44 protein-coding genes and 1 other RNA gene (2 of these 45 only partly in view) are annotated in these 57,671 nt (G+C 71.6%); 17 read left to right on the forward strand and 28 right to left on the reverse strand.

What is annotated here, in order from left to right:
- The 7 genes from ABZ842_RS10510 to ABZ842_RS10540 form a co-directional block, all read right to left on the reverse strand.
- Positions 1-246 carry the 5' end (the start) of an NAD-dependent malic enzyme gene (locus ABZ842_RS10510; RefSeq protein ID WP_361534949.1) on the reverse strand. The gene continues 1,188 nt to the left of window position 1, outside the view, so the window shows 246 of its 1,434 coding nt (coding positions 1-246); the start codon lies at positions 244-246; the stop codon falls past the left edge of the window.
- A gap of 526 nt (positions 247-772) precedes the next feature.
- Positions 773-3,229, reverse strand: coding sequence for a UvrD-helicase domain-containing protein (locus tag ABZ842_RS10515; protein ID WP_361535179.1), 2,457 nt, complete (start codon positions 3,227-3,229; stop codon positions 773-775).
- Between the two features lie 104 nt (positions 3,230-3,333).
- A complete protein-coding gene (locus tag ABZ842_RS10520) occupies positions 3,334-4,191 on the reverse strand; it encodes a zf-HC2 domain-containing protein (RefSeq protein WP_361534952.1) in 858 nt (285 codons plus the stop codon).
- The gene (locus ABZ842_RS10525) at positions 4,188-4,775 is read right to left on the reverse strand and encodes a sigma-70 family RNA polymerase sigma factor (protein WP_361534955.1); all 588 of its coding nucleotides are present in this window, start codon (positions 4,773-4,775) and stop codon (positions 4,188-4,190) included. The genes ABZ842_RS10520 and ABZ842_RS10525 overlap by 4 nt, the downstream gene beginning before the upstream one ends.
- Before the next feature lie 177 nt (positions 4,776-4,952).
- A complete protein-coding gene (locus ABZ842_RS10530) occupies positions 4,953-5,570 on the reverse strand; it encodes a CGNR zinc finger domain-containing protein (RefSeq protein WP_361534958.1) in 618 nt (205 codons plus the stop codon).
- Between the two features lie 310 nt (positions 5,571-5,880).
- A complete protein-coding gene (locus tag ABZ842_RS10535) occupies positions 5,881-7,131 on the reverse strand; it encodes a serine hydrolase domain-containing protein (protein ID WP_361534961.1) in 1,251 nt (416 codons plus the stop codon).
- Positions 7,132-7,243: 112 nt separating this feature from the next.
- Positions 7,244-8,245, reverse strand: a complete 1,002-nt coding sequence (locus tag ABZ842_RS10540) for a LysR family transcriptional regulator (protein ID WP_361534964.1) — start codon at positions 8,243-8,245, stop codon at positions 7,244-7,246.
- A gap of 90 nt (positions 8,246-8,335) precedes the next feature.
- Here ABZ842_RS10540 and ABZ842_RS10545 point away from each other — a divergent pair, with 90 nt between their 5' ends.
- The gene (locus ABZ842_RS10545) at positions 8,336-9,544 is read left to right on the forward strand and encodes an MFS transporter (protein WP_361534967.1); all 1,209 of its coding nucleotides are present in this window, start codon (positions 8,336-8,338) and stop codon (positions 9,542-9,544) included.
- A gap of 62 nt (positions 9,545-9,606) precedes the next feature.
- On the opposite strand, the gene ssrA is transcribed toward ABZ842_RS10545, so the two are convergent.
- The 5 genes from ssrA to ftsE all read right to left on the reverse strand — a co-directional run bounded on the left by ssrA (position 9,607) and on the right by ftsE (position 13,516).
- Positions 9,607-10,002: a transfer-messenger RNA gene (gene ssrA / locus ABZ842_RS10550) on the reverse strand.
- 141 nt (positions 10,003-10,143) lie between these two features.
- Positions 10,144-10,629, reverse strand: coding sequence for an SsrA-binding protein SmpB (gene smpB / locus ABZ842_RS10555; protein WP_361534970.1), 486 nt, complete (start codon positions 10,627-10,629; stop codon positions 10,144-10,146).
- An 18-nt stretch (positions 10,630-10,647) separates the two neighbouring features.
- Positions 10,648-11,811, reverse strand: a complete 1,164-nt coding sequence (locus ABZ842_RS10560) for a S41 family peptidase (RefSeq protein WP_361534973.1) — start codon at positions 11,809-11,811, stop codon at positions 10,648-10,650.
- A 68-nt stretch (positions 11,812-11,879) separates the two neighbouring features.
- A complete protein-coding gene (gene ftsX / locus ABZ842_RS10565; RefSeq protein ID WP_361534976.1) occupies positions 11,880-12,797 on the reverse strand; it encodes a permease-like cell division protein FtsX in 918 nt (305 codons plus the stop codon).
- A gap of 29 nt (positions 12,798-12,826) precedes the next feature.
- On the reverse strand, positions 12,827-13,516 hold the full coding sequence (gene ftsE / locus ABZ842_RS10570) for a cell division ATP-binding protein FtsE (protein ID WP_361534979.1): 690 nt from the start codon (positions 13,514-13,516) through the stop codon (positions 12,827-12,829).
- Between the two features lie 280 nt (positions 13,517-13,796).
- Here ftsE and ABZ842_RS10575 point away from each other — a divergent pair, with 280 nt between their 5' ends.
- A complete protein-coding gene (locus tag ABZ842_RS10575; RefSeq protein ID WP_361534982.1) occupies positions 13,797-13,988 on the forward strand; it encodes a hypothetical protein in 192 nt (63 codons plus the stop codon).
- 198 nt (positions 13,989-14,186) lie between these two features.
- On the opposite strand, the gene ABZ842_RS10580 is transcribed toward ABZ842_RS10575, so the two are convergent.
- From ABZ842_RS10580 to ABZ842_RS10595, 4 genes are all read right to left on the reverse strand, one after another.
- A complete protein-coding gene (locus tag ABZ842_RS10580; protein WP_361534985.1) occupies positions 14,187-14,846 on the reverse strand; it encodes a hypothetical protein in 660 nt (219 codons plus the stop codon).
- A 359-nt stretch (positions 14,847-15,205) separates the two neighbouring features.
- The gene (gene prfB, locus ABZ842_RS10585; protein ID WP_361534988.1) at positions 15,206-16,318 is read right to left on the reverse strand and encodes a peptide chain release factor 2; all 1,113 of its coding nucleotides are present in this window, start codon (positions 16,316-16,318) and stop codon (positions 15,206-15,208) included.
- A gap of 268 nt (positions 16,319-16,586) precedes the next feature.
- Positions 16,587-17,819, reverse strand: coding sequence for a serine/threonine-protein kinase (locus ABZ842_RS10590; protein WP_361534991.1), 1,233 nt, complete (start codon positions 17,817-17,819; stop codon positions 16,587-16,589).
- A 168-nt stretch (positions 17,820-17,987) separates the two neighbouring features.
- Positions 17,988-19,778 (reverse strand): protein kinase, encoded by a 1,791-nt coding sequence (locus ABZ842_RS10595; RefSeq protein ID WP_361534994.1) that lies wholly within the window; start codon positions 19,776-19,778, stop codon positions 17,988-17,990.
- A 545-nt stretch (positions 19,779-20,323) separates the two neighbouring features.
- Here ABZ842_RS10595 and ABZ842_RS10600 point away from each other — a divergent pair.
- The 4 genes from ABZ842_RS10600 to ABZ842_RS10615 all read left to right on the forward strand — a co-directional run bounded on the left by ABZ842_RS10600 (position 20,324) and on the right by ABZ842_RS10615 (position 27,527).
- Complete coding sequence (locus tag ABZ842_RS10600) at positions 20,324-23,632, forward strand: FHA domain-containing protein (protein ID WP_361534997.1); 3,309 nt, start codon at positions 20,324-20,326, stop codon at positions 23,630-23,632.
- A gap of 235 nt (positions 23,633-23,867) precedes the next feature.
- Positions 23,868-25,226, forward strand: a complete 1,359-nt coding sequence (locus ABZ842_RS10605; protein WP_361535000.1) for an ABC transporter substrate-binding protein — start codon at positions 23,868-23,870, stop codon at positions 25,224-25,226.
- A gap of 73 nt (positions 25,227-25,299) precedes the next feature.
- Positions 25,300-26,589 carry a sugar ABC transporter permease gene (locus ABZ842_RS10610; protein ID WP_361535003.1) on the forward strand — a complete coding sequence of 430 codons (1,290 nt, stop codon included), beginning with the start codon at positions 25,300-25,302 and terminating at the stop codon, positions 26,587-26,589.
- Complete coding sequence (locus ABZ842_RS10615; protein WP_361535006.1) at positions 26,586-27,527, forward strand: carbohydrate ABC transporter permease; 942 nt, start codon at positions 26,586-26,588, stop codon at positions 27,525-27,527. The genes ABZ842_RS10610 and ABZ842_RS10615 overlap by 4 nt, the downstream gene beginning before the upstream one ends.
- A 98-nt stretch (positions 27,528-27,625) precedes the next feature.
- Here ABZ842_RS10615 and ABZ842_RS10620 read toward each other — a convergent pair whose 3' ends face one another.
- A complete protein-coding gene (locus ABZ842_RS10620) occupies positions 27,626-28,246 on the reverse strand; it encodes a TetR/AcrR family transcriptional regulator (protein WP_361535009.1) in 621 nt (206 codons plus the stop codon).
- 214 nt (positions 28,247-28,460) lie between these two features.
- Between ABZ842_RS10620 and ABZ842_RS10625 the strand changes: the two genes are divergently transcribed.
- The 3 genes from ABZ842_RS10625 to ABZ842_RS10635 all read left to right on the forward strand — a co-directional run bounded on the left by ABZ842_RS10625 (position 28,461) and on the right by ABZ842_RS10635 (position 31,638).
- Positions 28,461-29,360: an ABC transporter permease gene (locus ABZ842_RS10625; RefSeq protein WP_361535182.1), complete on the forward strand. Its 900-nt coding sequence runs from the start codon at positions 28,461-28,463 to the stop codon at positions 29,358-29,360.
- Between the two features lie 7 nt (positions 29,361-29,367).
- Positions 29,368-30,216 carry an ABC transporter ATP-binding protein gene (locus ABZ842_RS10630; protein WP_361535185.1) on the forward strand — a complete coding sequence of 283 codons (849 nt, stop codon included), beginning with the start codon at positions 29,368-29,370 and terminating at the stop codon, positions 30,214-30,216.
- Positions 30,217-30,345: 129 nt separating this feature from the next.
- On the forward strand, positions 30,346-31,638 hold the full coding sequence (locus tag ABZ842_RS10635; RefSeq protein WP_361535012.1) for a glycosyltransferase family 87 protein: 1,293 nt from the start codon (positions 30,346-30,348) through the stop codon (positions 31,636-31,638).
- Positions 31,639-31,717: 79 nt separating this feature from the next.
- On the opposite strand, the gene ABZ842_RS10640 is transcribed toward ABZ842_RS10635, so the two are convergent.
- Positions 31,718-36,721 carry an NAD-glutamate dehydrogenase gene (locus ABZ842_RS10640; RefSeq protein WP_361535015.1) on the reverse strand — a complete coding sequence of 1,668 codons (5,004 nt, stop codon included), beginning with the start codon at positions 36,719-36,721 and terminating at the stop codon, positions 31,718-31,720.
- Positions 36,722-37,291: 570 nt separating this feature from the next.
- On the opposite strand from ABZ842_RS10640, the gene ABZ842_RS10645 reads away from it, so the two are divergent.
- The gene (locus ABZ842_RS10645; protein ID WP_361535018.1) at positions 37,292-37,849 is read left to right on the forward strand and encodes a DJ-1/PfpI family protein; all 558 of its coding nucleotides are present in this window, start codon (positions 37,292-37,294) and stop codon (positions 37,847-37,849) included.
- Positions 37,850-37,924: 75 nt separating this feature from the next.
- On the opposite strand, the gene ABZ842_RS10650 is transcribed toward ABZ842_RS10645, so the two are convergent.
- Entirely contained in the window at positions 37,925-38,593 is a 669-nt protein-coding gene (locus ABZ842_RS10650) for an HAD hydrolase-like protein (protein ID WP_361535021.1), read from the reverse strand.
- Between the two features lie 40 nt (positions 38,594-38,633).
- Positions 38,634-39,140 (reverse strand): hypothetical protein, encoded by a 507-nt coding sequence (locus ABZ842_RS10655; protein ID WP_361535024.1) that lies wholly within the window; start codon positions 39,138-39,140, stop codon positions 38,634-38,636.
- A gap of 357 nt (positions 39,141-39,497) precedes the next feature.
- Here ABZ842_RS10655 and ABZ842_RS10660 point away from each other — a divergent pair, with 357 nt between their 5' ends.
- Entirely contained in the window at positions 39,498-40,037 is a 540-nt protein-coding gene (locus ABZ842_RS10660; protein ID WP_361535027.1) for an Rv3235 family protein, read from the forward strand.
- A gap of 92 nt (positions 40,038-40,129) precedes the next feature.
- Here the strand turns inward: ABZ842_RS10660 and secA are convergent, their stop codons facing one another.
- A complete protein-coding gene (gene secA / locus ABZ842_RS10665; RefSeq protein WP_361535030.1) occupies positions 40,130-42,949 on the reverse strand; it encodes a preprotein translocase subunit SecA in 2,820 nt (939 codons plus the stop codon).
- Positions 42,950-43,185: 236 nt separating this feature from the next.
- Here secA and ABZ842_RS10670 point away from each other — a divergent pair, with 236 nt between their 5' ends.
- Together ABZ842_RS10670 and ABZ842_RS10675 are read left to right on the forward strand one after the other, a co-directional pair.
- A complete protein-coding gene (locus ABZ842_RS10670; protein ID WP_361535033.1) occupies positions 43,186-43,770 on the forward strand; it encodes a GNAT family N-acetyltransferase in 585 nt (194 codons plus the stop codon).
- 56 nt (positions 43,771-43,826) lie between these two features.
- A complete protein-coding gene (locus ABZ842_RS10675) occupies positions 43,827-44,990 on the forward strand; it encodes a crosslink repair DNA glycosylase YcaQ family protein (protein WP_361535036.1) in 1,164 nt (387 codons plus the stop codon).
- Positions 44,991-45,062: 72 nt separating this feature from the next.
- On the opposite strand, the gene ABZ842_RS10680 is transcribed toward ABZ842_RS10675, so the two are convergent.
- From ABZ842_RS10680 to ABZ842_RS10710, 7 genes are all read right to left on the reverse strand, one after another.
- Complete coding sequence (locus ABZ842_RS10680; protein WP_361535039.1) at positions 45,063-45,809, reverse strand: response regulator transcription factor; 747 nt, start codon at positions 45,807-45,809, stop codon at positions 45,063-45,065.
- A 204-nt stretch (positions 45,810-46,013) separates the two neighbouring features.
- Entirely contained in the window at positions 46,014-46,700 is a 687-nt protein-coding gene (gene raiA / locus ABZ842_RS10685; protein ID WP_361535042.1) for a ribosome-associated translation inhibitor RaiA, read from the reverse strand.
- A gap of 400 nt (positions 46,701-47,100) precedes the next feature.
- Entirely contained in the window at positions 47,101-47,928 is an 828-nt protein-coding gene (locus tag ABZ842_RS10690) for a ComF family protein (protein ID WP_361535045.1), read from the reverse strand.
- Positions 47,929-48,075: 147 nt separating this feature from the next.
- On the reverse strand, positions 48,076-49,833 hold the full coding sequence (locus ABZ842_RS10695) for an LpqB family beta-propeller domain-containing protein (RefSeq protein ID WP_361535188.1): 1,758 nt from the start codon (positions 49,831-49,833) through the stop codon (positions 48,076-48,078).
- Between the two features lie 82 nt (positions 49,834-49,915).
- A complete protein-coding gene (gene mtrB, locus ABZ842_RS10700) occupies positions 49,916-52,105 on the reverse strand; it encodes an MtrAB system histidine kinase MtrB (RefSeq protein WP_361535048.1) in 2,190 nt (729 codons plus the stop codon).
- Position 52,106: 1 nt separating this feature from the next.
- Positions 52,107-52,796 (reverse strand): two-component system response regulator MtrA, encoded by a 690-nt coding sequence (gene mtrA, locus ABZ842_RS10705; RefSeq protein WP_361535051.1) that lies wholly within the window; start codon positions 52,794-52,796, stop codon positions 52,107-52,109.
- 1,016 nt (positions 52,797-53,812) lie between these two features.
- Positions 53,813-54,550, reverse strand: a complete 738-nt coding sequence (locus ABZ842_RS10710) for a GntR family transcriptional regulator (RefSeq protein ID WP_361535054.1) — start codon at positions 54,548-54,550, stop codon at positions 53,813-53,815.
- Positions 54,551-54,776: 226 nt separating this feature from the next.
- Here ABZ842_RS10710 and ABZ842_RS10715 point away from each other — a divergent pair, with 226 nt between their 5' ends.
- The 4 genes from ABZ842_RS10715 to ABZ842_RS10730 form a co-directional block, all read left to right on the forward strand.
- The gene (locus ABZ842_RS10715; protein ID WP_361535057.1) at positions 54,777-55,106 is read left to right on the forward strand and encodes a hypothetical protein; all 330 of its coding nucleotides are present in this window, start codon (positions 54,777-54,779) and stop codon (positions 55,104-55,106) included.
- 4 nt (positions 55,107-55,110) lie between these two features.
- The gene (locus tag ABZ842_RS10720) at positions 55,111-56,451 is read left to right on the forward strand and encodes an FtsK/SpoIIIE domain-containing protein (protein WP_361535060.1); all 1,341 of its coding nucleotides are present in this window, start codon (positions 55,111-55,113) and stop codon (positions 56,449-56,451) included.
- Between the two features lie 260 nt (positions 56,452-56,711).
- Positions 56,712-57,518: a hypothetical protein gene (locus ABZ842_RS10725; RefSeq protein ID WP_361535063.1), complete on the forward strand. Its 807-nt coding sequence runs from the start codon at positions 56,712-56,714 to the stop codon at positions 57,516-57,518.
- Positions 57,519-57,533: 15 nt separating this feature from the next.
- Positions 57,534-57,671, forward strand: partial view of a DUF2637 domain-containing protein gene (locus ABZ842_RS10730; RefSeq protein WP_361535066.1) — the start only. It continues 552 nt past the right edge of the window; only the first 138 of its 690 coding nucleotides appear in the window; it begins with the start codon at positions 57,534-57,536; its stop codon lies beyond the right edge, outside the window.

Below are 57,671 nucleotides of genomic sequence, written 5' to 3' on the forward strand. Positions count from 1 at the left end.
CTTCCCGAGGACGACGCCCTCGATGGAGCGCAGCCCTTCGACGATCTCCTCCGCGTGGGCGGTGGAGGAGGCGGCGATGGTGACGTCGATCCGCAGCTTCTCGTGACCGGACGCGGTCACGTCGAGGCCGGTCACGGACCCGCCGGAGGATTCCACGGCCGTGGTGAGCTGGGAGACCGCGGTTCCGCTCGCGGGCACCTCCAGCCGGACCGTCATCGAGTACGAGACGCTTGGCGCCGTTGCCATGGCCGGATTCCTCAACTTTCCTAGCTTTTTCCTGAGACCGCACCACCGCCGCGGCCCTCTTGCGCGAAGGCCCCGGCAGCGCTATCCGATGGTCGCACCTACCAGCCAGTAGCTGGTAATAGTGGTCGTTTTGTTTTCGGAAGCCAACTTTCACCATACGAGATGGAAGCCGTCCGTTGGAAGCGCGGTCATCGGACGACCCTGAAAACGCCGCCAGGTCCGCGCCCATTCCTGGGGCGCGGACCTGGCGATACGTGAGGAAGGTGGCACCGACCCGCCATGCTCGCCTCGCGGCAAGTGGTCGCTCGAAGCGACGAAGGTTGGGCCCGGGGGCTTGGATCGAGCCGGTGCCACACCCAGGCTAACAAACCACCCCGGTAAGTGATTCCCCCCTCACAGGTTGACACCCCATCAGCCCAGCCCGTGTTGCGCGGGCCCCTGAGAAAGCGCTCTCAGGAGCGTGCCGACCAGGGGTACGAGCCGGGCATACGGGACGGGCGTACGAGCCGGGCATACGGGGCGGGCCTCACGGCCGCAGCAGCTCCGGCACCCCGGCGCCGTCCGCCCCGTCCCGGTGCCCCGACACCACCGTCAGCTCCTGCGTCGCCCGGGTCAGCGCCACGTACAGCACCCGCAGGCCGACCGCCGTCCCGTCGGCGATCTCCGCGGGGGCCACCACGATCGTCGCGTCGTACTCCAGGCCCTTCGCCTCCAGGGAGCCCAGCGGCACCACGCGGTCCCCCAGCCCGTCGAGCCAGCGGGCCGCCTCCTTGCGCCGGTGCATGGCCACGACCACGCCCACCGTGCCGTCCACCCGCGCCAGCAGCCGCTCGGCCTCCGCCCGTACGAGCGCACCCAGCGCACCGTCGCCGCCACCCCGGCCCGCGCCCTCGCCCTCGCCGGGCACGGCGACGAAGCGCGGCACGACGCCCGTGGACCGCACGGCCGACGGCGCCTGCGCCCCCGGCATCGCCCGCGCCAGCACCCGCGCGGCCAGGTCGGCGATCTCCGCCGGGTTGCGGTAGTTCACCGTCAGCTCGAAGCGCCGCCGCGGCCGGGTGCCGAGAGCTTCGTCCCGCGCCTGCGCCGCGTCCTGCGGCTCCGGCCACGAGGACTGCGCCGGGTCCCCGACCACCGTCCAGGTGGCGTGCCGCCCCCGCCGGCCGACCATGCGCCACTGCATGGGCGTCAGGTCCTGCGCCTCGTCGACGATGACGTGCGCGTACTCCGTGCGCTCCGCCGCCAGCCGCTCGGCGCGCTCCCGCTGCGTCTCCTCGCGCTGGGGCATCAGCTCCTCCAGGCCGCTGAGCTGGTCCAGCGGGTCGTACTCCCGCTTCTTCTTCGGCCGGGCCGGGGTGCCGAGCAGGGTGTTCAACTCGTCGAGCAGGGCCACGTCGTGCACCGACAGCGGCCCGGTGCCGTCCGCGCCGGCCCGCTTCAGCGAGCGCGCCAGCCGGCGGACCTCGCCCGGGGTCAGCACCCGGCGCGCCCAGCGGCCGAGCCGGCGCTCGTCGGCCATCGCGGCGAGCACCCGGCGCGGCGTCAGCTCCGGCCACCAGGCGTCCAGGAACGCGGTGAAGGAGTCCTCGCCGGTGACGTCCTCGTCGAAGGAGGACCTCAGCTCCGCGGCGAGCTCCGGGTCCGCGTGCCGGCCCACCGCGCCGGACTGCGCGTACAGCGCGTCCAGCAGCAGTCGACGGGCCCGGGGCCGCAGCAGGTTCACCGGCGCGGTGCCGCTCAACACGGTCTGACGGATCCGCTTCAGCTCGCCCGCCGCCAGCTCCAGCCGACGCCCGAAGGCGACCACCCGCAGCAGATCGGTCCGTACGGCACAGGCCCGCGACTCCTCGCCGTCAGCGTCCCCGAAGTCCGCGTCATCTCCGAAGTCGCCGAAGGAGAGCTGTCCTTCGCCCCCGGCCGGCGCGGCGGGCGGCACCTCCAGCGCGCCGCGCGCCGCCCTGCGGAGCACCTGCAGCATCCGCGACGAACCCTTGACGCGGGCCACGGCGGGTTCGTCGTACGCGGACGCCTCCGCGCCGTCGACCAGGCTGCCGACCGCGCGGATCGCCACCTGCCCCTCCTCGCCCAGCGACGGCAGCACGCCCTCGGTGTACGCCACCAGCAGCGGGGTCGGCGAGACGATCAGGATGCCGCCCGCGTACCGCCGGCGGTCCTGGTAGAGCAGGTACGCGGCGCGGTGCAGCGCCACCGCCGTCTTGCCGGTGCCGGGCCCGCCCTCCACGTACGTGATCGACGCGGCGGGCGCCCGGATGACGAGGTCCTGCTCGGCCTGGATGGAGGAGACGATGTCCCGCATCGAGTGGCTGCGGGCCCGCCCCAGCGCGGCCATCAGCGCGCCGTCGCCGATCACCGCGAGCTCCTGCCCGTCGAGGCTGGCGGCGAGCTCCGGGCGCATCAGGTCGTCCTCGACGCCGAGGACCCGGCGTCCCTTGGAGCGGATGACGCGGCGGCGCACCACCCGGCCGGGGTCGACCGGCGTGGAGCGGTAGAAGGGCGCGGCGGCGGGCGCGCGCCAGTCGATCACCAGGGGCGCGTAGTCCGCGTCCAGCACGCCCATCCGGCCGATGTGCAGGGTCTCGCCGACGTCCGCGGTGCCGTCGGGCCGCACGGCGTCGTCCGCGGGCTCCACGGAGGTGTACGCGCCGTCCGGGCCGCGCTTGCCGTCCTTGCCTTGGAGGAGGTCGATGCGGCCGAAGAGGAAGTCCTCGTACTCGTTGTGCAGCCGGTTGAGGTGGACGCCGGCGCGGAAGACCTGGGCGTCCCGCTCGGCCAGCGCGCCGGGGGTGCCCACCTGGCTGAGCTTGGCCGCGTCGCTCATCAGGAACTCGGCGTCGTGGATCTTCTCCTCAAGACGCCGGTACACCCGGTCGAGATGTACTTGTTCGACGGCGATCTCGCGGTCGCGGAGCGAGTCCCCGCCCGCGTCGGCCGCCGCGTCGGCCGGGTCGCCGGCCGTGTCCACAGCGGCATTGTGCTTGGCCACCGAGGCCCCCTTCTGACGTGCACTGGGCAGCGGTCAACCGTACGCGAAGGGGACGCGTCTGTCAGGCGGTGGTCACGGACCGGTCACGCGTCGATTTCCACCAGTTTCTGATTGTCGAAGGTGCGCACCTCGAACCGGTCGATCTCCGAGCGGTCCATCGCGGCGCCGCCGTGGACGTACAGCGGGCTCTTCGACGCTTCGGTGGGGCCGTCCGCGATGCCGTACCCCCACTTCGGGACGGACCACGAGGTGACGACCTCTTCGGCGCCGGACTTGGACACGGCGACGAGGCGGCACTTGAGGGGGCCCTTGACGCCCTTGAGCTCCAGGACGGCGTGGGTGCCCCAGCCCTTCTTCTCGATGCCGACGGTGGCGGACACCCGGGTCGTGGCGTCGGTGGCGGTGACCTTCTCGTCCATGTGGTGCAGGAAGGAGTCCTCCGCCGGGGAGGTGGGGCGGGGCTCGGCGCGGCCGTGCTGCTCGCCGCCGTCGCCCGTGACGGCGTACGTCACGAAGGGCGCGAGGACGATGAGCGCGATCGCCGCGGCGACCACGTACATGTTGCGGCGGCGGCGCGTCGCGCGCTTGGCGGCGACCTCGCCCAACAGACCGTCCAACACCCGTCCGGCGGGCGGCGCGGACAGCTTGGGCACGGCCCGCGGCACAGGCACGTCCTGCCAGCCGGACGTCTGCGCCCCTGGCGGTGTCCCGGGCAGCGTCCCGTGCAACGGGACGGAGGCGGGGGCGCCGGGCGGCGGGGCGGCCTGCGCCAGTGCGGCGAGCACCGGTTCCACGCCGGCGAACTCTTCGAGGTGGGCGGCGCAGACGTCGCACCCGGCGAGGTGTGCCTCGAACTCCGTGGCGTCCGCGTCGTCCAGGACTCCGAGGACGTACGCACCGACTGCGTCGTGCACGGATTCCTGTTCCCCCCGCGTGCTCATGCCGAGACCCCCCTCTCCTCCAACGCGAGCTTCATGGAACGTAATGCGTAGAACACCCGGGAACGCACGGTGCCGCTGGGTATGCCGAGCGTTTCGGCCGCCTCATTGACCGTACGCCCCTTGAAGTACGTTTCAAGAAGTACTTCCCGGTGCGCCGGAGTCAAATCGTCCAGCGCGTCCGAGAGCGTCATCAGCCACAACGCCTTGTCTATCTCGTCCTCCGCGGGCATGACCTCCAGCGGCGACGGATCGACCTCCTGCGGCCGGGCCTGCCGGCTGCGGTGGCCGTCGATGACGATGCGCCGGGCGACCGTCACCAGCCAGGGTCTGACAGAGCCGGTCGCCTGGTTTAGCCGACCGGCGTTCTTCCAGGCACGGATGAGCGTCTCCTGCACCACGTCCTCGGCGCGCTGGCGGTCGCCGGCGACGAGGCGCAGCACGTAGGCGAGCAGAGGACCGGCGTGTTCGCGGTACAGCGCGCGCATCAACTCCTCATCGGGCACCGAGGCGTCGAAGCGCGATCTGTCGCTGCGATGGCGTGCCCTCTGCGGACGGTCATCGGCCACGGCGGCATCTTTGCGCACCTGAACCTCCCGGTCGAGACCCTGAGTTGACGGGCCGTACTTCCTCGTCCCTTACGGACGGAACGCGCGGGCCATTCAACGGGAGTGGAATTTCTTCACATCCGTTTCCCCGAATTCGGCCCAAACGCAGGCGATTCATCCCGGAATTCGGGGCGCGACGACGGGCGCGACGGCGCCCTAGGCCCGGGCGAGCGCCGCGGCGCGGCGGCGGTGGCGGGCCACCCGTTCGCGGTTGCCGCACACCTCGCTGGAGCACCAGCGGCGGCGCCTGCCGCGCGAGGTGTCCACGTACACCCGACGGCAGCTCTCGCCCTCGCACTGCCGCAGCGCGGCGCGGGCGACGGGGTCGGTGAGCAGCTCCACCGCGTCACGGGCGACGGCGGCGAGCAGTTCGCCGCACTCGGGGGCGGCGGCGAGGGTCCGCACCAGCTCGCCGCCGGGGCCGCGGACGGCGCGCACGGCCGGGGGCGCGCCGGCGGCGAGCGCGTTGATCCGCTCCAGCGCGGACTCGGCGGACCGGCCCTCGATCTCGGCGCGCACCACCTGCGCGAGGTGGCCGCGGAGCTCGGCGAAGCGCTCGACCCAGCGGGGGCCGCAGGCGGGCAGGGGCGTGTCGGCGGGTACGAGCCGGGCGCCGACGAGCCAACGCCCGAGCCGGCCGTCGCCGGCGAGCGGTTCTCGCGCGTCGACGTCGGCGGTGGTCGCGAGCAGGTCGAGACAGACCCGTCCGGTGTCGAACCGCCAGCGGTCGCTCCTGTGCGCCGTGTGCACTGCGTGCGCCGCGCTCGTTGCCATTTGCGCCGTCACCACCCGGTCTCACCGCGAAAGGCCCCGCCCTCCAGAGTGCCAATGCGCTGCCGCTGCGGAAACCCCTCGTCCGCGGCGACCCCCGACGCCCTCGCATACGGCTGCCCCGACGCACCCCGACACACCCGCCGTTCTCCTGCGGGGTGCGCTGGTCTCCGCGCCCCGGTGGTGGGCTTGTCGCGCAGTTCCCCGCGCCCCTGGGCGTAGGGGGAGGAACTGCGCGAGAACCACCCACGATCCGCAGGGACCGACGCAGCCGCAGGGGCTACGGCGAGTACGTCAGGGGCCCGGCGGACAACTAGTCGCGGGGGATCGACGGGGCGATGTCCTCGAAGCGCTCGGCCGGCGCCGCCGCAGGCGCAGCCGTACGCGTCCCAGAACCCGCCGCCCCGCAGAACGTCGCCTCCAACGTCCGCGGCAGCACGTTCAGCACCGTCCCGTTGTTCGACGTGTTCGCCACCGACGTCACCGCCCGCCCTCCCCCCTTCGCCGCGAAGGCGAACGTGTAGTACCCCTGCACCGTCCCCGTGTGCCCGTACACGGACACCCCGCACGACAGGTCACGCCGCCGCAGCCCCAGCCCGTACCCCTGCGTCGAGTTCACCGGCGTCCACTGCTGCATCTGCGCCAACTGCGCCGCGGAGGTCAGCCGTCCGCCCATCAGCGCGCTGAGGAAGGTGTTCAGGTCCCGCGTGCTGGAGATGACCGCGCCGGCGCTCTGCGCCCAGGACGCCGTCTGGTACGAGGAGTCCACCAGCGGCGCGCCCGCCTCGTCGGGCGTGAGGTAGCCCTTGGTGTGCCGCCCGGAGATCGCGGTGCTCGGGTGGACGTACGAGGTGTCGTCCAGGTCCAGCGGGTCGATGATCCGCTCGCGGTACTCCGTCGCGACGCCGCGCCCGGTGATCTTCTCGATCAGCATGCCGGCGACGACGAAGTTGGTGTTGGAGTACGCGTACGACGTGCCGGGCGTCACCGTCAGCGGCTTCGCCAGGGAGAGGTCCAGCAGCTCCCGGTAGCTGAAGACCCGGTTGCGGACGGCTTCGAAGCCGGGGACCGTGCGGGCGAACATGTCGTTGGTGTAGTCGTACAGCCCGCTGCGGTGGCTCAGCAGGTGGCGGACCGTGATCCGCTGGTCGATGAGGCCGGGCAGGTAGCTGTTCACCGGTGCGTCGAGGTTCAGCTTGCCCTCGTCGACGAGTTGGAGCAGCACGACCGCGGTGAAGGTCTTGCTGACGCTGCCGACGCGGAACCGGTCGCTCGCGCTGATGGCCCGGCCCGTGGCGCGGTCCGCGACGCCCTCGGCGACCTTGTGGGCGGTGCCGTTGTCGTCGATCCGGGCCATGGCGCCGGGCGCGCCGTTCGCCAGCGCCGCCTTCAGGGCCGTGCGCAGCGCTTCGAGGTCGGGCGCTGCCGTCGCGGCGGCCCGGGACCCCGCCGCCGAGGGCTCCGGGGACGCGGGCGCCGCCGTCGCGGAGTGCACCGGCACCGTCAGCAGCGACAGCAGGACCGCCCCGAGAGCCGTGCCCCTGCCCGCCTTGCCTGAGATCATCTGATCGTTCTCCCGATCGTGTCGTGGTGACAGGTCTGATGTCCTGTCACCACCTATAGACGGTCAGGGCGCCCGCGGGTTGCCACATCGAGCCGCGAACTCCCGTACGACGTCACCGAGATGGCCCAACGCCGAGCGCCCGGGACGTCCCGCCCCGCTCCATCGCCCGCAGATCCTCATCCGGCAGCCACCAGTCGCCCCCGGGCCGCTCCAGCCACCCTTCCGCCGCGCCCAGTCGACCCGACGCGGCCAGCAGCGCGTCCGCCGCGGGGTGGCGCAGCCCCCGGCGCCGTACGAGGGAGACGGGCGACAGCGGCACCGGATCCACCAGAGGCCGCACCACCATGTCCGGCACCTCGATGAACTCGGTGCTCGCCAGTACGGACCAGCCCCGGCGCCGCACCACCCGGACGAACTCGTCCGCCCCCGCGACCTCGGGGAACGGCTCGGCCATGGCGATGGAGAACCGTGCGAACAGGCGCGCCGCCAGCGCCGTCCACGCGGCGGTCGCCGGGTTGCCGGCGCCCGCGTACAGCGTCTCCCCCGCGAGTTCGGCCACCGGCACCTGCGACAGGCCGGCCAACCGGTGCTCCACCGGCAGCAGCACCGCCATCCGCTCGTACCGCACCGGCACGTCGTCGAGCCCGGCGCGCACCGCCGCGTCCAGGCCCGCGACCCGACCGAAGGCCACGTCCACCCGCCCGGCCAGGACCTCCGCCGCGGCTCCGGTCAGCCCGCTGTGGAAGCGGGCCACCAACTCCAGCTCCGGCACGCTGCGCCGGGCCTCGTCCAGCACCCGCTGGGCCGTGCTCACCCGGGAGCTGACGTCCACCACCAGTGGCCGCCGCTCCGCGCGGAACGCGGCCCGCAGCTCGTCGTGCGCGGCGAGCACGGCACGGGCGTACGGCAGCAGCCGCTCCCCCTCGACGGTGAGCGCCACCGATCGGGTGGTGCGGCCGAAGAGCTCCGCGCCCACCTCCCGCTCCAGCCGCCGCACGTCCCGGCTCAGGGCCTGCTGCGCGACGTGGAGACGGCCGGCGGCCCGGGTGAAGTGAAGTTCCTCGGCGACCGCGACGAAGGCGCGCAGCAGCCGGGGGTCGATGTCATGGGGCACGCCCGGACCGTACTACTGACAACCCATGTGCGTGAATGGAGTCCCGACAAGTGTTGGACCACGGCTCTGACCTGCACGGATGCTGGCTCCATGCCGCAACAAGCCCTCACCGCAAACGTCCCGCAGCGCTACCGCCGACTGTTCGCCCCGGCGGGCACCGGCGCCTTCACCGCCGGCTCGCTCGTCGCCCGGCTGCCGTTCGCGATGTTCAGCGTCAGCGCGGTCGTCATGATCGCCGGATCCCGCGGCTCGTACGCCCTGGCGGGTGCGGTGACCGCGACCGGTCTCGCGGCCACCGCCCTCGTCGCGCCGTGGACCGCGCGCCTGGTGGACCGGCACGGGCAGGCCCGGATCGCCGTGCCGGCCGCCGCGCTGGCGGCGCTCGGCGCGCTTTCGCTGGTGCTCTGCGTACGCCTGGACGCACCGGCCTGGACGCTGTTCGCCTCGTACGCGGCCACCGCGCCCGCGCCCAACGTCGGCGGGATGGCGCGGGCCCGCTGGGCGCATCTGCACCGGGACGACCCGGGCGCCCTGCACACCGCCAACGCCTTCGAGCAGGCGCTGGACGAACTCTGCTTCATGACCGGGCCGGCGCTCGGCGCGCTGCTGTGCGCGGCGCTCTTCCCGGAGGCCGGCACCCTCATCGGCACCGCCCTGCTCGTCGCCGGCACCCTGCTGTTCACGGCGCAGCGCTCGACGGAGCCGCCGCCCGCGCCGCGCACCGCGGGCGCCCGCTCCCCGCTGCGCACGCCCCGCATGCCGGCGCTGCTCGCGGTCTTCCTCGCCACGGGCGCGGTCTTCGGCGCGCTGGAGGTGACGACGCTGGCGTACGTGGCCGGTCCGGCGGCCGGGCTGGTGCTGGGGCTCCAGGCGGGCGGCTCGTGCGCCGCCGGGCTGCTGTACGGGCTGCTGCCGCCGGCCAGCGCCCTGCCGCGCCGGCTCGCCAGCTGTCTGGCGGCGATGACGGTGCTGATGGCGCTGCCGCTGCTGACGGCCCGCACCGGTTCGACGGCGCTGCTCGCGGGCGGTCTGCTGCTGGCGGGGGCGGCGACCGCGCCCACCATGGTCACGGGGATGGCCCTGGTGCAGCGGCTGACTCCGCGGGGCAGCCTCACCGAGGGCATGACGCTGGCGGTCACCGCGATCCTCGGCGGCATAGCGGTCGGCTCGGCGGCAGCCGGCTGGTGCGCGGAGCACCTGGCGGCGGGCGCGGGCTTCGCCGTACCGACGCTGGCTGCGGCCCTGGCCCTGGCCGCAGCCGTGTGCCTCGCCGTCCGCAACCCGACCGCCCGGGGATGACGAAGGCCGGGCATGACGAAGGCCCGGCCGTGATCACGGCCGGGCCTTCGCCCACATGGGATGAGTGGAGATGGCGGGAATCGAACCCGCGTCCAACGGTGCAGAAACAGGGCTTCTCCGAGCGCAGTCCGCTGCGATTTTCTCAGCCCCGGAGATCACACGGACAAGTCTCCGACGGGCTCAGTCACTGTTTGATTTCCCTCTCAACCCCGTGACCGAATTGAGAGGTTTAGTCCCCTAGTTGACGCCAGGAACCGGGTCGGGAACAGCCCCGGGCTGACGCTCCATGAGAGAAACCTTCGTCTCTACTGCTTATTAGGCAGCGAGGGCGAAGGCTTCGGAGTTATCGCGCTTGGAATTGGCGATTATTGTTTGCGACATATGGTTTACGAGATCATTGCCGCTTCCTCGGCTCGCTTCCCCTGCCTCGACATCCGCTGTCGAAACCGATCATCCCCATGTTGATTTTTCAAGGCGCACACCACGACACCCTCAAGAAGGTGCGAAGTGCACTCGTGTCCCGCCCCGCGGGACTTCTCCATCGTACGTGACCGATGCGGGCGGGTGCCAGCACATATCCGCGCCCCCGGACGGAACGGTCAGACCTTCGCCCGCTGGCGCCGCCGGGCCGATGCGATCGCCCGGTCCGCCTCGCGCCGGTCCTGGCGCTCCCGCAGCGTCTGCCGCTTGTCGTACTCCTTCTTGCCCTTCGCCAGCGCGATCTCGACCTTCGCCCGGCCGTCCTTGAAGTACAGGGCGAGCGGCACGATCGTGTGACCGGTCTCCTGGGACTTGGCCTCCAGCTTGTCGATCTCCTCCCGGTGCATCAGCAGCTTCCGCTTGCGGCGGGCGCTGTGGTTGGTCCAGGTGCCCTGGGTGTACTCCGGCACGTGGACGTTGTGCAGCCACGCCTCGTGACCGTCGATCTGGACGAAGCCGTCCGCCAGGGAGGCCCGTCCCTGACGCAGCGACTTCACCTCGGTGCCCGTCAGCACGAGACCGCACTCGTAGGTGTCGATGATGTGGTAGTCGTGCCGCGCCTTCTTGTTCTGCGCGATCAGCTTGCGCCCTTTTTCCTTAGCCATAGTGCGTTCATTTTCGCACTACGACCCCGCCCCGAGGCCAGTCAATACCGACTCCGCCTCCGCCTGGACGCTCTCGCCCTCCGCGGGGACCACGTCCGGAACGATGCCCTTGCCGTCGACCTCGCGCCCCTCGGGAGTGCGGTAGTGCCCGACGGTGAGTTCGGCCACGGAGCCGTCCGGCAGGGGGCTGGGCATCTGCACCGAGCCCTTGCCGAAGGTGCGGGAACCGACGGTGACCGCGCGACCACGGTCCTTGAGGGCGCCGGTGACCATCTCGGCCGCGCTCATCGTGCCGCCGTCGACCAGCGCCACCACGGGCCGCTCGGTGTCGCCGCCGGGCTCCGCGTACAGCGCGAGCTGCTCGCCGTTCACGTCGTACGTGGCCACCAGCCCGCCGTCCAGGAAGGCGGAGGCCGCGGTGACCGCCTCGGTGATCAGCCCGCCGCTGTTGCCCCGCAGGTCGAGGAGGACGCCGGCGCCGTCGGGGGCGTGCTCGACGGCGTCCTTCACCCGCTTCCCGGAGCCGCGCGTGAAGGAGACCACCTTGATCTTGACCGTCCCGCCGTCGAGGCGCTCGACCGTGACGGACTCGCTGGGCAGGGTCGTACGGATCAGGCTCTCGCTCCAGCGGCGGCCATCGCGCTGGAGGCCGAGGTCGACCTCGGTGCCCTCGTTCCCGCGCAGCAGCGCCACCACGTCCGTGACCGGGCGGCCCTCCACCGGGCTGCCGTCGATGGTGCGCAGCCGGTCGCCGGCCTTGACGCCGGCCTTCGCCGCGGGGCCTCCGGGCTGGACCCGGGCGATCTCCACCCGCCCGTCGCCGGAGCGCCGGGCCCACAGCCCGACGCCGGTGTACTCGCCGTCGAGGGACTGCTGGAACTGCTCGTACTCCTCCTTGCCGTACACCGAACCCCAGCGGTCGCCGCTGCGGCTGACGACCTCCTCGGCGGCCTGGGTGGCGGACTCGCCCTCCGCGACGGCCTCGGCCGCGGCCCGCGCCACGTCCTCCCGGTCGACGGTGGCACCGATCGGGCGCACCACCAAGTGGTCCTGCTCGGCGTCGGGTTCGTGCGGCAGCGCGTCGGCGCCGGCGCCGGTGGCGAGCACGGTGACGAAGACCAACGACAGGGCCGCCCCGCGGCGGGTACGGCGGGGCCGAGGGCTGAACTCAGGGCCCGGCATGACGCTGAGTCTAGGACAAGCCACCGGCGCCGTAGGTTCGTTGTCGCCACGGCGCCCCGGGGCGGACGTCACACCTTCAGGTACTTGCGCAGGGTGACCAGAGCGGCAAGGGCCGGCAGCAGCAGCCCGATCGCCAGCACCAGCGGGAGCTTGGTGAGGACCGCGTCCCAGCCGATGAAGTTGACCAACTGCATCTTGTCGGCGAGCGCGAGGCCGTTGTCGATCAGGAAGTACCGCCCGACCAGCAGCATCACCACGGCCAACACCCCGCCGAGCAGCCCGGCGAACGCGGCTTCCATGATGAACGGCATCTGGATGTAGAAGTTCGACGCCCCCACCAGCCGCATGATGCCGGTCTCCCGCCGCCGGCTGAACGCCGAGACCCGCACGGTGTTGACGATCAGCAGCAGTGCGATGATCAGCATCAGCACCATCACCGCGATCGCGGCGATGTTCATGCTGTTCATCAGGTCGAACAGGTTCTGCAGGATGTTGCGTTGGTCCTGTACGGACTGCACGCCCGCCCTGCCCGCGAAGGCCGTGGCGACCACGTCGTACTTCTCCGGGTCGTGCAGCTTGACCCGGAAGGACTCCTGCATCTGGTCGGGGGTGATCGTGGCGGCGATGGGCGTGTCGCCGTACTGGTCCTTGTAGTGCTTGTACGCCTGTTCGGCGCTCTCGTAGTGGATCTGGTCGACCACGCCCATCTTGTCGAGGTCGGCCTCGATCTGCTTCTTCTGCTCGGCCGTCACGGCGCCCTTGGTGCACTGGGGCGAGGTCGTGGCATCGTTCTTGTTGCAGAGGAAGATCGAAACGTTGACCTTGTCGTACCAGTAGTCCTTCATCGTGCCGACCTGCTCGCGCATCAGCAGCGCGCCGCCGAAGAGGGCGAGCGAGAGGGCCACCGAGATGACGACGGCGAAGGTCATCGTGAGGTTGCGGCGGAGACCGACACCGATCTCCGACAGTACGAACTGGGCGCGCATCGCGTGCGTTCAGCCTTTCTCGCGCTGGTTCAGTGCTGGTAGCCGTAGACGCCGCGGGCCTGGTCGCGCACGAGTCGGCCCTGCTCCAGCTCTATGACGCGCTTGCGCATCTGGTCGACGATGTTCTGGTCGTGGGTCGCCATCACCACGGTCGTACCGGTCCGGTTGATCCGGTCGAGCAGCTTCATGATGCCGACGGAGGTCTGCGGGTCCAGGTTGCCGGTCGGCTCGTCCGCGATGAGCAGCATCGGCCGGTTGACGAAGGCCCGCGCGATGGCCACGCGCTGCTGTTCGCCGCCCGACAGCTCGCCCGGCATCCGCTCCTCCTTGCCGCCGAGGCCGACGAGGTCGAGCACCTGGGGCACGGCCTTGCGGATCTCGCCGCGGGGCTTGCCGATGACCTCCTGGGCGAAGGCGACGTTCTCGGCGACGGTCTTGTTCGGCAGCAGCCGGAAGTCCTGGAAGACCGTGCCCAACTGGCGGCGCACGTGCGGCACCTTCCAGTTGGAGATCCGGCTCAGGTCCTTGCCGAGCACGTGGACCGTGCCGTGGCTGGCCCGCTCCTCGCGCAGGATCAGCCGGAGGAAGGTGGACTTGCCGGAGCCGGACGAGCCCACCAGGAAGACGAACTCGCCCTTCGCGATCTCCAGGGAGACGTCGCGCAGCGCGGGGCGGTTCTGCTTGGGATAGGTCTTGGAGACGTTGGCGAATCGGATCACGGGTGCACACCACGGGCCGGGGGTAAAGGTGTGCGTGACACTACGCGAACGGGACTGGCCTAGGCAGCCGGCGGCCTGGGTTGCGTGGTTTGTCCTCCCCATGAGTCATGCGGCGGTGCGCCGGAGCTCACGGGGACGCGCGCCGAACGGCGCGGGAGCTGGCACAGTGGTAGGGGAACAGTCGCGTGTTTCCGGGCGTTTTCTCCATAGGGCCCAGAGGAAGTGCGCCCACGGTCCGCGATGGCGGTTCCGCGCGCGGGAGAGCGGGAGAGGAGAGCGCATGACCTACGACAGATTGGTGTGCGCCAACTGTGCGGCCCCGGTCGCCGAGGGCCGCTGCCCCGTGTGCCGGGCCAATCGCGAGCGGCTCCAGCAGCAGGGCCCGTTCGCGGGGCTGACGCCGGCGGCGCTGGTGACGCTGCTGGTGCTGCTGATCGGAGCCGTAGCCGTACTGGCCGCGCGTACGGCCTGAGTACCGACCGCTACTGAGTACTGGCCGCGCCCACGGGGCGTACGGAGGGCCCGAGCCGGATCCGGCCGGTACGGAGCGTGCCGCACCGCTCACGGAAGGCCACAAGACGCATCAGGGCCCGGGGTGCTGTGCCACACCCCGGGCCCTTCGTCACGCTCTGGTGCTACCGCGTCACCGCGGCATCAGGGACGTCGTCCCTCAGACGGCGGTACGGCCACCGCCGACGAGCCGCGGCAGCATCCGGAAGCCGATGCCACCGGCGATCATGGTCGCGGCGCCGATCACCAGGAAGGTCGTCTCCATGGCGCCGGTCTCGGCGAGTTCTTCCTTCGCCGCGCCCTGCTGCACGGCCTGCGAGCCCGCGTTGTTCGTGTCGGTGTTGCCGCCCTGCGGGCCGGTGCCACCGGTGGTGTCGTCGGCACCGCCGCCGTTGCTGCCGCCGCTACCGCCCGGGTTCGACGGGCTGGTGGAGGGGCCGGGAGACGTGGGCGGGTTCGACGTCGGCGGGTTGGACGTCGGCGGGTTCGACGTGGGCGGGTTCGACGTGGGCGGGTTCGACGTCGGAGGATTCGAGGTCGGCGGGTTCGACGTGGGCGGGTTCGACGTCGGCGGGTTCGACGTCGGAGGATTCGAGGTCGGCGGGTTGGACGTCGGCGGGTCGGACGGGTCGACACCGCCACCGGGCGGCGTCGACTCGCCGCCGCCCGGCTTGTCGCCGTTCAGGTCGGCGCTCACCTCGACGGAGAGCGGACCGACGTTCAGCGCGGAGGCCGCACCGGCCGCCGCCAGCGACGCGCCGGCAGCGATCACCGCACCTGCGGCGACGCGTGCCACGCGAATTCGCGTCTTCTTAGTCATCTAACTGCTACCCCCAGTAGCTCACTCGTCATCTGAGCCGGGTCTCCGGAGCGGCTACTCGTGGGAGAGTCGCACTCTCACCCTGCTCACTCACGCTCGGAAACACGCATGCCGCGCGCCAGCCTTTCCCGTCTTCCCAGGACACGTCAAGCGCAATCCGCGCTCGTTGTCCCCATTTGGGGTGCGTTGGCAGGAGCGAGGTCCATACAACTGTGACATCACGGGGTGTTGGCCCCTGTCAAGGGTCGATTTCCTTGTCGACAAAGCGAGCTGACCTGGCGTGACGGGGGCGCGAACGGCGAAGGCGCCGTACCGCGTGCGGTACGGCGCCTTGCGTCATGCGGGGCGTGGGAGGAGGCTCACTTCTCCTGGTCCTGGCGCTTGCGCCAGCGGATGCCGGCCTCCAGGAAGCCGTCGATCTCGCCGTCGAGCACGGACTGGGGGTTGCCCACCTCGAACTCCGTCCGGAGGTCCTTCACCATCTGGTACGGGTGCAGGACGTACGAACGCATCTGGTTGCCCCAGGAGTTGCCGCCGTCGCCCTTGAGGGCGTCCATCTTGGCCTGCTCCTCCTGGCGGCGCCGCTCCAGCAGCTTGGCCTGGAGGACGTTCATCGCGCTCGCCTTGTTCTGGATCTGGGAGCGCTCGTTCTGGCAGGAGACCACGATGCCGGTGGGGATGTGGGTGATGCGGACCGCGGAGTCGGTGGTGTTGACGCCCTGACCGCCCGGGCCGGAGGCGCGGTACACGTCGATGCGGAGTTCGGACTCGTCGATGTCGACGTGGTCGGACTGCTCGACGACCGGGAGGACCTCGACGCCGGCGAAGCTGGTCTGGCGGCGGCCCTGGTTGTCGAACGGGGAGATGCGCACCAGGCGGTGCGTGCCCTGCTCGACGGAGAGGGTGCCGTAGGCGTAGGGCGCCTTCACGACGAAGGTGGTCGACTTGATGCCGGCCTCCTCCGCGTACGAGGTCTCGTACACCTCGGTGCCGTAGCCGTGGCGCTCGGCCCAGCGCAGGTACATCCGCTGGAGGCGCTCGGCGAAGTCGGAGGCGTCGACGCCGCCCGCTTCGGCGCGGATGTTGACCAGCGCCTCGCGCTCGTCGTACTCGCCGGACAGCAGGGTGCGGACCTCCATCTCGTCGACGGCCTTGCGGACGTCGGCGAGCTCGGACTCGGCCTCGGCGAGGGTGTCCGCGTCGTCCTCGGCCTCGGCGAGCTCGAAGAGCACCCCGAGGTCGTCGATGCGGCCCCGCAGCGCCTCGGCCTTGCGGAGCTCGGCCTGGAGGTGGGAGAGCCGGCTGGTGATCTTCTGGGCCGCCTCCGGGTCGTCCCAGAGGGACGGGGCCGCGGCCTGCTCCTCAAGCACGGCGATGTCGGCCCTCATCTTGTCGAGGTCCAGGACGGCCTCGATCGACTCCATGGTCGAGGAGAGGGACTTCAGCTCTTCGGATACATCGACGACTGCCACGCCTCAAGCGTAACGGCTGAGTGCGCGGTCCCCGCCCGCGGGCGGGAGAGCGCTCGGCCCCCGCGGCCGTAGCAGCCCTCCGCCGCTTGCCGGGCCGCGCCCGCGCCCTCCTTGGAACGCCTCGCCGTAAGGCGGAAACGTTGTGTAACGACCACCGGTTTGTGTGTGGCTGTTCGCGGAGGCCGATGCGCCCGCGGGGAAACGGCGAGACCGCCCAGGGGCTCCGGGGGGGCACCCTGCCCGCAAGGAAACCGCGGGGGCGCGGAGGTCAGGGGGACGTGGAGTGCGGCTTCTCGGGGGCCGAGTCCGCGTCCGTGGACGTGGCCAGCCAGCCGCCGACGCCGACCACCAACACCACCAACCCGGCCAGCACCCGTCTGCGAACGCGGACGGACGGCGCCGGCTTGCGCGGAGGCTTGTTGCGCGCCGAACCCGGCCGCCGCTGCCCTGGCGCCCGCGGCGCCCGCGCCGTGCCGTGCGCCCCGCCCGCCAGCTCCTCCGGGCCCGGCACCCGCATCGAGGTGTGGGTGTCGCGGTTGGAGTCCGCGGGCGCCGCCCCGGGCACCAGGGACACCGCGCCGCGCCGTCGCCCCTCTCCCGCGGGCTCGGGCGCGGGCTCCTCGTACGGCTCGGCCTCCGGCTCAGCGCCCGGCTCGTCGACGTCCAGCGGCGGCATCCCGGCCAGCGAGGGCAGCAGCTCCCGCAGCCGTACGCCCATCTCCGAGGCGCGCAGCCGGGACGCCGGCGCCTTCGCGAGGCACTGGACCAGCAGCTGCCACAGCTCGTCGGGGATGCCGGGGAGCGGCACCACCGCCTCGGTGACGTGGCGACGCAGGACCGCCCCCGGGTGGCCGCCGCCGAACGGCGTGAAGCCCGCCAGGAGCTCGTACAGCACGGTCGCGAGGGCGTAGATGTCCACGGCGGCGCGCGGCGGCAGGCCCTCGACGATCTCGGGGGCGAGGTAGTCCGGAGTGCCGATGATCTTCGTGGACTTGGTGCGGCGCGCGGTGTCGATCAGCTTGGCGACGCCGAAGTCCGTGAGCAGCGCCGGGTGCGCGCCGCCGGGGCCGATGGCTCCCGTCATGTCGAGGAGGACGTTCTCCGGCTTGACGTCGCGGTGGACGACCCCGGCGCGGTGCGCGGCGGCGAGGCCGTCCGCGACGTCCGCGACGATCGCGACCGCGGCTTCGGGGGCGAGGCGGCGCTCGCGGTCGAGCCGGCTGCGCAGGTCCGTGCCGCGGACCAGGTCCATGACGAGCGCGAGGTCATTGCCGTCGACGACGAGGTCGCGGACCGCGACGACGTGGGGGTGGTCGAGCCCGAGCAGGGCGGTGCGCTCCTGGACGAAGCGGCCGACCAGCTCCTGGTCGGCCGCCAGGTCCTCGCGCAACAGCTTGATCGCGACGGGCCCCTCGGGGCCCTCGCCGGCCCACACGGTGCCCGCGCTGCCCCGTCCGAGGATCTGGTGGGCCGTGTACCGGCTGCCGATTTTCCGTGCCAAGACTGCTCCCTCAGCGGCTGGCGTTGCCCATAACGTACGCGGCCGTCCGGGGCGTTCGTGCCCGGGACGGCCGCATGCCGCACGTACGTGGGAGTCATTCAGGGGCAAAACACCCCAGACCGCCGCCTCACCTCACGACGGAAATCGACAAAGAGACCCAGACGCACATCAGTTACCGGTGCTGTTGCCCGTGTTGTTCGTCGGGGAGTCGGTGCCCGAGTCGGAGTTGGTGAGGTCGGAGATCCAGTCCGTGGCCTTCGAGACTCCGTCGCTGATCGCGGTCCAGAAGCTCTTGCCCTCGGCCACCCAGTCCTGGAGCGGGGTGAGCTCCCAGACCAGCCAGCTCGCGACGACCAGCAGGATCACCGAGAACAGGCAGCCCTTGAGGCAGCCCAGGCCGGGGATGCGCATGGGGTTGGCGCTGCGCTGGCGGGGCTGGCGCGGGGCGGGCTCGGGCCGCTGCGGGCGCTGGGGCTGCTGGGGCGCCTGCGGCTGCGGCGGGGGCGGCGGCGCGGGTGCGTACCGCGGCTGCTGCTGGGGCTGCTGCTGCGGTGGCTGGGGCGGCGGCGCGTACTGCTGACGCTGTAGGTGCTGCGGCGGCGGCGCGTACGGCTGGGGCTGCTGGTGCTGCTGCTGGTGGTGCGGCGGCTGCTGCGGGTGTTGGGGGTGCTGCTGCTGGCGCTGCGGGCGGCGGCGCAGCGGGTCCTGCCCCGGGTCCAGGTACTGGATCTGGGTCTGCTCGTTGCGGTCGCGGGCGGCCCGCAGCTGGGACTGCCAGGGGTGCGGGTCCTCGGGCCCCTGCCCGCCGGGCGGCCCGCCCTGGTGCGAGGTCACGGGCGGCATCACGGCCGTCGGGTCCGGGGCCCCGCCGGGGCCGCCGGTGTGCGGCAGCACGCTCGTGGCGTCCGCGGCCCCGGGAGGCCCGGCGGGCGCACCGGTGTGCGGCAGGACGCTGGTCGCGGCGGCCGGGTCGTACGATCCGGCGTTGCTCGGCAGGACCTGGGTGGGGTCGGCGGCGCCCGGCGTGCCGGGCACCGGAGCCGGGGACGGGTCGGGCGCCAGCAGCGCGCCGACGCCGAGCGCGGCGTCGACCTCGGCCGCCGACGAGTGCACGCCGATGCCGGCCGCGACGACCCGCAGGCCGCGGGCGAGGTTCTCGGCGCTGGGGCGCTCCCCGGGCTCCTTGCGCAGGCAGCGCTCTATCACCGTCCACAGCGGCTCGGGCACGGTGGTGGGGCGGCGCGGCTCCTCGCTCAGATGGCGGTGCAGCACCTCAAGCGCGGACTCGCCGGCGAACGGCGGCCGGCCGGTGACCAGCTCGTACAGCAGGATGCCGGCGCCGTAGACGTCCACGGCGGACGTCTGGGGGCGGCCCTCGGCGGACTCCGGGGCCACGTACGCCGGGGTGCCGACGAACTCGTGCGCGCGGGTCAGGCCGGGCGAGTCCGCGAGGCGGGCGATGCCGAAGTCCGTCAGCATCGGGTGCATCTGGCCCTCGGCGTCCGTCTTCAGCAGGACGTTCGCCGGCTTGAGGTCGCGGTGGACGACCCCGTCGGCGTGGCTGGAGGCGAGGGCGTCCGCGATCTGGGCGGTGAGCAGGGCGGCGGCGACGGGGGTGAACGGCCCGCTCTCGCGCAGGTAGCGGTGGAGGTCCGGGCCGTCGATCAGGTCCATGACGAGGGCGAGGAGGTCGCCCTCCACGACGAGGTCGCGGGTCCGCACGATGTTCGGGTGGGTCAGGCGGAGCAGGACGGAGCGCTCGCGCAGGAAGCGCATCACCACGTCCGCGTCGTTCGCCAGCTCCTCCTTGAGGACCTTGATCGCCACGGTCTCGCCGGGCTGCCCGGGCACGGCGGCCTCGGCGCCCGCGGTCTCCCGCTGGCGGGCGCGCCAGACGGTGCCGGTGGCTCCGCGGCCGAGTGGCTGCTCCAGGAGGTACTTGCTGCCTACAGGCCGCACGTCATGCGCTCCCTGCTGATCGTGGTCCGTGGGTGGGCCGGGTCTCGAAGCCGCCGGCGGTCTCGACGGCCCGCAGGCTCGCGAGGACCCGGCCCCGGCGGTTCGCGTTTCCGATCCACTGTAGTGGCGTCGAACAGGGCGACGGTCGGTTGCACGCCCCGTGCCGCGGGCGGGGCGCGACCGGCCGGCCGCCGCGCGCCCGTGCGCCGTACGCACGCGGCGTGCGGGACGCACGCGAACGCGCGCCGTTCGCCTGCAAGACGTCGTCGCGCCGCGGAAGGTTGCGGGCGGACCCCGCGAAGCGGAGTGCCCTACGCAACACCGTCCGTCCGCTTCACGACGCAACCAGGCACTTTTCCGTCCGGAGCGGGCCAATCAAGATCACTTATTGGCAGTACCCGGGCGTGTTGTCAGTGGCAGGTGCGAGGATGCCCCTTGCGCGCGGTCTCGGGGTGGGGAGCCCCGGGTGCGCGCCGACCAGCCGGGTGGGGGCGACGGAGGCGGTTCCCCTGCCGGCACCCGCGCAGAAGGGATTGCTGACGGCCATGCAGATCCGGCTGACCGTTCTCGCGCCGCGCGGCGGACAGGCCGTCGGGCCCGCATCCGGGACCCGCGCGTGCGACGTGCTGGTCACCGCACCCGCGGGCACGGCGCTGGCCGCGGTGGCATCGGGTCTGGCGTCGGCCGCCGCGGGCCCGGAGTCGTCGGGCGGCGTCGTGCTGTACGCGGGCGCGGAGCGGCTGGACCTCCAGCGCCGCACCCTGGGCGAGCCGCCCCTGGTGGACGGCGCGGTCCTCTCGCTGGGCCAGCCCGGTCCGCAGGGCCCCGCCGACGCGGACCCCTCGACGCAGCTGCACGTGGTCGCAGGACCGGACGCGGGCGGGGTCCATCTGCTGCACGGCGGCCGGGTGAGCATCGGCCGCTCCGCGGACGCCGACGTCCCGTTGGACGACCCCGACGTGTCCCGGCTGCACTGCGAGGTGACGGTCGACGACGACGGCCGGGTCACCGTCGCCGACCTCGGGTCGACGAACGGAACGGCGCTGGACGGCCGCCCGGTCGGCGCCCGCCCCGTCGCGCTGCCGCCGGGAGCACTGCTGCGCCTCGGAGAGTCGACGCTCCGGCTGTCCCCGGCCGACCGCACGGCCGCGCTGCCGACCGCCGCGGACGGCGAGGGCCACCTCAAGGTCGCGACGGCCCCGGGCGCGACGGCCCCGGCCACCGCGCCCGGGGCCGTCGCCGAAGCCGGCAAGGAGGCGGGCCACAGCGCGTACGTGGTGGGCGCGCACGCCCCCTCGACCACCGGCCCCACGCCCGCCCACGGCACCGTCACCCCGCACGTCACCAGCAACACCATCAGCACCGGCCATACCGTTCGCGAGTCCCAGCAGCCCGCGCAGCCGGACGGCGGGCACACCCGGGCCGCCGACCAGTCCGACGCCTGGGGCGCCCCCGCGGGCAGCGGGCCCGGCCAGGGCGCCGACCCCGAGGCGTACGGCCGGACCCACGAAGAGCCCCGCAAGAAGGGCATAGGCGCCTGGGCTCGCCGGCTCAAGGGCGACGCCCCCCGCGGCGAGCGGGGCGACCAGCGCGGCGCGGGCGCCCCGGCCCCGGCCCCGGCCCCGGCCCCGCCGCCGACCGCGCCCGACGCGCCCCCCGCCGAGCCGGCCCCGGCCGCCGCCGACAGCTGGCCCGACCCGGCCGCCGTCCTGCTCACCGCGGTGCGTCCCGGCGCACGGCTGTGGGAGCGCGGTCCGGACCATCCCGAGTCCCTGGTGCTGCGGCTGGGCACGGCCGATCGGGACGACCTGGTGTCCGTGCCGGTGACCGTGGGCCTGCGCGAGGCCGGTTCGCTGGGGCTGGCCGGCCCCCGGCGCCGGCTGGCCGGCGCAGCGCACTGGGCCGTGGCGCAGCTCGCCGCCCTGCACTCCCCCACCGACCTGGAGATCGTGTTGATCTCCACGGACCGTGCGCGCCCCCTGGAGGAGCGCCGGGCCGAGTGGGCGTGGCTGGGCTGGCTGCCGCACGTCCGGCCGGCGCACGGCCAGGACTGCCGCCTCCTGCTCGCGTACGACCGCGACCAGGCAGCGGCGCGCACCGCGGAGCTGGTCCGCCGGCTGGACGACGGCTGGCTCGGCCCCGGCTGGCCGAGCGCCGACCTCGCCGCGCTGACGGACGCCGCCGAGCGGTACGAGGGGCCGCACACCCTGGTCGTCGTCGACGGCGACCCGGGCTCGGCCGCCCTGCGGGAGACGACGGCCAGGCTCGCGGGCGCCGGCTGGTCCGCGGGCATCCATCTGTTGGTGCTGGCCGAGGCCCCCGCCGCCTCCCCCCTCTCGCCGGTCGCCGCGACGTACGAGACGGCGTGCGCGGCCTCGCTCGCCTTCCGGGAGTGCGGGGCGGTCGGGCTGCTCAGCGGTGAGGTGGCGACCGCGCTGCGGGTGCTGCGCACCGCGGGCGGGCTGCCCGCCGGCCACGGCACCCTGGCCGCGGTCGACGCGGTGTCGACGGCGTGGGCGGAGCGGTTCGCCCGCGCGCTGGCGCCGCTGCGTACGGAAGGGGCCGGCCCCCAGGCGCCGGGCCGGGCGGCCGTGCTGCCCCGGTCGTCCCGGCTGCTGGACGAGTTGGGTCTCGCCCGGGCCACGCCGGCGTCGCTGATGGCCCGTTGGGCTGCGGCCGGGGACGTCCCGGGCAGCCCGGTGGTGCTCGGCACGGACCCGCGCGGGCCGCTCGCGGTCGACCTCGCCGTGGAGTGCCCGCACCTGCTGGTCGAGGGCCCGCCCGGCAGCGGTCGCACGGAGCTGCTGCGTTCCGCCGCCGCCTCGCTGGCCTCCGCGGGCCGGCCGGACCGGCTCGGGCTGCTGCTGGTCGACGGCGCCGGCGGCGAGCGCGGCGAAGGGCTCGCGGTCTGCACCGACCTGCCGCACGTGATGGACCACCTGGTGGCGAACGACCCGGTGCGCATGCGGATGTTCGCCCAGGCGCTGGGGGCGGAGCTCAAGCGCCGCGTCGAGCTGCTCGGCGGCGCGGACTTCGCCGAGTGGCACGCATCGGGCGGCGCCGCCGGCCGGGTGGTGGGCCAGCGCTCGCCGAGCGCGGCCGAGCAGGGCGGGCCGCTGACCGCCGCGGCCCGGTCCGCCGGTCCCGCCGTGCGGTCGGCCCGCGCCGCGGGGCGGGCCGACCACTCCTCGGTCGCCGGCCCGATCGCCGCCGGCGCCCAGGCTCCCGATCCGCGGGCCGCGGCCCGCGGCGACCTGGAGTCACCGCCGAGCGGCACCCTGCGGCTGCGCCCCGGCGGGCGCACCCGCCCGGCCGGCCCCCCGCCGCTGCCCCGACTGGTGGTCCTGGTGGACGACTTCGACGCGCTGGTGGCCCCCGCCCTCGGCAGCCTCGGCCGGCCGGCGGCCGGCTCGGTCGTCCGGGCCCTGGAAGCCGTGGCCCGGGACGGCGGCAGGCTCGGGGTGCACCTGATCGCGACCTCCGCCCGCCCCGACCGCACCGCGGACACGGAGCTGGCGCGCTCGGCCGGGCTGCGGGCGGTGCTGGACGCGCCGCCGGCCTCCGCCGGGCCGGACGATCCGCTGCCGGGCCGGGGCCGGCTGGGGCATCCGGACGGCCGGGTGACCCCGTTCCAGGGCGGCCGGGTCACCGGCCGCATCCCGCGCACCGCCACGCTGCGGCCCACGGTCGTGCCGCTGGAGTGGGAGCGCATGGGCGACCCGCCGACCCGTCGCCCCGTACGGGAGTTGGGGAACGGCCCGACGGACCTGGCACTGCTGGCGAGCGCGCTGGAGCGGGCCGCCACGTCGGTGAACGCGATACCCCTGCCGCCGCTGTCGCCCGTGCACCCCTGAGGAGCCGCACCCCCCGCGCCGCGAGCCCCGTCCCGCACCACCTACCCCGGTAGCGCACACCGTTCCCTCAACTTCCGCAAACTTTCTGCGATTTGACAGGACATCACGTCACAGAGGGATCACGAAAGAGCCATCGACTCTCTCAGCGGATTGCGGGCCCTGTGCCCCGGGCGTAGACCTGTCGGGCAACGCGTCGGTGCTAAGGCAGAGTGCTACGGCAGAGAACGGGGCAGAAATGCGGACAACTCTTCGCACGAGCAAGGTCGCAATCACATTCGCCGTCGTCGCGGCGCTCGCCCTCGCCGGGTGCAGCGACAGCGACGACGACTCGTCGGACGCGGACGGGAAGAAGGGCTCCGGTTCCGGCTCCACCGTCGAACTCCCCCGGCTGGAGGGGGAGACCGTCCAGGTCGCGGCCGTGTGGAGCGGGGCCGAGCAGGAGAACTTCGACAAGGTCCTGACCGAGTTCGAAAAGCGCACCGGGGCCGAGGTCACCTTCGTCCCCGCCCAGGACCCGATCGTGAACTTCCTCGGTACGAAGATCGCCGGCGGCAGCCCTCCCGACGTGGCGCTGCTGCCGCAGCCGGGCGCCATCGCGCAGGCCGTGCGGCAGAAGTGGGCCAAGCCCGTCGGCCCGGAGGCGAAAGCCCAACTCGCGAAGAACTACTCCCCGGGCTGGCAGAAGATCGGCCAGGTGAACGGCGAGCAGTACGGCGTGTACTACAAGGCCGCCAACAAGTCCCTGATCTGGTACAACACGGCGGCGTTCGAGATGGCGGGCGCCAAGGAGCCGAAGACCTGGAAGGAGTTCCTGACCACCGCGGAGACGATCTCGGCGTCCGGCGTGACGCCCGTTTCGGTGGCCGGTGCCGACGGCTGGACGCTCACGGACTGGTTCGAGAACATCTATCTCTCCCAGGCCGGCCCCGAGAAGTACGACCAACTCGCCAAGCACGAGATCAAGTGGACCGACCCCTCGGTGACGCAGGCGCTGACCACGCTGGCGGAGCTGTTCGGCAAGCCCGCGCTGATCGCGGGCGGCGCGGACGGCGCCCTGCAGACCGAGTTCCCGGCGTCGGTGACGCAGACGTTCACCGGCGGCGACCAGCCGAAGGCGGCGATGGTCTTCGAGGGCGACTTCGTGGGCGTGAACATCGCCCAGACCAAGGCGGAGTTGGGCACCGACGCGAAGGTGTTCCCCTTCCCCGCCGTCGGAGCCCAGCCCCCGGTGGTGACGGGCGGCGACGCGGCCGTGGCGCTGAAGGACAGCAAGGGCGCCCAGGCACTGCTGACGTTCCTCGCCTCCCCGGACGCCGCGAAGATCCAGGCCGCCGCCGGCGGCTTCGTCTCGCCGAACAAGTCGCTGGACGTGGCCGCGTACCCCAACGACGTGATGCGGGACATCGCCAAGGCCCTGATCGCCGCGGGCGACACCTTCCGCTTCGACATGTCGGACCAGGTGCCGCAGTCCTTCGGCGGCACCCCGGGCAAGGGCCTGTGGAAGACGCTCCAGGACTTCCTGAAGAACCCGAAGGACGTGGCGGGGGCGCAGGCGAAGCTGGAAGCGGACGCCGCCAAGGCGCACGCGGGCTGAGCGGCGGGTGTCCACCGCAGTGAAGGCGGGGGGTCCGGCCCGGCCGGCGCCCCCCGCGCGTCCGCGCAAGAGCGTGACCGGCACCCGCAAGACCGTCGCGGCCGGCTTCCTGCTGCCCGCGCTGGTGCTGCTGGGCGCGCTCGTGGTCTACCCGGTCGGGTACTCGGTCCAGCGTTCCTTCTTCGACCAGTCGGGCAGCGGCTTCGTCTGGTTCGACAACTACGCGGAGATCTTCACCGACGACGCGATCTTCACGGCCGTGAAGAACAACGCGATCTGGGTGGTCTTCGCCCCCGCGGTCGCCACCGCGCTCGGGCTGATCTTCGCCGTGCTCACCGAGCGGATCCGCTGGGGCACCGCGTTCAAGCTGATCCTCTTCATGCCGATGGCGATCTCCATGTTGGCCGCGGGAATCATCTTCCGGCTGGTGTACGAGCAGGATCCAGAGCGCGGCGTCGCCAACGCGGTCTGGGTCGGGGTGCACGACACCTTCGCGGAGTCGTCCGTCTTCCCCCGCGCCCGCCCGCTGCCGGTGCATCCGCTGGAATCCGGCGGCGGCGGTTCGTTCGTGACCAAGGACCCCGCGGCGGTCGGCACTCCGGCGCTGCTGCCGCTGGTGGGCGTCGCACCCGCGAACATGCCGTCGGACGCGAAGCCCGCCGCGGCGGCGCAGGCGGACCCCGGTGACGGCAGGATCAGCGGAACGGCGTGGCTGGACTTCACCCGGGGCGGCGGCGGCAAACCCAACGTCGTCGACCCCGAGGAGCTGGGCCTCAAGGGGCTGAAGATCGAGGCGGTGAAGGACGGCGAGGTGGTGGCGTCCACCCGCGCCGGTCCGGACGGCTCGTTCACCCTGCCGGCCGCCGCCGACGGCGCACAGCTGCGGCTGCCCGGGGACAACTTCCGCGAGCAGTACAACGGCGTGAGCTGGCTCGGCCCCTCGCTGGTCACCCCGGCGATCATCGGCAGCTACGTGTGGATGTGGGCCGGCTTCGCGATGGTCCTGATCGCGGCCGGGCTGGCGAGCGTGGAGCGGGAGCTGATGGAGGCGGCCCGGGTCGACGGCGCGAACGAGTGGCAGGTCTTCCGCCGGATCACCGTGCCGCTGCTGGCTCCGGTTCTCTCGGTGGTCCTGGTCACCCTGATGATCAACGTGCTGAAGATCTTCGACCTGGTGTACATCATCGCCCCCGGATCGGCGCAGGACGACGCGAACGTCCTCGCGCTCCAGCTGTACCGCTCGTCCTTCGGGACGGCGGCCGACCTGGGCGTCGGCAGCGCGATCGCGGTGCTGCTGCTGTTGCTGCTGGTGCCGGTGATGGTGCTCGACATCCGCCGTACGCGAAGGGAGAGGCGCCGATGACCGCGCGCACGTCCACGACAGCGCCCGGCTCCGACCCGGCCCCCGCTCGCGAAGGCGCGACGAAGGCGACGGAGGTGACGAAGGCGCGGCAGCCGCTCGCGTCCCGGCTCGCCGGGTGGGCCGGCACCGGTGCGGTGCGGGTCTTCCTGCTGCTCGTCGCGGTGTTCTGGCTCACGCCGACGGTCGGTCTGCTGGTCTCCTCGCTGCGCGGCCCGGCGGACATCGGGGAGAGCGGCTGGTGGCAGGTCTTCACCGCGCCGGCGCAGCTGACCCTGGAGAACTACGAGGGCCTGCTGAAGAACGAGGCGATCACGGACTCGCTCGTCAGCAGCATCGTGATCACGGTCCCGTCGACGCTGCTCGTGGTGGTGATCGGGGCGCTGGCCGGGTACGCCTTCGCCTGGATGGACTTCCCCGGCCGCGACTGGTGGTTCCTGATCGTCGTCGGTCTGCTGGTGGTGCCCGTCCAGGTGGCGCTGATCCCGCTGTCGAAGCTCTTCGGGCAGATCGGCATCTTCGAGACGACGATCGGGGTGATCCTCTTCCACGTCGGCTTCGGGCTGCCGTTCGCGATCTTCCTGCTGCGGAACTTCTTCGCGGAGATCCCGCGGGAGCTGCTGGAGGCGGCGCGGCTGGACGGCGCGGGCGAGCTGCGGCTGTTCGTCCGGGTCGTGCTGCCGCTGGGCGGGCCGGCGATCGCCTCGCTCGGGATCTTCCAGTTCCTCTGGGTGTGGAACGACATGCTGATCGCGCTGATCTTCGCGGACACCGACAGCGCGCCGATCACGGTGGCCCTGCAGCGCCAGGTCCGCCAGTTCGGCAACAACATCGACGTGCTCGCATCGGGCGCGTTCTTGTCGATGGTCATCCCACTGGCGGTGTTCTTCGCCTTCCAGCGGCAGTTCGTGTCCGGGGTGATGTCGGGTGCGGTGAAGTAGGTGCAGCAGGTGCAATAGGTGCAGTAGCGGCGCCGAAGGCCGTACGAGCGGCGGTACGGGGGCGGGCGCGCCCGAGCTTCCGTGCCGCCGTGTTCCGCTCAGACCCGCAGTGCCGCGACGGCCCCGCGCGAGAGCTGGTCCAGGTACCCCTTCGGCAGGTCGTCACGGACCACCACCAGCCGCCAGTACAGCGGCCCGACCGCGACGTCCAGCAGCCGGGAGGCGTCCGTGCTCGCCGGCAGCTCCCCGCGGGCCACCGCGTCCCGCACGATCAGCGCGGCCATTCCGTGCTGGCTGTCCAGGAGCGCCGCCTTGATCGCCTGGGCGATCTCCGGATTGCGCACGGACTCCACCAGCAGGTCGGGGATGACCTGGGAGGCGACCGGGTGGCGCAGCGCGTGGGAGGCGACCTCCAGCAGTGCCCGGACGTCCCCGTACAGCGATCCCGTGGCCGGGGCGGGCAGCCCCTGCGCGGCGAAGGCGGAAACCAGGTCGAGGACGAGGGAGAGCTTGGACTTCCAGCGCCGGTACACGGCCGTCTTGCCGACGCCCGCGCGGCGGGCGATCCCCTCGATGGACATCCGGGCGAAGCCGACGGAGGCCAGCTCCTCGAAGACGGCGGCACGGATGGCCTCCGTCACGTCCTCGCGGAGCACGGCGGCTCCCGCGGGAGCGCGTCGGGGACGTCGTGGGTCCGGGGCCGGGTCCGTCGTGGTCATGGTCATGGAGCATACCCGTGACGACGAAACGGTTGCGTTGCGACGCGAGTACGCCTTAGTCTCGGCGCAACGACGAAACGGGCCCGTCCCGTCGTCATCCCGGCGGTCGGCCGGACGTCCCGCACTCCCCTCCCCGACCGCGCCTCTCCTTCCCCCTCCGCCTGAGGCGAAAGCGATCCGAGTGAGCAGTCAGACGATCTCCCCACCCCTGTCGGTGGGGACCGCGCCCCCTTCGGGGCTCCCCGGGGAGACCCCCCGCGAGTTCGCCCTGCGCCACGGCCTCACCGTGAGCGGGCAGCGTCCCTCGCTCGGCGCGTACGTGCGCCAGCTGTGGGCGCGCCGCCACTTCATCACCGCCTTCGCCACCGCCAAGCTCACCGCCCAGTACAGCCAGGCGAAGCTCGGCCAGCTCTGGCAGCTGATGACGCCGCTGCTGAACGCGGCGGTGTACTACTTCATCTTCGGGATCCTGCTGGGCACCAGCAAACAGGTCCCGGACTTCGTCCCGTTCCTGGTCACCGGGGTCTTCATCTGGACCTTCACGGCCAATTCGATCATGGCCGGGACCAAGGCCATCTCGGGCAACCTCGGGCTGGTGCGCGCGGTGCACTTCCCGCGCGCCGCGCTCCCCGTCGCGTTCGCCCTCCAGCAGTTCCAGCAGCTCCTGTTCTCGATGGGCGTGCTGCTGCTGATCCTGATGGGCTTCGGCGAGTTCCCCGAGCCGTCCTGGCTGCTGGCGGTCCCGGCGCTGGCGCTCCAGGCCGCGTTCAACACCGGTCTCGCCATGGCGATGGCCCGGATCTCCGCGCGCACCCCGGACGTGGCGCAGCTCATGCCGTTCCTGCTGCGCACCTGGATGTACGCGTCCGGTGTGATGTGGAGCATCTCGACCATCCTGAAGGACCACGACCTGCCGGAATGGGTCATGCTTGCCCTGCAGTACAACCCGGCGGCGGTCTACATCGATCTCGTGCGCTTCGCCCTGATCGACAGCTACACCTCGGCCCAGCTTCCGCCGCACGTGTGGGCGGTCGCCCTCGGCTGGGCCGCACTCTGCGGGGTGGGCGGATTCATGTACTTCTGGAAGGCGGAGGAGCGGTACGGCCGTGGCTGAGAACCTGATGACGAAAGACGCGACGCAAGCGGCACAGGAGGTAGGAGTGACCGCCCCCGTCCCCGAGAAGGTCCCCACGGTCGTCGTGGACGACGTGCACATCAAGTACCGCGTGCAGGGCGGCAAGGCCGCCAAGGGCAGCGCCACCGCGGCCCTGAGCCGGATGGTCTCCCTCAAGGCGCGGCGGGCCCGCAAGTCCGGCGCGCTGCCGCCGGGCGTGCGGGAGGTGCACGCGGTCAAGGGCGTGACCTTCACCGCGTACAAGGGCGAGGCCATCGGCCTGATCGGGTCGAACGGCTCCGGGAAGTCCACCCTCCTGAAGGCCATCGCCGGTCTGCTGCCCGCCACCGAGGGCCGGGTCTACACGCAGGGTCAGCCCTCCCTCCTCGGAGTGAACGCGGCCCTGATGAGCGACCTCACGGGCGAGCGCAACGTCATCCTCGGCGGGCTCGCCATGGGCATGTCGCGCCAGGAGATCCAGAACGCCTACGCGGGCATCGTCGACTTCTCCGGGATCAACGAGAAGGGCGACTTCATCTCGCTGCCGATGCGGACGTACTCGTCCGGCATGGGCGCCCGGCTGCGGTTCGCCATCGCGGCGGCCAAGAGCCACGACGTGCTGCTCATCGACGAGGCGCTGGCCACCGGCGACGCGAAGTTCCGCCGCCGCAGCCAGGCCCGCATCAACGAGCTGCGCGCGGAGGCCGGCACGGTCTTCCTGGTCAGCCACAGCAACGGCACGATCCTGGAGACCTGCGAGCGCGCCCTGTGGCTGGAGGCGGGCGTGCTGCGGATGGACGGGCCCGCGAAGGACGTCATCGCCGCGTACGAGGAGTTCACCAGCGGCAAGAAGTAGCCCCTGCGCCTCCGGGCGGTCCGGCTCCGCCCCGACCGCCCGGAGGCCCGCGAGCAGCACCAACACCGCACCGCCGCACTGCACCGATAAACACCTCAAAGCCACTAAAGCGGACTAAAGTGCCCGGCGATGACGCCCCACGGGATCACTCCGCTGCCCGCCGGCCACCGCCTCGCCCCGCGGCCCGCCCTCCACGCCCCGTACGACGGCCGGCGGCACGACCGGCGAAGGGCCCAGCCGAGGGACGTCGCGGCACTGGCCGCCGGCTGGGCGCTCACCCGGGCCGTGATGCTCGCACTGCTGGTCGTCGACCGCCTCGGGGACACCGGAGTGGCGGGCGAGGTCCACTCCCTGTACCGGGGCTGGTACGAACAGCTCGCCCACGGCGCGTTCCCCGTCCACGACGTCACCTGGCAGTACCCGCCCGGCGCCGCCCTCGTCCTCCTCTCCCCCGCCGCACTGCCCTGGCTGACCTACTTCCAGGCGTTCGTGCTGATCGTGCTGATCGCCGACGCGACCGTCACCGTCGCCCTCGCCCGCGCCGGGCTACGCGGCACGGGCGAAGGCGGGGGCGCGGGCGTCCGCGGCGCCTGGCTGTGGGTGGGCGGACTGCCGCTGCTGCTGAACCTGCCGCTGGCCCGCTACGACGTCCCCGTGACCGCCGTCGCCGTCCTCGCACTGCTCGCCCTGCGCACCCGCCCCCGGCTCGGCGGCGCGCTCGCCGGCGTCGGCGCCACCCTCAAGGTCTGGCCGCTGCTGACGCTGCTGGGCACGCCCCGCGGCCCCGGCACCCGGGCCGCGTGGGGCGCGGCCGTCGCGTCCGGCGCCGCCCTGCTCTCCGTGCTCGTCCTGGGTTTCAGCAACACCCTGGACTTCCTGCGGCAGCAGGGCGCCCGCGGCGTACAGGTCGAATCGCTCGGCGGCACGGCGCTGCACGTCGCCCGCAACGCGGGCTGGTCGGGCGAGACCCGGTACCAGTACGGCGCCTTCGAATTCGTGGGGCCGTACGTCTCCTCCGTCGCCCGGCTCTCGCTGGTGCTGACCGCAGCCGCCTTCTGCTGGCTGGTGCTGTGGCGTCTGCGGGCGCGGCGCTGGGGGCCGGCGACGCCCTTCGACGCCGCGTTCGCCGCCGTCCTGCTGTTCACCGTCACCAGCCGGGTGATCAGCCCCCAGTACCTGGTGTGGCTGCTGGGTCTGGCCGCGGTCTGCCTCACCTGTCGGCACACCGTGATGCGCCCCGCGGCGCTGCTGGTGCTCCCCGCCGCAGCCGTCAGCGCGCTGGCGTACCCGCTGCTGTACGACGACGTCGTCGCCGGCACCGCGCTCGGCTGCACCCTGCTGGTGGTGCGCAACGGGCTGCTGCTCCTGGCCACCGCGCTGGCCTGCCGCCGGCTGTGGCGGGCCAGCGCCCGCCCCGCGTAGCGCTCCTTCGCATACGGCGAGGGGCCCGCCCCGGTCTCCCGGAACGGGCCCCTCGTACGCGTCCTACGCGACCGGTACGTCAGCTGTGCGTACGCAGCAGCTGGCGCATCGTCCGCATCGCCACCGACAGGTTCGCCAGGTCGAACGTGTCCGAGCCCTGGATCTCGTCCAGGGTCGCGCGCGCCCGGCTCAGGATCGAGACGTTCTTCGACTCCCAGGTCTTGAACCGCTCCTCGGGCGTCGAGGTGCCGTTGCCGACGGAGAGCACGTCCGCGGTGAGCATGGCGTGCGCCGCGTACAGGTCCTCCCGGATGGCGGCGCGGGCCATCGACTGCCAGCGGTCGGCCCGCGGCAGCTCGATGATCCGGTCCATCAGCTGGGTGATCCGCAGCCGGTCGGCGAGGTCGTAGTACACCTCGGCGACGTCCAGCGGGTCCTGGCCCGTGCGGTCGGCGATGGCGACGATGTCCAGCGTCGGGAACGCCGAGGAGAACCCGGCCACCCGCAGCGCCAGCACCTCGGGCACGCCCTCCGAGGTCAGCTCGTCCACGATGCCCTGGTACCACTCGAGGTCGGTGCCGCGCATCAGCTTCGGCAGCTCGTCCCAGACCCGCGCCACCCGCTCCGCGAAGAACCCCACCGTCTCGGTCAGCTCCAGCGGCTGCGGGCGGTTGCCCAGCAGCCAGCGGGTGCCGCGCTCCACCAGCCGGCGCGAGTGCAGCCGGATCCGGGTCTGCACGTCGGCCGCGACCTCGTTGTCCAGCGCCTCGACCGCGTCCCAGACCGCGCCGAGCCCGAAGATCTCCCGGGCCGCGGTCTGCGCCCGCACCACTTCCTCGATCGACGCGCCGGTCTCCTCCCGCAACCGGTGCAGGAAGGTCGCGCCACCGGTGTTGACGGTGTCGTTGACCAGCACGGTGGTGATGATCTCGCGGCGCAGCGCGTGGCCGTCGACCGCGTCGGCGAAACGCTCCCGCAGCGGCGTCGGGAAGTACGCGTGCAGCAGCTTGCGCAGGTGCGGGTCGTCCGGCAGGTCCGTGCCGATCAGCTCGTCCGCCACCGCGATCTTGGTGTACGCGAGGAGGACCGCCAGCTCGGGCTGGCTCAGGCCGCGGCCCGAGTTCAGCAGCTCGCGGATCTGCCGGTCGGTCGGCAGGAACTCCAGCGACCGGTCCAGGGCGCCGTCGCGCTCCAGCCGGCGCATGTGGCGCTGGCCGGCCTGGAGGAGGGAGGGCGCCTGGGCGACCGAGTTGGCGAGGGCCACGTTCTGCGCGTAGTTGTTGCGCAGCACCAGCGCGCCGACCTCGTCGGTCATCTCGGCGAGCAGGGCGTTGCGCTGCTTGACCGTGAGGTCACCGTCGTTGACCAGGCCGTTGAGCAGGATCTTGATGTTCACCTCGTGGTCGGAGGTGTCCACGCCGGCGCTGTTGTCGATGGCGTCGGTGTTGATCCGGCCGCCGGCCGCGTCGGGGCCGCCGGCACGGGCGAACTCGATCCGGCCGAGCTGGGTCAGCCCGAGGTTGCCGCCCTCGCCGACCACCTTGACGCGCAGTTCGGCGCCGTTGACCCGGATGGCGTCGTTGGCCTTGTCGCCGACGTCCGCGTTGGACTCGCCGGACGCCTTGACGTACGTCCCGATGCCGCCGTTCCACAGCAGGTCGACGGGGGCCTGGAGGATGGTCTTCATCAGCTCGGCCGGCGTCATCTTGGTGACGCCGTCGGGGATGCCGAGGGCGGCCCGCACGTGTGCGTTGATCGGGATGGACTTGGCCGTACGGGGGTGGATCCCGCCGCCCGGGGAGAGCAGCGAGCTGTCGTACTCGGCCCAACTGGAGCGCGGCAGCTCGAAGAGGCGCCGGCGCTCGGCGTACGAGACGGCCGCGTCGGGGGTCGGGTCGACGAAGATGTGGCGGTGGTCGAAGGCGGCCACCAGCCGGATGTGCTCGCTCAGCAGCATGCCGTTGCCGAACACGTCGCCGGACATGTCGCCGACGCCGACGACGGTGAAGTCCTGCGTCTGGGTGTCGTGGCCCAGCTCGCGGAAGTGGCGCTTGACGGACTCCCAGGCGCCGCGGGCCGTGATGCCCATGCCCTTGTGGTCGTAGCCGGCGGAGCCGCCGGAGGCGAAGGCGTCCCCGAGCCAGAACTCGTAGGCGAGGGCGACCTCGTTGGCGATGTCGGAGAAGGAGGCGGTGCCCTTGTCGGCGGCGACGACGAGGTAGGTGTCGTCCCCGTCGTGGCGCACCACGTCCGCCGGCGGCACGACCTCGCCGGCGACCAGGTTGTCCGTGATGTCGAGCAGCGCGGAGATGAAGGTGCGGTAGCTGGCGACGCCCTCGGCGAGCCAGGCGTCCCGGTCCACGGACGGGTCGGGGAGCTGCTTGGCGACGAAGCCGCCCTTGGCGCCCACCGGCACGATCACGGTGTTCTTCACCATCTGCGCCTTCACCAGGCCCAGGATCTCGGTGCGGAAGTCCTCGCGCCGGTCGGACCAGCGCAGCCCGCCGCGGGCGACCTTGCCGAAGCGCAGGTGGACGCCCTCGACGCGGGGCGAGTACACCCAGATCTCGTACGCGGGGCGGGGCGCGGGCAGGTCGGGGATGGCCTGCGGGTCGAACTTCATCGACACGTAGCCGTGGTGCCCGCCGCTTCCCTCTCCCACACTCTGGAAGAAGTTCGTGCGCAAGGTGGCCTTGATGACCACGAGGAAGGAGCGCAGGATGCGGTCCTCGTCGAGGCTGGCGACCTGGTCCAGCGCGCCGTCCAGCTCCTCCATCACGCCGTCGATCAGCTCGGTGCCGGCGTGCTGGCGGCCCGGCGACATCCTGGCCTCGAAGAGCGAGACCAGCAGCCGGGTGGTGTGGACGTTGGTGCGGAGGGTGTCCTCCATGTAGTCCTGCGAGAACGTCGACCCGGCCTGGCGCAGGTACTTGGCGTAGGCGCGCAGCACCATCGCCTGCCGCCAGGTGAGCCCGGCGCCGAGGACGAGGGAGTTGAAGCCGTCGTTCTCCGCGGCTCCCGTCCACACCGCGGCGAAGGCTTCCTGGAAGCGCTCCCGGGCGTCGTCGCCGAGGTAGTCGTTGTGGCCGTTGGCGCCGTTGCCGGCGCCGCCGGGGGCGGCGCCGTTCGTCGGGACCGGCATGCGCAGCCCGAAGTCGTAGATCCAGGCGTACGTGCGGTCGGCGCGGCACAGCTCGTACGGGCGCTCGTCGACGACCTCGCAGCCCAGCCGCTGGAGCACCGGCAGCACGGCGGAGAGGGAGACCTGGGCGCCGGTCCGGTAGATCTTGAAGCGGCGCTCGCCGGGGCCGGCGCCCACCGGCTCGTACAGCGAGAGCGCGAAGTCCCGGTCGGAGCGGGTCAGGTCGTCCAGGTGGACCAGGTCGGCGACGGCGCTGCGCGGCGAGTGGTCGGCCTTGTAGCCCTCGGGGAAGGCGCTGCCGTACTGGCGCAGCAGCTCGGCGGCGCGCTCCTCGCCCAGCTCTGCGGTGAGCGCCTCGGCGAAGCCGTCCTCCCAGGAGCGCGCGGCCTCCACCAGGCGGGCCTCGATGCGCTCGGTGTCGGCGTCCGTGAGGTGCGGCAGCTCGGTGCCGGAGGGGACGCGGACGACGAAGTGGATCCTGGAGAGGATCGATTCGGTGTTCCAGGCGGTGAAGTCGACGCTGGTGCCGCCGAGCTCCTCCTTGAGGATGTCGATCAGCCGCAGCCGCACCGCGGTGGTGTAGCGGTCCCGCGGCAGGTACACGAGGGCGGAGTAGTAGCGCCCGTACTCGTCCTGGCGCAGGTAGAGCCGGAGCCGACGGCGCTCCTGGAGGTAGAGCACGCTGGTGACGGTGGCCCGGAGCTGGTCGACGGGGGTCTGGAACAGCTCGTCGCGCGGGTAGGTCTCCATGATCTGGAGCAGGTCGCGGCCGTCGTGGCTGTTGGGCGAGAAGCCCGCGCGGTCCAGGACCTCGGCGACCTTGCGGCGGATCACCGGGACGCGGCGGACGGACTCGGTGTACGCCGCGGAGGAGAACAGCCCGAGGAAGCGGCGCTCGCCGACGACGCTGCCCTTCTCGTCGAACTTCTTCACGCCGACGTAGTCGAGGTAGCTCGGCCGGTGGACGGTGGAGCGGCTGTTGGCCTTGGTGAGCACGAGGAGCTTGTGCTCGCGGGCCTTGGCGCGGGCGTCCGCCGGGAGCCGGCTGAAGGAGGGGCTCACCGGGTGGGCCTCGTCCTCGCGGTGCTGCGGGTCGGAGCGCAGGATGCCGAGGCCGGTGCCGGCGACGGCACTCAGGGCGTCGCCGTCCACCAGCTCGTACTCGCGGTAGCCGAGGAAGGTGAAGTGGTCGGCGGCCAGCCAGCGCAGCAGCTCGCGGGCCTCGTCGATCTCCTGGCCCAGGATGTCGTCGGCGGTGGGCTCGGCCGGCAGGTCCTCGGCGATGCGCAGCGCGGCGTCGCGCATCTTCTCCCAGTCCTCGACGGCCTCGCGGACGTCGGACAGCACGCGCAGCAGGTCGGAGGTGATCTGCTTGAGGTCGGCGCGGTCGGTCTCGCGGTCGATCTCGACGTGGATCCAGGACTCGACGAGGGCGTCGTGCGGAAGGTCCTTGCGGGAGGTGCGGCGCTCGGCGGGCAGCACCTCGATCAGCTTGCCGGTGACGTCGCGGCGGACGGTGACCTGCGGGTGGATCACCACGTGGATGCCGCGGCCCTGGCGGGAGAGCTCGTTGGTGACGGAGTCGACGAGGAAGGGCATGTCGTCGGTGACGACCTCGACGACGGAGTGGCTGCAGGTCCAGCCGTTCTCCTCGACCGTCGGGGTGTGGACCCGCACGTTGGCCGTGCCCTGGGGGCGGTTCTCGGCCAGCCGGTAGTGGGAGAGCGCAGCGCCGAAGACGTCGACCGGGTCACGGTCGGCGAGGTCCTCGGGTGCGGTGTGCAGGTAGTAGCGCTGGAGGTATGCGAGAAGGGTGTCCTGGTCCGGCCGCTTGCCCTGCTCGGGCCCGGCCGGTTGGTGACCACCGCCCGGACCGTTCTCGGCTACCCGGGCCGCTCGTGCGAGCAGCTCGGCCTTGGCGTCGTCCAGCTTGGTCTGCATGTCCTCTGGCTCCTGTCGCGCGCCGTTGCGTGACGTAGGTGGAAGGTGCGGCGCAACGCCCCAGCGCGTGGTGTCCGGTCTGGGTCGACGTTATGCCGCCATGAGAGGTGCACGAGCCACAATTGACGAAGTTCAACGGAACTCAACAATGGGGTCGGTACACGGGGACCAGCGATCGCCCGGCAGCGTCCGCGCGCCGGGCGAGGGCCGGGGGCTTCGCTGCCCCCAGGGCGTATCGCACTGATCACGGCTCCAGGCTATCTCCCCGCACCCGGTCACCGTCATGGGCCTTATGTGTACAAAAGCAGGGTCGGAAGTTTGACACTCTGCACAGCGACAAGGAAGGAACGGTGCGAGCGGGTAGGTACCCGGACGTCCCCGTCGGGTCATTCGGCCCGTCCCCACGGGTCCGTCTCGATGAGCCGTCCCAGTGAGTCCGCACCAGCCCGATCCGTCTCAGTCAGTCCTTCTCAGTCAGTCCTTCTCAATCAGCTCGTCATAGCCCGTCATAGCCAGCCAGTCACAGTCAGCTCGTCTCAGTCACCGCCCGACTTCACACCGGGAGCAGACATGGCAACGAAGGTCCTCATCGTCACCGGCGACGCAGCCGAGTCCCTGGAAGTGCTCTACCCCTACCAGCGGCTGCTGGAGGAGGGCTACGAGGTCCACATCGCCGCCCCCGCCCGCAAGAAGCTGCAGTTCGTCGTGCACGACTTCGAGCCCGGCTTCGACACCTACACCGAGAAGCCCGGCTACACCTGGCCGGCCGACCTCGCCTTCTCCGAGGTCGAGCCGGGTCAGTACGCCGCCCTGGTCATCCCGGGCGGGCGGGCCCCGGAGTACCTCCGCAACGACCCGGAGCTACGCAAGATCCTCAAGTCCTTCTTCGACGCGGACAAGCCCGTCGCCCAGATCTGTCACGGTCCGCTGCTGACCGCCGCCATCGGCAGCCTGGAGGGCCGCCGCGTCACCGCGTACCCCGCGCTCGAACTGGACATGCAGGCCGCGGGCGCCACCTTCCAGGACGTGGCGGCGGTCGTCGACGGCACCGTCGTCTCCTCCCGCGCCTGGCCGGACCACCCGATGTGGATGCGCGAGTTCCTGAAGGTGCTCCGCGCCAAGGGCTGACGCGGAGCAGGCCGCGGGTGGCCGGGTCCGGTGGCGTGGGTCTGTGGCCAGGGCCGTAGCTCAGGCCGCCGTTGCTCAGGCCACCAGCTCGGCGGCCAGGTCGACCGCCTCCGCGAGGGAGTCCACCACCGGTGCGCCCGTCGCCTCCAGATTGGCCCGGCTGTGCGCACCGCCCGTGTACAGCACCGCCCACGCACCCACGTGCGCCGCCGCCACCGCGTCGTCCGCCGCGTCACCGATCACCACGGTGCGCTCGACCGACACGGTGGCGGCGAGCGCCGTGAGGTGGCGCTCCATGGCCTCTGCCTTGGACGGGCCCGCGGGCCCCCGGCGTCCGTCGACCCGTACGAAGTGGCTCTCGATGCCGAAGCCCTGCACGGCCGGCACCAGCTCGTCGTGGACGTGCATGCTGAGCAGCGACTGGCTGCGGCCGGCGTCCCGCCAATCGCGCAACAGCGCCTCCACGCCCGTCGTGAGCCCGCACGCCACGCAGTTCTGCAGGTAGGTCCGCTGGAAGACGACGTCCATCGCGTCCCACTCCGCGTCCGTCGGCAGCCGGCCCAGCACCCGCTCGTAGAACTTCGGAATCGGCACCCGATACCACTCGCGGTACTGCTCGACGGTGATGGCTTCCCGGCCGACGACCTCCAACGCCGCGTTCGCCGCACCGACGACCGCCGTCACGTCGTCCAGCAACGTGCCGTTCCAGTCCCAGACCAGATGACTCCCCATGTGTTTCCCCATGTCGAACTACCGTACCCGCCGGGTACGACAGCGTGCGGGGTCAGCCCACCAGGTTGGGGATCTCCTGCACTCCGTACCAGAGCAGCTCGTGGTCCTCCGCGCCGTCCACCGTGAACTGCGCGTCGTCGTCGCCCCGGTCCGCCGCGCCCAGCGCGTCGGCCGCCGCGGAGACGTCGGCCACGGCGTCGTCGGCGTCCACGTGCACCGCCCCGGCCAGGGACAACGGCACCGCCACGGCGATCCGCACCTCGCCGAGGGACGTGGCGTCCAAGGCCCGGTCGGGGTCGACGGAGGCGTCCTGGTCCCGTACGTCGACGGCGACGACGACCCGGCGGCGGACCGCGTCCGGAGCGCCCGCGATCATCCGCAGCGAGGCTGCGGCGGCCCTGCCGAGCGCCGCGTACTCCAGCTCCTCGATGTCGTCGGAGACGTACCACTCGCGCAGTCCGGGGGTGACTCCGTACGCCGTCACCGGCCCCGGGCCCAGCTCTCCGGCCTGGTGCGCCTGCGCGAGTCCGGCGAGGGTCAGAGGGACGTAGACGCGCATGGCTGGCCGCTTTCGTAGTCGGAAGACGCACCTCAGGATACGTGCGCGGTACCCCTTCGGACCGCCGCTCCACCAGGGCGGAACCGTCCACTCCGCAGAGCCCGGGTCCCGGGCCGTCCGCCCTCGTCACGCCCCACCATCACCCGGATAGGTGAATCGGGCGGTCGCGCCGAGCGCCCCGGCGCCCCGTTGCGACCGGCGCGCGCCGGGCCGTAGAAGGTCACCGAGCGCAGTTACCGCCCGGTATCGACTGCGGTCGAGCCGGGCCCGAGCGGACGGGGGCGATAGAAGATGAACGCAGCGGACGGAGCGCACGGAACGCCCGGAACGGCTCCAGGCGGGACGGCGGTCGGCCCCTTGGAGAGAACGGCCGAAGCACCCGGCGGCACGGCCGGGGATGCGGCCGGCCGCGCGGCCAGGCAGGCGACGTCGGCGCGACCGGCGCCGGACAGGCCGCCGGGGCGGGCCGGACGGCCTTCCGGGACCCGCCCCGCGGGCCGGCTCGACCGCCGCGGCCCCGGCCGGAGCACCCCTTCGGCGCCGGCCCGTCCCCAGCGCCGGGACAAACCCCACTACTGGTTCGCCGAACGCCTCCTCGCCGTCCTCAGCGGCCAGCGCCCCGTGCACTGGATGCTCGGCCACACCATCGGAGAGGCGTACGAGCAGCTGGTACGGCTCGCGCCGGGCGCCCCGCTGCGCCCCGGCGAGCGGGTGATGCCCGTCGTACGCCACTGCGGCGAGTTCCGCCCCGGGCCGGGCGTCATCGAGGCGTTCGCCCGCATCAGCGCGGGCGACCGGGTGCACGCCATGGCCTTCCGGCTGGAGCAGGGCCCCGACGACCGCCGCTGGCGCTGCTCCGCGGTCGAGCTGGGCGGCGACCGGGCGGCGGCGCCCTGAGCCCCTGCCGTACGACCGCGGCCGGGCCGGACTCCCCGTCGGAAGTCCGGCCCGGCCGCCGTCACGCACTGCCCCCGCGGGGCTCCTGTCGGCTACTTCTTGCGGCGGCGCCCGCCGCCCTTCTGCGCCTTGCGCCGCTCGGCGCGCGTCATCCCGTCACCCGAGACGGACGCGGTGCGGTTCTCGGTGGTGTCGAAGTCGCCCTCGACGACACCGCCCTCTCCGTCGACCGTGGGGGCGGAGAAGTGCAGCCGGTCCGGGCGCTGCGGGGCCTCCAGGCCCTTGGCGCGGATCTCGGGGCGCGCCGCCGGCACCGCGTCCTTCTTCTCCAGCGAGGGGCGCTCCGCGTCGTCCTCGACCGGGACCTCCTCGACCTGCTGCTCGACCTGGACCTCCAGGTTGAACAGGTAGCCGACGGACTCCTCCTTGATGCCGTCCATCATGGCCGTGAACATGTCGAAGCCCTCGCGCTGGTACTCGACCAGGGGGTCCTTCTGCGCCATGGCGCGCAGACCGATGCCCTCCTGGAGGTAGTCCATCTCGTAGAGGTGCTCGCGCCACTTGCGGTCGAGGACGGACAGCACCACGCGGCGCTCCAGCTCGCGCATGATCTCGGAGCCGAGCTGCTTCTCCCGCTCCTCGTACTGCTCGTGGATGTCCTCCTTGATGGACTCCGCGATGAAGTCGGCGGTGATCCCGGCGCGGTCGCCCGCGGCCTCCTCCAGCTCCTCGATGGTGGCCTTGACCGGGTAGAGCTGCTTGAACGCGCCCCACAGCCGGTCCAGGTCCCACTCCTCGGCGAAGCCCTCGACCGTCTCTGCCTGGATGTAGGCGTCGATGGTGTCGTTCATGAAGTGCTGGATCTGCTCCTGCAGGTCCTCGCCCTCCAGGACGCGGCGGCGCTCGCCGTAGATGACCTCGCGCTGGCGGTTGAGCACCTCGTCGTACTTGAGGACGTTCTTCCGCGTCTCGAAGTTCTGCTGCTCCACCTGGGACTGGGCGGAGGCGATGGCGCGGGTGACCATCTTGTTCTCGATCGGGACGTCGTCCGGGACGTTAGCCATCGCCATGACGCGCTCGACCATCTGCGCCTTGAACAGGCGCATCAGGTCGTCCCCGAGGGAGAGGTAGAAGCGGGACTCGCCGGGGTCGCCCTGACGGCCGGAACGACCGCGGAGCTGGTTGTCGATGCGGCGGGACTCGTGGCGCTCGGTGCCCAGCACGTACAGCCCGCCGAGGTCGGTGACCTCCTCGAACTCCGCGCGCACGGCCCCTTCCGCCTTCTCCAGCGCGGCGGGCAGCGCCGCCGCCCACTCCTCGACGTGCTCGACCGGGTCGAGTCCGCGCTGACGCAGCTCCGCCTCGGCGAGGTCGTCCGGATTGCCGCCGAGCTTGATGTCCGTACCGCGGCCGGCCATGTTCGTCGCGACGGTGACGGCGCCCTTACGGCCGGCCTGGGCGACGATGATCGCCTCCCGGTCGTGCTGCTTGGCGTTCAGCACTTCGTGCTGCACGCCGCGCTTGCTGAGCTGCTGCGACAGGTACTCGGACTTCTCGACGGAGGTCGTGCCGACCAGGATGGGCTGACCCTTCTCGTGCTTCTCCGCGATGTCGTCGACGACGGCGGCGAACTTGGCGACCTCGGTGCGGTAGATCAGGTCGGACTGGTCCATGCGGACCATCGGCCGGTTCGTCGGGATCGGGACCACGCCGAGCTTGTAGATCTGCTGGAACTCGGCGGCCTCGGTCATCGCCGTACCGGTCATGCCGGAGAGCTTGTCGTAGAGGCGGAAGAAGTTCTGCAGGGTGATCGTGGCGAGGGTCTGGTTCTCGTCCTTGATGTCCACCCCTTCCTTCGCCTCGATCGCCTGGTGCATGCCCTCGTTGTAGCGGCGGCCGGCGAGGATGCGGCCGGTGTGCTCGTCGACGATCATGACTTCGCCGTCGATGACGACGTAGTCCTTGTCCTTCTTGAACAGTTCCTTGGCCTTGATGGCGTTGTTCAGGTAGCCGACGAGGGGGGTGTTCACCGACTCGTAGAGGTTGTCGATGCCCAGCCAGTCCTCGACCTTGGCCACGCCGGACTCGTGGATGCCGACGGTGCGCTTCTTCTCGTCGACCTCGTAGTCGCCGGTCTCCTCGATGCCCTTGAGGTGGTTGCCCGCCTCGCCCTTGGTCAGGCGGGTCACCAGCTTGGCGAAGTCGCCGTACCACTTCGTGGCCTGGTCGGCGGGGCCGGAGATGATCAGCGGCGTACGGGCCTCGTCGACGAGGATCGAGTCGACCTCGTCGACGATGGCGAAGTTGTGGCCGCGCTGGACGAGCTCGTCCTTGGACCACGCCATGTTGTCGCGGAGGTAGTCGAAGCCGAACTCGTTGTTCGTGCCGTAGGTGATGTCACAGGCGTACTGCTCGCGGCGCTGCGCCGGCGTCATGTTCGCCAGGATGCAGCCGACCTCCAGGCCCAGGAACTTGTGGACGCGGCCCATCATCTCGGAGTCGCGCTCGGCCAGGTAGTCGTTGACCGTGATCAGGTGGACGCCCTTGCCGGAGAGCGCGTTCAGATAGGCGGGGAGGGTGCCGACGAGGGTCTTCCCCTCACCGGTCTTCATCTCCGCGACGTAACCGAGGTGCAGCGCGGCGCCGCCCATCATCTGTACGTCGTAGTGGCGCTGACCGAGGACGCGCTTGGCGGCTTCACGGACGGTGGCGAACGCCTCCGGAAGCAGGTCGTCCAGGGTGTTCTCACCGCTGGCGAACCGCTCCTTGTACTCTTCCGTGAGCGCCCGCAACTCGGCGTCGGAGAGGCTGACGAAGTCCTCTTCGATGGAGTTGACCTGGTCCGCGATGCGGTGCAGTTTGCGCAGGATCTTGCCTTCGCCTGCACGCATGAGCTTGTTGAAGACGGACACTGAGGCTGGTCTCCTTGCCGATTCGGGCCTGGCTGGGTCGTGGGGACTCGGGCACGGGCACGGCAGGCGGGCCCCACCGCAACGGCCATCGTAAGCGAGGACCGCGCCGGCTCGGGAGGTCCGCACCCGTCCTGGGCCGTCCGTGCTCCCTTTGTGAACGCACGGGACGCGCGGAAGGTGCCGGTGCGGCACGAAAAGTGCTCGCGTCCGGTCCGGGGCCCGGAAACAATCCGGGCATGGAGCCCATCACACTCACCACCGAGCGGCTGCTGCTGCGCACATTCGCCGAGGACGACGCCGACGAGGTGTTCCGGCTCTGCCAGGACGCCGACATCCAGCGGTGGACGCCGATCCCCTCCCCGTACGAGCGGCAGCACGCCGTCGACTTCGTCGGGCAGCTGGTGCCGGAGGGCTGGCGCACGGGCACGATGTTCACCTTCGCCGTCGTCCCGGTGGCCGGCGGCCCGGTGATGGCCTCCGTGGCGGTCACGCTCCGCACCCTCTCGGGCACGTGGGAGGTGGGCTTCTGGCTCGGGCGGGAGTACCGGGGGCGGGGGATCATGACGGAGGCGGTGGACGCGCTGGCGCGCTGGTCCTTCTCCCGGCTGGGGGCGACGCGTCTGGAGTGGCGGGCCGAGATCGGCAACGGCGCCTCCCGGGCGGTCGCGGTGCGCGCGGGCTTCACGGTCGAGGGCGAACTGCGGGCGTCCCTGCTGAACAACGGCACGCTGCGGGACGTCTGGGTCGGCTCGCTGCTGCCGTCGGACCTGGGGATGCACAGCGCGTACGCCTATCTCCCGGCCGCCCCGGCCCGGGGCTGACAACAGCGCGGGAACCGTCAGGGGGACTGTCAGTGGCACCCTCTATCGTTCGGAGCATGACGACGCTGCCGCCCCCTGTTGCCGAGTTGTCCGCCGACGAGGCCCGCCGCATAGCCCTGCGTGCCCAGGGCTTCATGGGCGCGCCGGACCGGCGCGCCGGGGTGCGGGGCGTCCTGCGCCACCTGGGGGCGGTCCAGTTGGACACGATCTCGGTGCTCGCCCGCTCCCACGAACTCGTGCCGTACGCGCGGCTGGGCGCCGTCGGCCGCACGGCGGTCGAGCAGGCGTACTGGACCGAGGGCCACAGCTTCGAGTACTGGTCGCACGCCGCGTGCATCCTCCCCGTCGAGGAGTGGCCGCACTTCGGCTTCCGCCGGCGTGCCTACCGAGCCCGCCCGCAGTGGTACCACGACCTGCCCGACGGCGTGTACGACACGGTGATCAAGCAACTGCGCGCCGAGGGCCCGCTCACCGCGACGGAGCTGGGCGGCGCGAAGAACGGCGGGGAGTGGTGGGACTGGTCCGCCTCCAAGGTCGCCGTTGAGCGCGCGTTGATGTACGGCGAGGTGGTCTGCGTCGAGCGGCGCGGCTGGAAGCGGGTGTACGACCTCGCGGAGCGCGCGGTCCCGGACGCCCTGCTGGGCACCGAGCTGGACGACGCGGAGTGCCTGCGCCGACTCGTCCGCCTCGCCGGCCAGGCCCTGGGCGTCGGCACGCGCGCGGACATCGCGGACTACCACCGGTTGAAGGGCGAGCAGTTCGACGCGGTCGTCGCGGACTCCGGCCTGGTGCCGGTCGCGGTCGAGGGCTGGGCCAAGCCCGCCTGGGCCGATCCCGAGGCGCTGACCACCGCGCCGCGCGGCCGGCACCGCACGACGCTGCTGTCCCCCTTCGACTCCCTGATCTGGGAGCGGGCCCGCACGGAACGGATCTTCGGCTTCAGCCACCGGCTGGAGGCGTACGTCCCCAAGCCCAAGCGCGTGCACGGGTACTTCGCGATGCCACTGCTGTCGGGCGGCCGGTTGCTCGGCCGGGTCGACCCGGCGCGCGAGGGCCGGACGCTGGTGGCCAGGCAGGTCTCCCTGGACTCCGCCAAGGCCATTGCGCCCATGGCGCAGGCGCTGCGCGAGGCGGCGGAGTGGGTTGGCTGCGACGCCGTACGGATCGAGCGCGTCGACCGCCCCGAGTGGGCCGCTCCCCTCACCGCCGCCCTGTCCTGACCCAGCCCCCACCCACCCGTGCGACGGGCGCCCGACTCGTGAAGTCGGACGCCCGCAGCCGGATCGGCCCGGTTAGCGGATCTCCAGGATCTTCTCCCGCATCGCGTAGACCACGGCCTCCATCCTGGAGTGCAGCTGGAGCTTCTCCAGGATGTTGCGGACGTGGTTCTTCACGGTGTTCTCCGAGATGAACAGCTCCTTGGCGATGTCGCGGTTGTTCATGCCCGTGGCGACCAGCTTGAGCACTTCGAGCTCCCGGTCGGTGAGCCGCGGCGCCGGCACGAGCCGGCGCTCGTCCGTGCGTTGGATCATCGACTTGAACTCGGTGAGCAGCTTGGACGCCATGGACGGACTGATCTGCGACTGCCCGTCGGCCACCGCCCGAATCGCGGTGGCGACCTCGTCCGTGGAGATCTCCTTGAGGAGGTACCCCGTGGCCCCCGCCTTGATCGCGTCGTAGAGGTCTGCCTCCTCGTCGCTGATCGTCAACATGATGATCTTCGCGCTGGGAGCCACCTCCTTGATCGAGGTGCACGCCTCGATGCCGCCGCGCCGTGGCATCCGCACGTCCATCAGCACGATGTCGGGCAAGAGGTCCGCAGCCTTGTCGACGGCCTCGGCGCCGTCTCCGGCCTCGCCGACGACCTGGATGTCCTCCTCCTGAGCGAGGACGATCTCCAGCCCTCTTCTGAAGAGCGCGTGGTCATCCACCACGAGGACTCGGATCGGCTCGGCTCGGTGGCCGCTCGCGGCGACCTCGACGGCCGTGTCCCGGGCACCGGCCGCTTGGTGGTGCACCGGTCCGAAGCTGTCCGGCATCGTTCCTCCCCTGAGATCAGGGCCTGACGGTCATGTTCCATCAGCCAACGCCGTTGTGCGACACACCGGTTGGCCATGACGCCATGCTTTCATGCCTGACCGTCACTGCGGTGATCCTGTGGGCGCACGGTGGTGCCCCCGAGGGCGCACGGGGCGCTCCCGGGGGCATCGTCACTCGCTCACCCGTGGTGGACGGTGCCGGTTTCAGCCGCCGAGCGCTCCTCCGGCGCCACCGGCCGGGGAACCGGCCAGGGGGTCCGTCTCCAGGTGGATGACGCCGTAGTCGTAGGCGTGTCGCCGGTAGACGACACTGGGCTGCTTCGTCTCGGAGTCGACGAACAGATAGAAGTCGTGTCCGACCAGCTCCATCTCGTAGAGCGCCTGGTCGAGGCTCATCGGGGCCGCGGTGTGCACCTTCTCGCGGACGATGAGCGGCCCTTCGCCCTGCACTTCGAGCGAACCGATCTTGGTGGTGGGAATGGATTCCGATGTGTGTGCGACGGGCTGCCCGTTCGCGTTCAGCTCGGCGACGTTGGGGACGACGTCGGGCACCTCCGCAGCCGACAGTCGGCCGTTGCCACGGCGGTCGCTCCGCTTGTCGTGCTGCTTGCGCAGTCGCGCTTCCAACTTGCCCGTGGCCAGATCAAGCGCTGCGTAGGGGTCACTGGCCGATGCCTCGGCCCGGATCACCGGGCCGCGGGAGCGGAGCGTGATCTCCACTCGGTCCGAACGGTCGGCCTGCCGCGGATTGTGCTCCTTGGACACCTCGACGTCCAGGCTGATCACCTTGGCGTCGAGCTTCTGGATCTTGTCCAGCTTCAGCTTGTCGGCCACGTGCTTGCGGAACCGCTCCGGCACCTCGGTCTTGCGGCCCTTGACGACGATGTCCACGCAGAACTCCGTTCCCGGATTGCCCCGCTGTCACAGCGGACGCGGAGCGTCTCCCTCTTGCACCAGACCCCGGTGGTGAACCGGAGCCTCGGACTAGGCGACTTTCACCTCCTCCTCCCCAGTCGACAAGATCCCCACCCCACCAACTTTCGAGGTTTTCGCAGCCCCGAATCCCCGTCCACGAGAGACGGCAGTGCATTCGGTGAGGCACGGGACCTCATTCCGCACTCCACACCACCGAACATAGCCCCATCCAGCGGGTGTCGGCACCCGCTACCAGCGCGTACGTCCGTTTGGGCGGACACGGACCGTTTCACCTGTCACCCAGACCAACGATTGTGCGTGATCTTTAAGTTCCGCTTTCCCAGAATCTCTTCAGTTCACTCCAATCACTTCTGATTCAGCTGCTTCCGCCAGTGCTTCCGTCAGTGCTTCCCTCGGCCCTTCCCCTTGCGCTTCCCACTCGCTTCCCGCGCATTCCTTCGCCTCCCGTCCCGTTATGCAGGGGCAGGGCGTCGGCGGGTGCGGCCACCACCGCGGCGCTCAGCGGGGCCTGCCCGGGCCCGGCACCCGCCTCCTCAAGCGCTTCTCCCAGCGCTCTGGCCGCCTCTGCCAGGGACGCACCCGTCGTCAGCAGGTCGTCCACCAGCACCGCCCTGCCGCCCGCCAGGAGCCGTCCGGACCCGTCCACGGCCCGCAGCGCCCCGGAGAGGTTCTCCGCCCTCTCCCGGGCCGTGAGACCCGCCTGGTCGGCCACGGGACGGACCTGCCGCAGCACCGGCAGGGCCCGTGCCTGCCGACCCGTGCGCCGCAACTCGCCCGCCGCCGCCCGGGCGATGCGCAGCGCCGCGTCGTGCCCGCGGGCCCGCACCGCGCGTCGCGACGACGGCACCGGCACGAGCAGCAGCGGCGCCTGCCGCCACCCGCCACCGCCGTCGAGCACCGCCGCCCGCACGGCACCCGCGAGCGCGACGCCCAAGGGCCGGGCCAGCCCCAACGCGCCCCGCTCCTTGTGGGCCAACAGCACCGCGCGCACCGCGTCGACGTACGCGGCTGCCGCGTGCACCACCGGCAGCCCGACGGGCGCGGGATCCGGTGTCACCCGGCGCGCAGCGGAGCCGTACAGCTCATGCGCGCACTCATCGCACAGTGGCGTGCGCGGGACACCGCAGCCACCGCATGCGGCCGGCAGCACCAGGCCGGAGATCTCCTGCCACCACCCCCGCATGCATTCCACTGTGCCCGGAGCCGCAAGAGCCCGCCACCCCTGTGGATAACTCTCGCCGCACGTTCCTGACCTGTGATTTTCTCAACCAGCCGGATGCAGCGCGTGCCCGCCAGCGTAGGTTTGCGGTCGGCCGAGGTCGGTCTGCGGTCAGCCGGGGTAGATCGGGAACGAGCCCGTCGTGTCCACCGTCTGCCAGTTCCCGCCCGCCGGAAGCCGCACGATGCCGTCGTCCTCCGAGTGCGCCACCAGGGGGCGGCCCTCGATGTCGGACGCCGTCACCGACTTCACCCGGTTCAGCCCGGGCAGCACGCTCCCCGCCGGCGTCGAGCCGTCCGTCTGGATGTAGCGCACCTGTGGCACGCCGCCGGCCTCCCTGCCGACCACGACGAGACGGCTGGCGCCGGCCCAGGAGACGGCCGAGACGTTCTCCATCTGCGGTGCCGCGGCCCGTAGGTGGGCCACCGAGACCGCCGCGTGGGCCCCCGTGCCCGACCGTTCCACGCGCCCGATCTGCAGCGTCGTCTTGCCGTCCCTCTCCAGCAGCAGCGCGATCCGCGCACCGTCCGCCGAGACCTTCAGGGAACTGATCCGCGCCCCGTCCAGCCCCGGCACGATCGGGACCTCCTGCGGCGGTCCGTTGCCGGACGGCAGCCGCAGCAGCACCGGCCCCTCAGGGTTGCGGTCGGCCACCCACAGGTCGCCGAGCCCGTCCCAACTCGGTGCCGTGAGCCGGTCGCCCTCGCTCTTGCCGGTACTGGTCACCACGGGTGGCTTGGGCGCGCTCGGAGCCGTGATCGGCGACACGTGCAGCTTCGTCCGGTCTGGCGAGACCACGGCGGCGGTGCGTTCGTTCTCCCGGGCGACCGCGGCCATGCCCACCGGCACGTGCCCCGACCCGAACGGCCCTTGGACCGGCTCCGGCACGCTGCCGTCGGTCCCGCTGCCGTTCAACACCGCCAACTGGCGCTTGTCGTTGACGAAGTACTGCCGCACCTCGCGCCCCGCCGCCCCGCTGTCCGGCGCGTAGTTCTTCTCCTGCCCCTTGAAGAACACGCACAGCTGCGAGCCGTCCGCCCGCTGCAACTCCACCTGGTCCACGTTGGCGGACGACAGGTCATTCAGCGTGAACATGATCTGTACGGCCATCTTGGTGCACTGCGCGCGGCCCGTGTTCGCCGCCTTCTCGTTGAGCGGCACCTTCAGCACGTCACGGTCGTCGATCGTCAGCGAGGTGACGCCCTCCTTCAGGGCCGTACCGCTCGGGAAGGGCGACTCGACCACCGGTTTCAGCCAGTTCGTCGGCCCGTCCAGCAGCGCCTTGACCGCCTGCGTCACCGGGTCCATCCCCGTGACCGGGTCCACCCGCTGCCGGATGAAGACGGGGTCGGCCACGACCTTCGCCCGGCCGCTGGCGAAGTAGTACTTGTTCACTGAGCGGTAGTTGCGCTGGAAGTCGGAGAGCCCGAGCACCAGGCCGTCCGGCAGCGAATCGATCCGCCACTCCCCATCGGGGTTCTGCTTCGAGACGTGGATGTCCCAACTGTGCTCGCTGGGGGTTTCGGCCTCGTACTCCAGCTGCGAGTTGACCGTCGCTATGCGCGTACCGGCGAGCGGAAACGTGTACCCCTGGCTCTCCGGTACGTCCCGACTCGGCGCGTCCCGCGAGGTGGGCGCAGCCGTCAGCACCGTCGTCCGCTCCTCCGGCCGCCACTTTTTCGCGATCTTCGGCGAGAGATACGTACGGGCGGTGGCGAAGTCGACGTCATCGCTGGTCATCGCCTCAAGGAAGCCGTTGATGATCTCCCTCGGCTCGGCGCCGTTACGGGGCGGCACCGGATACACCCGTACCTGCGCGTCCGCCCGCGGTGACGCCTTGACGGCGTGGATGTCCCCGCTGTCGGGCATCGAGGCGCACCCGGCCAGCAGCACCGCGCTCCCGCCGAGAGCCGCGCCCAGGCGCAGCCGCGTCCGGCGGCCCCCACGAGATTCAGCGCCCACGCGTCGTGTCCTCCCGGTCCGAGTCCAAAGTCGCTTCCCCCGTCGCGTCCGACGTCGAACCCGGTGCCGCACCCGACGTCGATTCGGGCGACGACCGTGGCGAAGGGCCGGCAGAGGAACCGGCCGCACGGTCCGCAGACCGATCCGGCGGGACCTGAGCTGCGGGAACGTCCCCCGTCGGGCGGGCCACCACCCGAGCGCCGTTCCCCGGCAGCGCCGTCGGGTCGACCTCGGGCGGGGCGGCCATCGGAGGCACCGGGAGCGCCGAGCGGGCGCCCGAAGCGTGCTGCACGGGCACGGACGTCAGCCGGTGCGCCTGGGCGACACCGTGCGCCCGGGTCTGTGCCCGGGGCCGCGCCTCGATCTTCGTCTTGCCGTTGCCGGACGCCTGCGGGGTGGCTCGTTCCCGCCCCTGTCGCGAGTCCTCCGGCTCCAGGGGTATCGGGGAGCCCCGCAGCGGTTCGTCAGCCGTACGCGGCAGGGTGAGCCGGAACTGCGAGCCGCCGCCCGGCTCCCCCCACGCCTGCAGCCAGCCGCCGTGCAGCCGGGCGTCCTCGACGGCGATCGACAGCCCGAGGCCGGTGCCGCCCGTGGTGCGCGCCCGCGCCGGGTCGGCCCGCCAGAAGCGGTTGAACACCCGGGTGGCCTCGCCCGGCTTCAGCCCCACGCCGTAGTCCCGTACGGCCACGGCGACGGCCCCGCCCGCAGCCGCCAACCGGACCACGACGTCCCGGCCCTCACCGTGCTCCACGGCATTGACGACCAGGTTCCGCAGGACCCGCTCGACGCGTCGGGGGTCGGCCTCGGCGACCACGGGCTGGTCGTCGCCCATGACGCGTATCCGGGTGCCCTTGCGCTCGGCCAGCGGCTCGGCGCCGCCGATCACCCGCCGCACCACCTCGCGCAGGTCTATCGGCTCGGCGTCCAGCGCCGCCGCCCCCGCGTCGAAGCGGCTGATCTCCAGCAGGTCGGACAGCAGCGACTCGAAACGGTCGAGCTGATCGCCGAGCAGCTCCGCCGAGCGCGCCGTCACCGGATCGAAGTCGCTGCGCGCCTCGTGGATGACGTCGGCCGCCATGCGCACGGTCGTCAGCGGGGTGCGCAGCTCGTGGGAGACGTCGGAGACGAAGCGGCGCTGCATCCGCGAGAGCTCCTCCAGCTGCTGGATCTTCAGCTGAAGGTTTTGCGCCATCTTGTTGAACGCTTCACCAAGTCGGGCGATGTCGTCCTCGCCGGTGACCTTCATCCGCTCCTGGAGCCGGCCAGCGGACAGCCGCTCGGCGATCCCTGCGGCCATCCGCACGGGCGTGACGATCTGCCGTACGACGAGCCAGGCGATCGCGCCGAGCAGCACGACGAGGAACAGACCCGCCGTGGCGAGCGTCCCCCTCACGAGGTTGAGGGACTGCTCCTCCTGCGCCAGCGGGAAGACGTAGTACAGCTCGTACGGCTGGTCCTCCGCGTCGTTGAGCTGCGTGCCCACGGCCAGCCCGGGCTCTGCCGGTGACTCTCCGTTGTTGTACGTGATCTTGATGTACGTCTCGTAGCTCTTGCTGCCCTTGCGGACCTCCTGGCGCAGCCGGTCCGGGACGGACGCGGGGTCCATGTCGCCGGACGTACGGGCGGCGCGGGCGCCCATGGACTCCGAGTCCACGCTGAGCGCCACCACGTGGAAGGCGCCCTGGCCGCCGCTCGCGAGCCGTTGCACCAGGTCGGTGCGCCATGAACCGGTGGCGGCCGAACTGTCCTGACCTGCACCGCCCGGCCCGCCGGGCGCCGTCGGCATGTCGGCCGCCTCCCGCGCCACGGCGAACCCGCCGGCGGCCTGGCTCCGCGCCGACTCCCGCTTGGCGTCGAGCAGGCCGTTGCGCACCTGTCCGATGACGACGAACCCCAGCAGCACCACGACGCCGACCGACATCAGCAGCGTCATCACGACGATCCGCAGCTGGATGTTGCGCCGCCACAGTCGAATGGCGGGCAGCAGCGGGCGCCGCACCCAGCGCAGCAGGATCCGCAGCATCAACCGGCTGGGTTCGCCGTCCTGTCCCGCGCGCCGACCGCGCAGCAGCCGACCGAGCCACAAGGGCCCGGCCGTCTCCTGCGCCGGTCCGGCAGCAGTCCGCCCCTTCACGGCCCCCGACTCCCCGGGCTGCGGAGCAGCACTGCCGCCGGGCACGTCAGCTCGGTCCCGCCTTGTAACCGACACCACGGACGGTCACCACGATCTCCGGGCGCTCCGGGTCCTTCTCGACCTTGGAACGCAGCCGCTGGACGTGCACGTTCACCAGCCGGGTGTCCGCGGCGTGCCGGTACCCCCACACCTGTTCCAGCAGTACCTCACGGGTGAACACCTGCCACGGCTTGCGCGCCAGCGCCACCAGCAGGTCGAACTCCAACGGAGTGAGCGCGATCGACTGCCCGCCCCGCTTCACCGAATGCCCGGCCACGTCGATGATCAGGTCACCGATGGTCAGCTGCTCCGGCGCGGGCTCCTCGGACCGCCGCAGCCGCGCCCTGATGCGCGCCACGAGCTCCTTGGGCTTGAACGGCTTGATGATGTAGTCGTCGGCCCCGGACTCCAGGCCGACCACCACGTCCACCGTGTCGCTCTTCGCCGTGAGCATCACGATCGGCACCCCGGACTCGGCCCGGATCAACCGACACACCTCGATGCCGTCCCGTCCGGGCAGCATCAGATCGAGCAGCACCAGATCCGGCTTGGCTTCCCGGAAAGCGGCGAGCGCCTTGTCGCCGTCCGCCACGAACGACGGCTCGAAACCTTCTCCACGCAGCACGATGCCGAGCATCTCGGCCAGTGCGGTGTCGTCGTCGACGACAAGGACTCGTCCCTTCATAACCGACATCATCCCATTAGCTCACGACCAACAATGGACCCGGTGAGATAGCTCACGGACCAGCGACGATAGCCGTACTGGGCCGTCCGTGTCCGCCCGTGTCCGTCGCTGTTGATGTCAGTAACGGATGTCAGACGGCCGGCACTGCGCGTGAGGTCGGTGGAGCGGCTTTGGGCGGGAGCTGCCAGGGGGCGAGAGATCGGGGGCCCGTAAGCTTCCGCGACTCGGGCAGTCCGTGGACCTGCCCGCAATAGTCCGAGTGGGCCCCCGATCTTCGAGGCTCGCCCCCTGGTGGCTGCCTAAAGCCGTGGAACCGACCGCCCGGCCACCCGCCCTCGTTCCACTCCTGCTCCCTTCCGCTTCCCATCCCTGCTCTCCTGCTTTCTGCCGAAGGCGGCTGCCGTGCGCGTGTGGATCTCCCTGGTGCGCTTGGTGCTGGGTCGCGTTTGGTGGGTTCGGAGGTGCGGGCCTTCTCGTCGGGGTGTGGGTGTCGGTAGGGGTGGCGTGGGTCTGGGTGGGGCGGGCTCTCGCAGTCCGACGGGCGTTCTTGGGCGGGGCGAAGCGTGTAGCGGGCTACCCCGTGGCGCTTGTCGGCGCGGGGGCCGGCGCCCGGGGGGAGCGGGCCGAAGGCAGGAGCGCACCCCGGGAGCGGCGGCCACCGAGCGGCCGGTCAAAGACCGGCCGTGGTGTGCCCGTAGCGACGGCTTCGAAGAAGTCGATCGTCCTGCTCCCGTCGGATGCTCGAAGAGCAAGAGCCGCCGCAGGGCCCCGGGCCCGGACGCCTCCCCGGAAGACACCCTGAAGAGCCTCGTCGAGGGGGCCAGCCCCCGCCCTCACCTGACCATGCAGCGCCCGGCCCCGTGAGTGCGATCCAAAGGAGGTCCCTCGCTCCCGCAAGGTCACTCCCGGCAGGCAAAGGCCCCGAAGGGGAGTCCCCCGCTCCCGCAGGGAGCCCCCTTCCCCTCGCTCCCCCCTTCCCGCCGCAGGCGGGCTTGATGAGGTAGAGAAACCTGTAACAGCCGAGCCCGCTAGCTCAGTGCGTACTCTGCCGAGAGCTCCCGGCCGGCTCCGAGGAAGTCTCGGGCGTACTCGGTCGGCTCACCGTACTGGTCCCAGTACTGATTGGTCATGGTCAGGGCCTGGGTCCCACCCTCGACACCAAGAATTTGGGCGATGTCTTCGGGAGTCGGGTACATGGCGACTACATCCCGACGTCGCACCGCCCGCCTACCCGTTCGATCTTCGATCAGACCGAAGGTCATCTTCGGTAGAGGGCCTGTTTCCAGTAGCTCGGGCGCAGCCTCGACCAAGTCGCTGGCCAGCCATGAGGTGGACACAGCGACTACCCCGGTGTCGTCCCGGTACACACGTCGCCGTTGCACGACCTGCGCCCCTTCATCGACCTTCAGCGCTTCCGCCACGTCGGTTGACGCTGGCACCAGTTCGGCACTGAGGATTTCTACGCTCTCGCCCGACCGGAAGCCGCTACCCGTTGCTCGCAGCATCTGAAGACGGTCCGGACCGCTGGTTAGCTTGCGCCCGAGGTCGGCGAACGTCCCTTGAGAAGAGGAGCGGACATAGCCCTCTTCCTGGAGTTGCTTGATCGCTTTCGCCGCCGTTGCTGTGGCGACTCCCCACTCTCGCGAGATTTCAGCGATCGAAGGGAGCTTCGCGTCCTGCGCTAGCACCCCTTCTTTGATCTTCATGCGGAAGTGCTCCGCGATCTGCATGAACGGTGGTGCTGCCCGTTGCACCTTCGGCGTCATCCTTCTCCTCCTTCTCCCCTTCCGCGTACTAGTTCCCGATCCCATCGCGTTCTAGCGCGCAACTCGATAGTACGCCCGGACACGGGACCTGCCCGGCCTGAGAGCGCGCCAACCTGCTCGAACCAGGGGCTTGACAGTCGCGTACTAGCACGCGCATTATCGATGCAAGCTAGTACACGATCGGAACGTGCGAGCTAGCATGTTCCGCGATGGAAAGAGGGCTGTTATGCCGTCGTTCAAGGTGGACACGTCGAGCGCTGTGGTGTTCGTGGCTACGGCGCCGGTGCCGAAGCTGGTGAGCAAGCAGACCGGTGAGGTTGCGATGGACCGGGAGACCGGTGCCCCGCTGTCCACGGTGGGTCTGCTGGTGTCGGATGAGGGCGAGGGGAACCTTTACCAGGTGACCGTGCCGAAGACGGGTCTCCCGGAGGGTCTGGCGCCGGGGATGCCGGTGTCGGTGGTCGGGCTGCGGGCCCGGGACTGGGAGAACACGTTCAACGGCCAGACCCGTCACGGGATCAGCTTCCGCGCCGTCGCGATCGCCCTGGCGGGCTGACGTGGTGACGGATCTCCCGCTGTGGGTGGAGGCGTCCGGCGCCTTAACGGGCGCGGGTGGCCTCGTCTACGCCAAGCACCACGCTCCCCGCGTGTACTGGTCGCTCGTCGGGCTCCCGGTGACCTGGTACCGGTTCACCTACTCGTACGCCTCGACCATGGAGGTGTGCGGGCTGACGGTGCAGCCGACGCGGTTGCGGGCCTTCATGACCCGCACGGTCGCCCGTCGTGAGGTGCGCCCGGTGCCGCCGAAGATCCGCAAGGCTCGGGGGACGTCGACCGGCCTTCGGGTGACGCTGCGGCTGGCGGCGGGGATGGAGCCGGCTGACCTCGTCGCCGCTTCGGAACGGCTGCGGCACGCGTGGGGCGTTCGCTCCGTGACCGTGGTCGAGACGCGTCCCGGGTTCGTGGAACTGCGGATGACCGGGTACGACGTCCTTCGCCGGGTGCGCCTGCCTCGGTCGGCCCGCCCTCATGACCTGGTGGTCCCGGTCGCGATGCGGGAGGACGGCACGGCGTTCGCCCGCGACTACCGGGCCGTGCCCCACGCCCTGACCCTGGGGGCGAACCAGTCGGGCAAGTCGATGTATCAGCGGAACCTGATCAAGGGACTCGCGTCGCTGCGGGTCGCGCTGGTGGGGATCGACTGCAAGCGCGGTGTTGAGCAGTCCCGCTACACGTCCCGTCTCTCCGCGTTCGCGACCACGCCTGATGAAGCGTCCGGGCTCCTGGACGCCCTGGTCGGCGAGATGGAATCCCGCTTCGACCTGCTGAAGGAACACCAGGCCGGGGACATGTGGGAGCTCCCGGACAAGGTCCGGCCCGTCCCCATCGTGGTCCTGGTGGACGAGATCGCGGAACTCTTCCTCATCGCCACCAAGAAGGACGAGGAGCGCCGGGACCGGATGGTCACCGCGCTGATCCGGCTGTCTCAAATGTCCCGTGCGATCGGCATCTTCCTGGAGATCTGCGGCCAGCGCTTCGGCTCCGACCTTGGCAAGGGTGCAACCACGCTCCGTGCCCAGCTCACCGGGCGCGTGGTCCACCGAGTCAACGACAAGCAGACCGCTGACATGGGCCTGGGCGACATCGCGCCGGACGCCGTGGCGGCCGTGACCACGATCCCGCCGGACCGCCCCGGAACCGCAGTGGCCGGTGACACCTCCGGTGGCTGGTCCCGCATCCGCACCCCCGAGATCACGGCGGAGGAAACCGCCGCCGCCTGCGCCCGGTTCGCAGATCTCACCCCTCGTATCCCCTCGCTGGCAGCGTTCCGGCCCGTGCTGACCACCACGCGCGCAACCGATGGCGCCCCGGTGGTCAAGCCGCACCCGGTCACCGACTGAACCACCGCTCCTCGAACCGGTCGGCGTGACCGCCTTCGCGCCGGGTCCCTACCCCGCCCATGCCTAAAGCCGGAAGGGAGAACCACCGTGCCGCGCAAGAAGACCACCACGCCCAAGCCCCCGAAGTGCCCCGCCTGCAGGGGGTCCGGGACCGTCGCGGTCGCCGTTCGTGTGGGGCGCCGGCGCCGCGTGGTCGGCCAGCAAGACGGAATGTGCCTCGGCTGTTTCGGCTCCGGCACCACCTGAGAGAGGGAGTTTTCATGCGCTTCTATCTGACCACCCACAAACGTCACTGGGTGAAGCTAACCTCGGTGCCTTTGTTCCTGAAGGCTCAGCACTTCGCGAACGCCCGGACCTTGCCCGAGGCGCTCGGCCCGTACGCGATCGACTCCGGTGGCTTCTCGGAGCTCCAGAAGCACGGCCGGTGGACCCGCACGCCCCGCCAATACGTGGACGACCTGCGCCGCATCTGGGAGCACGTCGGCCCCTACGACTGGGCCGCGCAACAGGACTGGATGTGCGAAACCGCCATCCGCACGGGTGGCGTCTTCAGCGGGCAACGTTTCGCCGGAACCGGACTGAGCACGCAAGACCACCAGCGACGTACCGTCGCCAACTTCCTCGAACTCCGTTCCCTCGCTCCTGACCTGCGGATCATTCCCGTGGTGCAAGGCGAGAGCATCGCGGACTACGAACGCTGTGTGGACCTCTTCGAGCGTGCCGGGGTCGACCTGACGCGGGAACCGGTGGTGGGCCTGGGGTCTGTCTGTCGCCGGCAGTCCACCCGCGAGGGAGCCGAGATCGTCACCACCCTCGCAAGCTACGGCCTGCGCCTTCACGGCTTCGGCTTCAAGACCCTCGGGCTCTCCAAGGTTGGGCGCCTCATGGCGTCTGCGGACTCCCTCGCCTGGAGCTCCCACGCCCGTCGCCGCCCACCTCTCCCCGGTCACACCACTCACAAGAACTGCGCCAACTGCCTTCCCTACGCCCTGCACTGGCGGACCCGCGTGATCACGGCCACGCAGCCAGAGCCCGCATCACCTGCGCCCCAACTGACGCTGTTCTGATCGGAGGAAATCCCGATGACTCACCGCATCCGCGTCGATGCCGTGTTGGTTCAGGCGGTGATCGCTGGTGCGCTGTCCTTCGCCCACCTGCACGACCTCGCCGAAGCGGCCGGGCAGTCCGGGTGGAAAGCCTGGCTCTACCCGATCAGCGTG

The organism is Streptomyces sp. NPDC047315, assembly GCF_040643215.1.
Taxonomy (GTDB): domain Bacteria; phylum Actinomycetota; class Actinomycetes; order Streptomycetales; family Streptomycetaceae; genus Streptomyces.

Coding starts and splice junctions, on each gene's coding strand:
- mtrA (WP_361535051.1), bottom strand. CDS start 52,796: ATGATGTCGGTTATGAAGGGACGAGTCCTTGTCGTCGACGACGACACC.
- ABZ842_RS10710 (WP_361535054.1), bottom strand. CDS start 54,550: ATGACGCCGAAGGTGCAACGGGCAGCACCACCGTTCATGCAGATCGCG.
- ABZ842_RS10715 (WP_361535057.1), top strand. CDS start 54,777: ATGCCGTCGTTCAAGGTGGACACGTCGAGCGCTGTGGTGTTCGTGGCT.
- ABZ842_RS10535 (WP_361534961.1), bottom strand. CDS start 7,131: ATGATCTCAGGCAAGGCGGGCAGGGGCACGGCTCTCGGGGCGGTCCTG.
- ABZ842_RS10630 (WP_361535185.1), top strand. CDS start 29,368: ATGACGAAAGACGCGACGCAAGCGGCACAGGAGGTAGGAGTGACCGCC.
- ABZ842_RS10615 (WP_361535006.1), top strand. CDS start 26,586: ATGACCGCGCGCACGTCCACGACAGCGCCCGGCTCCGACCCGGCCCCC.
- ABZ842_RS10530 (WP_361534958.1), bottom strand. CDS start 5,570: ATGGCAACGAGCGCGGCGCACGCAGTGCACACGGCGCACAGGAGCGAC.
- ABZ842_RS10520 (WP_361534952.1), bottom strand. CDS start 4,191: ATGAGCACGCGGGGGGAACAGGAATCCGTGCACGACGCAGTCGGTGCG.
- ABZ842_RS10635 (WP_361535012.1), top strand. CDS start 30,346: ATGACGCCCCACGGGATCACTCCGCTGCCCGCCGGCCACCGCCTCGCC.
- ABZ842_RS10670 (WP_361535033.1), top strand. CDS start 43,186: ATGGAGCCCATCACACTCACCACCGAGCGGCTGCTGCTGCGCACATTC.
- ABZ842_RS10575 (WP_361534982.1), top strand. CDS start 13,797: ATGACCTACGACAGATTGGTGTGCGCCAACTGTGCGGCCCCGGTCGCC.
- ABZ842_RS10545 (WP_361534967.1), top strand. CDS start 8,336: ATGCCGCAACAAGCCCTCACCGCAAACGTCCCGCAGCGCTACCGCCGA.
- ABZ842_RS10650 (WP_361535021.1), bottom strand. CDS start 38,593: ATGGGGAAACACATGGGGAGTCATCTGGTCTGGGACTGGAACGGCACG.
- ABZ842_RS10675 (WP_361535036.1), top strand. CDS start 43,827: ATGACGACGCTGCCGCCCCCTGTTGCCGAGTTGTCCGCCGACGAGGCC.
- ABZ842_RS10600 (WP_361534997.1), top strand. CDS start 20,324: ATGCAGATCCGGCTGACCGTTCTCGCGCCGCGCGGCGGACAGGCCGTC.
- ABZ842_RS10640 (WP_361535015.1), bottom strand. CDS start 36,721: ATGCAGACCAAGCTGGACGACGCCAAGGCCGAGCTGCTCGCACGAGCG.
- ABZ842_RS10560 (WP_361534973.1), bottom strand. CDS start 11,811: ATGCCGGGCCCTGAGTTCAGCCCTCGGCCCCGCCGTACCCGCCGCGGG.
- ABZ842_RS10620 (WP_361535009.1), bottom strand. CDS start 28,246: ATGACCACGACGGACCCGGCCCCGGACCCACGACGTCCCCGACGCGCT.
- ABZ842_RS10645 (WP_361535018.1), top strand. CDS start 37,292: ATGGCAACGAAGGTCCTCATCGTCACCGGCGACGCAGCCGAGTCCCTG.
- ftsX (WP_361534976.1), bottom strand. CDS start 12,797: ATGCGCGCCCAGTTCGTACTGTCGGAGATCGGTGTCGGTCTCCGCCGC.
- smpB (WP_361534970.1), bottom strand. CDS start 10,629: ATGGCTAAGGAAAAAGGGCGCAAGCTGATCGCGCAGAACAAGAAGGCG.
- ABZ842_RS10695 (WP_361535188.1), bottom strand. CDS start 49,833: ATGCCCGACAGCGGGGACATCCACGCCGTCAAGGCGTCACCGCGGGCG.
- ABZ842_RS10725 (WP_361535063.1), top strand. CDS start 56,712: ATGCGCTTCTATCTGACCACCCACAAACGTCACTGGGTGAAGCTAACC.
- ABZ842_RS10690 (WP_361535045.1), bottom strand. CDS start 47,928: ATGCGGGGGTGGTGGCAGGAGATCTCCGGCCTGGTGCTGCCGGCCGCA.
- ABZ842_RS10605 (WP_361535000.1), top strand. CDS start 23,868: ATGCGGACAACTCTTCGCACGAGCAAGGTCGCAATCACATTCGCCGTC.
- ABZ842_RS10655 (WP_361535024.1), bottom strand. CDS start 39,140: ATGCGCGTCTACGTCCCTCTGACCCTCGCCGGACTCGCGCAGGCGCAC.
- ABZ842_RS10680 (WP_361535039.1), bottom strand. CDS start 45,809: ATGCCGGACAGCTTCGGACCGGTGCACCACCAAGCGGCCGGTGCCCGG.
- ABZ842_RS10580 (WP_361534985.1), bottom strand. CDS start 14,846: ATGACTAAGAAGACGCGAATTCGCGTGGCACGCGTCGCCGCAGGTGCG.